Here is a 57,671-nt window from a genome sequence, read left to right as displayed (position 1 = left end):
GTCTATCGGGAACGTATTCAGAAATTATTTTAGAGGCTTCTTGGCGAGAAGAGAGATCGACATCTTCTAACAGCGTTAATCCTGCTAAAATTTCCTGATGATGAGGTTCGTAATATTTAGGAGCAATATCTACGATTATTAGTTTCTCTAGCAATTCAGGATAGGTTGCTGCGAAAAGCATCGCTGTTTTACCACCCATAGAATGCCCCAAAAGCACCACCTTCTCTAACTTATGCTCTTCAATATATTCTTTTAAATCTTCTACTAATAATTCATAAGAAAAATCATCACTATGCGGACTTTTACCGTGATTTCGTTGATCTACTAAATGAACTTCGTATTCTTCTTCAGAAAACATCTTACCTAAGGTTTTCCAATTATCGCCCATTCCCAAAAATCCGTGTAAAATGATAAATGGCTTTCCTTTTCCTAAAATATTAGTATGTAATTTCATTTTAAATCTTTTAAAATCTTAGCCAAAATCGACCAATTTTAATTTACTGTAATTTCTTTAAATATCTTGCGATAGTCTCTTCCAAACCTAAGTAAAGCGCTTCTGCAATTAGGGCGTGACCAATAGACACTTCATCAACAAAATTCACTTCATTTTTAAAGAATTCTATATTATCTAGCGATAAATCGTGACCCGCATTTATACCCAATCCTAAATCATGTGCAATTTTGGCACATTTAGCATAAGGCGCTACAGCTTCTTCTTTCTTTCCTGCTGCAAATTTTTCAGCAAAACTTTCGGTATAAAGTTCTATGCGATCTGTTCCTGTTTCCGCAGCTCCCTGAATCATTTTTTCATCTGGATCAACAAAAATCGAAGTACGAATCCCATATTTTTTAAATTCTGAAATTACCTCTTGCAGATATTCTTTATAGCGAATAGTATCCCAACCGGCATTACTGGTGATTGCATCTTCAGCATCTGGCACTAGCGTAACCTGCGCTGGTTTAATTTCTAAAACGAGATTCACGAATTTTGTAACTGGATTTCCTTCAATATTGAATTCCGTTTTTAAAACCGGTTTCAGATCTTTCGCATCTTGATATCGAATATGTCTTTCGTCTGGGCGAGGATGCACCGTAATCCCCTCTGCTCCAAATTTCTCTATATCCAAAGCACATTTCACTACATTAGGTATATCTCCTCCCCTTGCATTTCTTAATGTGGCAATCTTATTGATATTAACGCTTAACTTCGTCATAACTATAGTTTTCTCCTTAATTAAAGGCTTCATTTTATAGTTTTAATTAAAACTTAGAGCCTTTTGCAATTATAAATTACTACTCGACTACATATTCTAAAGCTTATCTTAAAACTTTTTGTTTTAACAAAAATACAAAGTTGGGTATGGCTTAATGAATTTTATTTTAATTAATTTGCGCTAAAGGACGTGGGATATGAATATGGAAGAATATATTTTAAATGATGTTTCAATTCGTCATTTTACAGATAAAATTGGCGAGGTACAAAATGATTTTAATCAACTTACCTATTCTCACTTGCCAGTAGAGAACAACGGGATCTATATGGGATGCATTTCTGAAAATGATATTCGTTGTTTTGATGCTGAAAAATCTATCGAAGATTATCAATATGCGCTCGAAGGTTTTTTTGTTAGAAATACCGATTACTGGTTAGATATCCTAGAAACTTTTGCGCAGAACAATTCTAATATATTACCTGTCTTAGATAACGAAAATGAATATTTGGGCTATGTGGAATTAAATGAAATTATGGGAATTTTTAATGAAACTCCCTTTTTAAATGAAGCAGGAAATATTATTGTAGTAGAAAAAGGATTTAAAGATTATTCTTTAAGTGAAATAAGCCAGATTATAGAATCAAGCAATGTACATTTACTAGGTTTATTTGTTTCAAAGATTGAAAATGATCTTGCCCAAATCACCATTAAAATTAATCCTACCGGGATTACTGAAGTGATACAGTCATTAAGAAGATATGGCTACAGCATTATCTCGCAGCATCAGGAAGATTCTTTCAATAAAAATCTTCGAGACCGTTCTAAATACCTGGACAAATACCTAAACATTTAATATGAAAATAGGCATTTACGGCCAGTTTTATCACGAAAACGCCGGCACTTATATCAATCAGCTTCTAGAGCTTTTACAAGAACAAAAAGTTGAAGTTATCATTGAAAGCTATTTTTTAGAACTTATCAATAAAAATCAAAGCGTTACCGGGGAATATAGTGACTATGAAACTTTCGATGTTTTAGATGACAGTTTTGATCTTTTTTTCACTATCGGTGGTGATGGCACCATATTAAAATCGGTGAATTATATTAAGAATCTGGATATTCCAATCGTTGGTATAAACACCGGGCGCTTAGGTTTTCTATCTACCATTCAGAAAGAGCAAATAGGCGAAACAATACACGCTATTCTAAGAAAAGATTTTAGTATTTCTCCTAGAGCGGTATTACAAGTTGAAACAAATCCAGAATTTGATGATGAAATTTTTGAAAACGTAGCCCTAAACGAAATAGCGGTTAGTAGAAAAAATACGACATCAATGATTACCGTAGACACCTGGCTAAACGATCAATATCTAACCTCTTACTGGGCTGATGGATTAATTATTGCTACACCTACAGGATCTACAGGATATTCTCTTAGTTGTGGCGGGCCGGTTATTACGCCAGATGCAGATTCTATTGTAATTACACCAATTGCGCCGCACAATTTAAATGCAAGGCCGCTTATTATAAAAGACAACACCAAAATCACATTAAAAGTTAGTGGACGCGAAGACTCTCATCTTCTATCTATGGATTCACGCTTAGCAAGTCTCCCTAATGAGACTGAAATTATAATCAAAAAAGCGCCATATACTATTAATCTTGTAGAACTCCACGACAATAGTTTTCTCCAGACATTAAGAAAGAAACTTTTATGGGGAGAAGACAAACGTAATTAGACAATATTTCTTTTAAAACGCTGTTAATGTAATACTAATTAGCTCAAATTATTGCAGAGCAAACATAATTGTTATATTTGCAAACTTTTAAGAACCTATGCGGTATCGAATAGCTTTAGTTTTAATGGTAATCACTTCAGTACATTTGCAATCTCAGACTTATGAGGTCGGTGCCTTTTTGGGTGGCGCAAATTATATTGGTGATGTAGGTAAATCTACTTACATCAACCCCAGTGATATTGCTTTTGGAGGTATTCTTAAATGGAATCGAAGCCCTCGCCATTCTTTCAGATTTTCTGTCATAATGGGAAACATTGAAGCAGACGATGCCGACAGTAATGATACCCGAAGAGAACAAAGAGGCTATTCTTTTAGCAATACTATTACTGAAGCTTCCTTAGGATTAGAATTTAATTTTTGGGATTTCGATCTTCATAAAGGAACGCCACAAAGCAGCCCTTACCTTTATACCGGAGTCACCTATTTTAGTGCCGATCATGTGATTTTAGATGGATCTAGAGGAGCTCCTCTCGTTAATGAAGGGACAAATTGGGAATTTGCGATCCCAATGGTTATCGGTTACAAAACAACTATAACTCAGCGTCTAATCGGAGGAATCGAAATCGGAGCGCGATATACGTTTACAGATAATTTAGACGGAAGTAATCCAGAGGAATTAACAGACACACCAGATCCTATTCTTACCTTTGGAAATCAAAATACAAATGATTGGTATGTTTTTACCGGAATCACATTTACAATAACCTTCGGGAGAAAACCCTGTTATTCGAGCTTTTAGAGAATGAATTTTAAAGAAAATCTCAATTTAACAAAATTACCTGCGCATATTGCCGTTATTATGGACGGTAACGGTCGTTGGGCCAAAAAACAAGGCTTTTTAAGAGCTGTTGGGCATAATGAAGGTGTAAAATCTGTTAGAGATGTGGTTGAAGGAAGTGCCGAAATCGGAGTTAAATATCTAACGCTTTACGCATTTTCAACAGAAAATTGGAATCGACCTAAATTTGAAGTTGATGCTTTAATGAAAATTTTGGTTTCTTCGTTAAAAAAAGAAATCAAAACATTACAAAATAATGACATTAGGTTAACTGCCATTGGTAATATTGAGAACTTACCAAAAAAGGCGAAAAGAGAACTTTTAGATGTTATCGATAAGACCAAAGACAACTCTAAAATGACGTTAATTTTAGCTTTAAGCTATGGATCCAGAGAAGAAATAACCTCTGCATTTAAAATTTTAGCCAATAAAGTGCAAAATGGAACGTTAAAACCAGACGAGATCAATGATTCTTTAATCTCTGAAAATTTATATACCAAAGATGTGCCCGATGTTGATCTTATGATTAGAACTAGCGGCGAACAAAGAATCAGCAACTTTTTGCTTTGGCAAATGGCTTATGCCGAGTTGTATTTTACAAGTATTTTATGGCCAGACTTTAGAAAAGAAAATCTTTACGAAGCCATTTATAATTATCAAAACAGAGAACGAAGATTTGGAAAAACAAGTGAGCAACTTAGTTAGTGCATTTATGACGAAAAATATAGTAGCATTCGTAATAATTTGTTTTACTCTTAGTATCGCTGCCAATGCGCAGGATCTCCCTATAGGAAACGGTAAAAAATACACTTTAGGTGATATAAAGGTAACTGGATCTACCCGATACAACGAGCAAACCGTGATCTCGTTTACACGACTTAAAAAAGGTGAAGAACTTTACATCCCGGGACAGCGTTTAAGTAACGTAATTAAAAAACTTTGGGATCTTGATATGTTTAGTGATATTGAATTTTACATCACAAACATAGATAACGGTGTTGCCGATCTTGAGCTTGTTATCACAGATATTCCAAAACTTTCTGAAGTTAGAATTCAGGGAATCAAAAAGAAAAGAGATAAAGAAGAGCTTATCGATGAAAATAAGCTTAAAACCGGTGTTAATGTTACTGAGAACTTAATTACCAACACCAAAAACTATATTGAAAGCAAGTATAAAAAAGATGGCTATTTTAATGCAAAAGTAGCTATCAATACTGTAGAAGTACAAGATACAACCGGTACCAATCAGGTAAATATGGTTGTAAATATAGATACTGGTGATAAAGTAAAGATCAAAAATATTGACATTATCGGTAACGATCAGATTTCTGATGCGAAACTGAAAAGAGCAATGAAAAACACGAAACAAAAACGCTTTTATCGTTTTTGGAAACGCTCTAAATTTAATCGCGCCGATTATCAGGAAGACAAACAAAATCTGGTTAATAAGTTAAAAGAAAATGGTTTCCGTGATGCCAGAATTATTTCTGATAGCCTTATCAAAGTTGATGATAAAAATATTGCGTTAGATATTAAAGTTGAAGAAGGAGACAAATATTTTATTGGGGACATTTCATTTATAGGAAATACGGTTTATACAGATGAATTTTTAGATCGTGCTATGGGCATCAAAAAAGGAGACACCTATAATGGCGTTCTTCTTAACGAAAGAATCGAAGCGCAGGATCCAAATGCCACAAATATTTCAACGATATATAGAAATAATGGTTATTTATTCTCAAGTTTCAACTTAGTTGAAACACGTGTTTACAATGACACTATAGACTTCGAATTACGTATCAACGAAGGTAAAGAAGCGTATTTTGATGAAATTAGAGTGGTTGGAAACAACAAAACAAAAGATCACGTAATCTATAGAAATCTACTTACAAAACCGGGACAAAAATATAACCAACAAGACGTTGTTTCAACCGTTCGGGAATTAGGTTCTTTAGGATTTTTCGATGCAGAACAATTAAGTCCTGAATTTATTGATCCAGATCCACAAAGTGGAACATTATCTTTGGAATACAACGTTGTTGAAGCAGGTGCCAGCCAAATCGAACTACAAGGTGGTTACGGTGGCGGTGGCTTTATTGGTACGCTGGGACTATCTTTTAATAACTTCGCCATTTCAGAGATTTTCAATAAAGAAGCTTACACGCCGGTACCCATGGGAGATGGTCAAAGATTGTCTTTAAGAGCGCAAGCAAGTACCTACTACCAAACCTATAGTCTTTCTTTTATGGAGCCTTGGCTAGGAGGTAAAAAGCCAGTACAGTTATCAACGTCTTTCTCTTACACAAGACAGTTCTTGTATGACTATCAATCCAGAAGAGCTGATAAAAGCCGTAGTTTCGACATTTTGGGAGTTAGCGTAGGTTTTGCTAAGCGTTTAACAGAACCAGATCCATACCTTCAGGTTTCACATACGCTAGGATTCCAACGTTACGATCTTAATAACTATAACACAGGTTTATTTACTTACGGTGATGGTTTCTCTAATAACTTAACCTACACCTTTGGTATTACTAGAGATAACACCAGATATAATCCAATATTCCCTATTGCAGGATCAGTTTTTAGTTTAACAGCCAAATTCACTCCTCCTTATTCTTTATGGAATGGTGTCGATTACGATGATTTAGAAAACCAAAGAGAATTCCAATTAGAAGACAACGATGGTAATCTAATTAACAGAAATGGTGGGCGTGTTACTCAAGCAAACGCCGTTGGAGATCAGGCTAAAATTGACCAGGAAAAATATAAGTGGTTAGAATTTTATAAAGTAAAATTTAAAGGAGATTGGTATACTACATTAGCTAATTTTGGGGAGAGCAAAAACTTAGTACTAAGAACAAATGTAGAATATGGTTTTCTAGGAGCTTACAATCAGGATCGTGGAGTACCACCTTTCGAAAGATTCTATCTTGGTGGTGATGGTCTTGGCTCTTACAGCCTTGATGGTCGTGAAACTATTCGTCTTAGAGGTTATCCTAATCAATCTCTAATCCCTTTAGATAGAACATCTTTAAGCCAGGCATCGAATGATGATGGAGCTACGATTTATAACAAATACTCTTTAGAACTTCGTTTCCCAATAACGCTTAAACCTTCTGCATCTATTTATGCATTAACTTTCTTGGAAGGTGGTGCATCTTACGACAACTTTAGAGACTTTAATCCTTTTCAGTTAAATAGATCTGCTGGTGCCGGTTTAAGAATATTTATGCCTGCTTTTGGATTATTAGGGATCGATTTTGGGTATGGTTTCGATGCGTTGCCAGGACAACCTAATAGCGGAGCTAATGGATGGGAAACTCACTTCATCATTGGGCAACAATTTTAAAATGGCATGATATTTTCTATCTACCAATTATGAAAAAAATAATCCTTATCATACTAACCATAATCTTACCCTTGGGAGCTTTTTCTCAACGCGGACTCAATATTGGTTATATTGACATGGATTATATTTTAGAGAATATTCCGGAATATCAAGAAGCATCAAATCAACTTGATAATCGTGTTCAGGATTGGAAAAACGAAATTGATACGAAAAGAAGAGAGATTTCTGAAATACAGACTCAGCTTGAAAACGAAAGAACTTTATTAACGAAAGAGCTTTTAGAAGAAAGAGAAGATGATATCACGTATCTTCAGGATCAATTAACCGAGTATCAGCAAAAAAGATTTGGCCCGGGCGGTGATTATATTTTACAAAAGCGCCAACTAATCAAACCTATACAAGATCAGGTTTTTAATGCGGTTCAGGAAATAGCCGATAGAAGAAATTTTGACTTTATTTTTGATCGCACTTCAGATATTGGTATGATTTATGCCAAATCAAATTACGACATGAGCGATCAGGTAGTAAGAATCATAACACGTGCTGCTAATAGAGAAGAAATTGAAAGTCGCCAGGATCGTATAGATTTAGAACAAGCCGAGAATAGAACTGTTGCTCAGGATTCAGTAATTCAAGCACGAGAACAAGCATCTCAGAATGCTAAAACTGAAAGAGAATTATATATCGAAGAACGCAGAAGAAAACGTGATTCTACAAGAGCCGCTAAAAAAGCCGAATTCGAAGAAAGAAGGGCACAGATATTGGAAGACAGAGAACGAAGAAGAGATAGTATAAACGCAGCTAGAGAAGCTGAAGCCAGAATTAAGGATACAATCAATTAACAAATAATTACTTTAACACTTAATATTAATTAAAATGAAACAATTAAAAACACTTTTTATAGCCCTAGCCTTAACATTAGGAGCTACGACACTTGTAAACGCGCAGGATTCTAAAATCGCTCACATTGCGACACAAGATCTTATCGAATCTATGCCAGATTATAAGAACGCCATGACGCAACTTGACAAGTTGAGAAACACTTATGATGCTGAAATCAAAGACATGATGAATGAAGCTCAAAAGACATTACAACGTTACGAGGCTGAAGCAGAAACTGTAACTGAAGAGGAAAATCAAAAACGTTCTATGGAATTGCAAGGTGCGCAAAGAAGAATCCAAGAGCGTAGCCAAAAGGCTTCTCAGGATCTTCAGAAAAAACAACAGGATCTTGTAAGACCAATCTTAGAAAAAGCTCGTGGCGCTATTCAGAAAGTAGCAAGAGCTAAAGGTTATGATTACGTATTAGACTCTACAACTGGTGCAGGAGTAATCATGGCAGATGGTTTCGATTTAATGCCAGCTGTTAAGACCGAATTAGGTATATAATTAGCCTCTAAAGCATAAAATTTTATAAAAACTGCGCAGATATCTGCGCAGTTTTTATTTTTGGGACTATGGTGAACAATAAAATCGGCATATTCGATTCAGGTGTAGGTGGCACCTCTATCTGGAAAGAAATCCATGAACTGCTACCTTTCGAGGATACCATTTACCTCGCAGATAGCGCGAATGCTCCCTACGGAATAAAAACTCGCGAAGAGATTATATCGCTTAGCCGAAAGAATACAATTAAACTTTTAGAGTTAGGCGCTAAGATAATTGTGGTAGCCTGTAATACTGCCACTACAAATGCCATATTAGAATTGAGAAAAGAGTTTGAAGTTCCGTTTATAGGAATTGAACCCGCCATAAAACCTGCCGCTTTAAAATCTAAAACAAAAACAATAGGAATTCTGGCCACCAAAGGAACGCTTAGCAGCCATTTATTTACAAAAACTTCAGAGTTATATACACAAGGAATAAAAGTTATCGAAGTTGAAGGAAATGGACTGGTAGAGCTTATTGAAGCTGGCAAGATCGATTCAGAAGAAATGAAAAGTCTGCTGCGCCAAATTTTAATTCCGTTGCAAGAACAACCTTTAGATTATCTAGTGCTAGGTTGCAGCCACTATCCTTATCTTATTCCTAAGTTACGAGCTTTTTTCAGCAATGCTATAACCATTATAGATTCTGGTGAAGCAGTAGCACGACAAACAAAATCGATATTAGACAAATTAGGCAAACTAAATACTAATTTTCAGCAAAAGGGAGAATGCGTATTCTACAGTAACAATAACCCAGCTGTATTGGAGAAAATAATTAATCCTGTAAAAGACCAATTTCAGGTAAAGCGAATTAACTTCTAGTTTATCGCAGGACAGTGACAATCATATCGCTCTCTATTCTTTCCAAAATTATAGCCCAATGTAAGTTGATGGAATCCACTATTACTTAAAACCATAGTGTTTAACTGGTAACTAAAAGTATATCCAAAAATAAACTGCTTGTATTCAACACCTAAAAAAGGAGTGATATATTTTAAACTCTGGCGCTCTACTTCTTCCCCAGCTCTGTTATATTCTGAAGCGTCGAAGCTGTGTCGATAAGAAGCACCTATCCATCCCTGACCAAAATCAAAGTCTTTATAGGCTTTTAAATTGGCATCAATACTACTTTGAGAATTTTGCTCTCTCAGCTGAAATAAAAATGAAGGTTCTAATCCCCAATCATCTCTATAAAAGTCAAAAACATAACCAGCCGAAGCCATATATTTTCGTTGATTGCTAGGCAGCTCCTCTGAGTAAAACAAATCACGCTCTACAGAAATTATATTTTTAGCAGCAATATGAGCGTAAAAATCCATGTAATAGTAAGACATCCCCAAATCCATATTGGCGAAAAAATCGGTAGCATTACTACCTCCAATCAAAGGATCAAAAACGGTAAACTGTGACTGATCTAAACGATGCTGAATAATATCAGCACTTATACCAAATGATAATTGATTAAGATTAACATTATCTCTGGAAAACATAAGATGATAAGCGAAAGTACCATAGGCACCCAGTTTTGAAAAGTAGCCATTTTCATCTCTAAAAAAGATACCTCCTAACCCGACTTTATCACCTACTCTACCATTAACACTTAAGGTTTGTAAGTTCGGGGCATCTTGAACGTCAAACCACTGCTGCCTTGCTGTTAAACGTATCTGATTGTAATTGGAAGCCCCGGCCATAGACGGGTAGAGTAAATATAGATTATCGGTCAGGTAATCTGAATATGTAGGTATAACCTCCTGTGCTCTCGCATTTTTAATGCCAAAAACAGAGATGGAGCTTAAAAGCAAAATGCTCAAAAAGCTTTGAAAATCTATAGAATTAGAGTAAAATTTTATCAAACTATATTTGCAATATTATATAAGTTAGGCAATAAATCTACAAGATAAGTTTTGTTTAGTATTTTTGCCAAAAATTAAGAATAATGGAAAATTACGAAATTAATATACAACATACTACAGAATCTCAAATTGTTAAATTTGAAGCTAACAAATTTTTAACCAAACACGAGAATTTCGAATTTAAAAATATTGATGAGGCTGCAAAATCTCCAATTGCGCAGCAATTATTTTATCTTCCCTTTGTGAAAACAGTTTATATTTCGCAAAACTTTATCGCTATTGAAAAATACGATATTGTAGAATGGCCGGAGGTAGAACAGGAAGTAGCTGAACAAATTGAAACGTACCTGAACAAAGGCGGAATCGTTATTAAAAGTGACGATGCTGAGCAGAAGAATATTCCCGTAACGGTTTATGCTGAAAGTACTCCTAACCCAAAAGTGATGAAGTTTGTTGCCAATCGTAAGCTTGTGCTTCATGCGGCAGAGTTTAAAAATATCGACGATGCAAAGGACTCACCCCTAGCGCAACAATTATTTCATTTCCCATTTGTAAAAGAAGTTTTTATTGACGAAAATTACGTAAGTATAAACAAATACGATGTTGCTAACTGGGAAGAGATCACGATGGAATTGCGCGAGTTTATCCGTAATTTTATACAGGAGGGCAATTCAGTTTTAAACAACGATGCAGTTACAACTTCTACAGGAGAGCAAAAATCAACAGAAAACACAGGAGCAGCTCCTAAACCACAAATTAATATTGATCATTTAGACGACACTTCTCAACAAGTTGTGGCGATCTTAGAAGAATATATCAAACCAGCGGTTGCCAGTGATGGAGGGAATATTTTATTCGATTCTTATAATGAAGAAACAAGAACCGTAAAAGTTATTCTGCAAGGTGCTTGTAGCGGTTGCCCTTCGTCAACAATGACTTTAAAGAGTGGAATCGAAACAATGCTTCGTGATATGCTAAAAGGAAAAGTAGATTACGTGGAAGCTGTTAACGGATAGTTTCTTCGGAAATTAAAACATAAAAAAGCCGCTTAAAAATTTTAAGCGGCTTTTTTATGTTTAATAAGTACCTTAATTACAAAGTACTCTTCGCTTCACGATAGAAGTCCTGAAATAATTGCAACAAACTCATCGTAGACGTTATCAAATCACGAGTTTCCAATAACAATCCAAAGTATAATTTGGTATTACGAGGACTGGTCTCTGAAGTTCTAATTCTATTAATTTGCTTCTGAATTAAATCTGAAACATAATCCAGCAATTCCTGTTTATCCGTCAGGATTTGATCTATTTTTCCGAATTCATGATTATTAAAAGTATGCTCAATATCATCGAATAATACCTGCATACGATCGTCGACTTTCTTTAAATCCCGAATTTGATTAAACTTCAGATTTTTATGGTTGTTATGCACGTGGTTATAGCTATTTCTGGTAATAAATGCAATGGACTGCGTCATATCCTGAAGATAATCTAATATCAAAATATAAAACTTACTGGCTTCAACAGAGTCATCATCAAGGGATTTAATAAAGTAAAATATATTCCCTTTTAAATCGTCTACTTCCTCTTCAAGCTTTCCTATAGCCTTATTATTTTTCTTCAGCTTACCAAGATCATGATACCCAAGATTGTCGACAGTCTTAGTATACATTCTATTAATCCCATGTATAACGCTAGAAATATTCTCTGAAGTTTCCGTAGTAATTTCATTAATTGTAATGATATCAGTACGGTTATATCGTTTATTTTTCTTCTCCTCTTTAGATTTCCTAGAATGCACTATTCCGCTCCTAACTACAAGAACTACAGCTAAAATGATTAAAACTGCTAAAGCAATAGTACCTCCGTAATAAATTATACATGCAAATAATGCCGCAGCTGTAAATGCCACCAAAGCGGTTACGAACCAACCCCCAATTACATTAAGTACTCCTGCAACACGATAAACAGCACTCTCACGATCCCATGCTCTATCGGCCAAAGACGAACCCATCGCCACCATAAAAGTCACATAGGTTGTTGACAATGGTAATTTAAGATTTGTACCTATCGAGATCAAAATACTAGCCACCACCAGATTTACAGAAGCCCTAACCATATCAAAAGCCGGAGCATCTAAACGCTTGGTTCTGGATGTATTCTCTGGCTTTTCAAATTTCTTATCTATTTTGTTTTTAATCACTTTAGGAACTACGGTAGAAACGGCTCCACTAACGATAACAGAATAGCGAACAATACTTCTAGAAAGCCAATTTGGTTCAAAACGCTCTACTCCATCTCCCTGTCTTGCCAGGTTCACTCCTGTTTCTACTACTGCTTTTGCTTTGCTACTAAACCATAAGGTAACTACCATAACACCACCTGCTATGATCAATAAAAACTCTGGTGTAGGCACACTTCCACTTAATCCGCTCATCAATAATTCTGAAGGCAATGTTCCTGAAGATTGATACGCAGCTTCCCACAGCGTAAAAGACTGCCATGCTGCGATTGGAACTCCAATAAAGTTCACTAAATCATTACCGGCGAAAGCCAAAGCCAAGGCAAAAGTTCCTATCACGATAATTACTCGAAGAATATTCAGCTTAAAAATACTCATCAAAAGCTGACTGATAATCGAGAATACAACAAAACCAATGAGTATAATTATGAATGTATTGTTATTGATATAATTCAAAGTTTCTTCTGAAAGATAAGTAACACTCTTAAGACCTTTTATAAGAATGAAATAAAGGATCGCAGTTAAAGAAGCACCACCAAAAGCACCGCCTACGTATTTCATTTTCTTTTCAAACTGAAAAGAGAAAATAAGTCTTGATATGTACTGAACCAGCAGTCCTATAATAAAGGCGATAACTACCGCCATTAAAATACCTATAATAATCTCTGTCGCTTTACTGGTATTTATATAGTTAGTTAGCAATCCTAAATCGCCCCCATCTTTATAAATCTTAATTATAGCAATACTTACAGCCGCTCCCAACAATTCGAAAACGATCGAAACCGTCGTAGAAGTAGGAAGACCAATAGAGTTGAAGAAATCGAGCAGCAGCACATCGGTAATCATTACTGCCATAAAAATGATCATGATTTCCTCAAAATAGAATTGCTGAGGCAGGAAAATACCCTTTCTGGCGACCTCCATCAAACCACTCGAAAATATCGCTCCTACGGCTACCCCGATACTGGCAACGATTAAAATGGTTCGCATTGAAACGGCTTTAGACCCAATAGCCGAATTCAAAAAGTTGATGGCGTCATTACTCACTCCTACCACCAAATCTGTAATGGCTAGCGCGAGAAGGGCCACTAGCATTACAATATAAACATCTTCCATAAATCCTATATTTTCAACCAGCAAAAGTCTTTCTTTTTTTTCAAATTAAAAGCGCTCCAAGGTTACCAAAACTTTAATTAATTACTACCCTAAAAATATAGGCTTTGTGCTGATTTTGAGCGACAAATATAATGATCTACTCTTTAGATTGTCATTACGAACGTGAAGTTATCTAAACTTCATTGCACCAAAACTTTTAAATTTTACTACCTTTTATTAAAAATAGGTTATGGAATCCCCGCAGTTTACTAATGATTTAATAAATGAAACTAGTCCGTATTTACTTCAGCATGCCCATAATCCAGTCGATTGGAGAGCATGGAATAAAACGGCATTAGAGGAGGCAAAACAGAGTAATAAGCTAATCATTATAAGTGTTGGCTATTCGGCTTGTCACTGGTGTCATGTAATGGAGCACGAGAGTTTTGAAGACCACGAGGTTGCTGATATCATGAATGCGCATTATATTTCTATAAAAGTTGATCGTGAAGAACGACCAGACATCGATCAAGTTTATATGCAGGCCGTACAAATAATGACCGGTAGTGGCGGCTGGCCAATGAATATTGTTGCATTACCAGACGGAAGGCCTGTTTGGGGTGGCACCTATTTTAGAAAAGAACAATGGATTAGTGCTTTGCGCCAGATCAGACAGATTTACGAAAAAGAACCCGAGCAATTAACTAATTATGCTGAAAAACTTGAAAAAGGATTACATCGATTAAATACACTTGAAATTGGTGAAAATGCACTCGAATTTTCTCAGGAACGTCTAAAAAACTTTATCGAAATCTGGAAACCACATCTGGATGTAAAACTTGGCGGAAGTAGAAATGCTCCAAAATTTATGATGCCCACTAATCTTGATTTCTTATTGCGCTATTCCTATCAATTTAAAGATGAAGAATTAGAAAATTATGTGCTTCATACACTCGATAAAATTTCTTTCGGCGGAACTTTCGATCATGTGGATGGTGGGTTTTCCAGATATTCTGTAGATGCACGATGGCATTTACCGCACTTTGAGAAAATGCTTTATGACAATGCACAATTGCTAAGCGTTTATAGTAAAGCGTACAAACTTACTTCGAATCCTTGGTACAAAGAGATTATCGAAAAAACAGCCAATTTTATCCAAAATGAACTTACCGATACCACGGGAGCATTTTACTCGGCTTTAGATGCCGACTCTAAAAATGAAAATGGAAAGCAGGAAGAAGGAGCTTACTACACCTGGAAAGCAGCAGAGCTACAAGAACTACTAATTTCAGATTACGATCTATTTGCTTCTTATTTCAATATTAATGAAAAAGGTTACTGGGAAAACGGAAATTATATTCTTTATAAAACTGAAGCCGACAAAAATTTCGCTGAAAAACATCGAATCTCGCTAGAAGAACTTCAGAGTAAAAAACAGAAATGGACTGATATTCTTTCAGAAGCAAGAAAAAAAAGGGAAAAGCCTGGTCTTGATGACAAAACACTTACCTCCTGGAATGCGCTTACCATCACAGGTTTTGTTGATGCTTACGCTGCTACTGGCAATTTATTGTTTCTAGAAATTGCTACTAAAAACGCTAATTTCATTATTGAAAACCAGTGTAATCCAGATTTCCGACTTTATCATTCCTATAAAAATGGAAAAAGTAAAATTAATGGATATCTTGAAGATTATGCATTTTCGATAGAAGCATTCATCAAACTATACGAGGCGACTTTCGATGAAAAATGGATTGATTATGCTGAAAATTGGCTTCAATATAGTATCTCTAATCTTTATAATGACGAAAATGGCCTTTTTAACTTCACTTCTTTAGATGACGATCCTTTAATAAGTACTCCGATAGAATTTACAGATAATGTGATCCCGGCTTCTAATTCAGCAATGGCAAATAATTTATTCAGGTTAAGCAAATTATTAGGAAATCTTCAATATCAAGATATCGCAATCAAAATGCTTAAAATTATTTCAGAAAAGATCGATTCTTATCCAATGGGATATTCTAATTGGCTACACCTTTATATGAGTATGAGTAATCCATTTTATGAACTTGCCATTCTTGGAGATAAATCGATGGAATATAAAACTGAAATTCAGAAAAATTATAACCCAAATTTGATAATCTCAGGAAGTAAAACTGAAAGCGCACTGCCTTTACTGTCAAATAGATTGGTTAAAGAAAAGACACTACTTTATTTATGTGAAGAAGGCAAATGTCAGCTACCAGATGAGGATTTAAGGAGCATTTTAAACAAAATAGCGCTGGTTTAACAAAATTTAAACTAAATAATGCTCGCATTTACTGTAAAAAATTATTCTATTTGTGGAAACTACTAAAAAACTATGGATAAATTAAACGACTTTTCTGATTTAGCGAAAGAATACGCTAAAAAATTTATTGATTTTCTACCCGATTTAATTGCAGCGATTTTAATCCTAATTATTGGTTTTTGGATCGTAAAACGTGTAGTGAAATTCATGCAAGCTGCCCTTCAAAAGAGAGAATACGATCCCGCTTTAGAAGGCTTTTTAACTACATTGGTGAAGTGGGCTTTGAAAATTTTAGTGATCATTGTCGCTATCTCTCAAGTAGGAATTGAAACAACTTCTTTAGTAGCCATTCTTGGTGCTGCAGGTTTAGCGATCGGTCTTGCATTACAGGGATCGTTATCAAACTTTGCAGGAGGTGTTTTAATTATTATTTTAAAACCTTTTAGAATCGGAGATTGGATTGAAGCTCAGGGAGTTTCTGGAAGTGTAAAAGAAGTAAATCTTTTTTATACCAAATTAAATACCTTCGGAAATCAGGAAGCTGTTATTCCAAACGGTAGCCTGGCCAATGATAACATCGTAAATTATACTGTAAATGGCGTGCGTCGTGAGAACATGACTTTTGGTATTTCTTATGATGATGATATTAAGAAAGCTAAAGAGGTATTAATGAATCTTGTTAAAGAGCAAGAAGGTATCGAAGCAGATCCTGCGCCACAAGTATTGGTTGGTGAACTAGGTGACAGCTCGGTTAACTTTTATGTTCGATACTTCGCTGATAACAGTGTATTCTGGGATATCCACTGGTATATGCTAGAAGAAGGTAAAATAAGACTGGAAGAAGCAGGTATGACGATTCCTTACCCACAAAGAGATGTTTATCTTTACGATCAAACTAAGATGAAAGGGACTGTTTTAAAAGAGTCTGAAAAATCTAAAGATAGCGCTGAAGGCAAATCTGAATAAAAAAGCAGATTATCCTGCTACAAAATCCTTTAAATAATAAGGTTCAAAATAAGCGACATCTTCCATGTCGCTTATTTTGTATTTATCATAGGCTATTGCACACATTTCTTTTGCTGAAGGAAGCTCATCCTCTATAAACTGAGCATTAGGATGATCACAAATTTCACTAAACTTTGCGACTCCGTTTCCTATAAAATGAACTTTTCCTTTTGACAATTCTTCACCGAAAGATTCTTCGGAAAGTATTTGTGCTTCTGTCGCTCTAACTTGGTTAAATGCTGAATCGAATACTGCGGAATAGACTTCCATTCTTCTGGCATCAAGCATAGCGATAACCTGTTCTGTTTCTTGCGGAGTTACTTTTTTAGCTAAAGAAGTTAACGTAGGCACTGAAATTAACGGAATATCCTGAGCAAAACATAATCCCTTTGCGGTAGAAACACCTATTCTTAATCCTGTATAAGATCCCGGGCCTTTACTTACGGCTACCGCATCCAGATTATCGATTTTAAGCTGATTTTCTTTGAGGATCTCGTCAATAAAGACATGAAGCTTTTCGGCATGCGAATAGCCTTTGCTGTTATCTTCTTTTAAAGCGATTACTTTTCCATCTTCACACAAGGCAACCGAACAGTTTGTGGTTGCCGTTTCCAAACAAAGAATTATAGCCAATTTTCTAAATTTTTAAACGCTAGTCTTCGCTGTTACTACTATTTGTAACCTCAACTTTATCTCCAGACTTAAGCGTTTTTGTTACTACATTATAAGGACCAGTAATTACAGTTTCTCCTTCCTTCAGACCTTCTGTAATCTGAATATTAGAATCATCCTGAACACCGGTTTTTACAACGCGCAATTTAGCCTCTTCTCCATTCTTAACAAAGACACATTCGAAAAGTTTAGAAGGATCTGTTTCTTTTGCTGAAGGCGCCGCTGCTACTTTAGTAGATATCGTGTCTGATTTTACGACAATAGCACTAATTGGCACCCCAATCACGCTATTTTTTTGATTTGTAATTATATCTACGGTAGCCGTCATTCCTGGTCTAAAAGGTGAGTAATTTTCATCATGCCCCTCTAAAAGATCCTGATAAGATTCTTCTAAAATTCGAACTTTAACTTTGAAATTGGTTACTTGATCTGTTGTTAATTCACTATCTGCCGAATTAGAAATCTCTGTAACCACTCCTCTAAATTCTTTTCTCAAATACGCATCAACCTCAACAACTGTAGAATCTCCTACTTCAACTTTTACAATATCATTCTCATTTACATCGACTTCAACTTCCATATTAGAAAGATTCGCTACACGTAAAATCTCGGTACCGGCCATTTGTTGTGTTCCTACCACTCGTTCCCCTAATTCAGCATCCAATTTAGAAATGGTTCCGTCCATAGGAGCATAAATGGTGGTACGCCCTAGATTATCCTGAGCTTCGGTAACTGTCGCCGCTGCACTTTGCATACTATAATAAGCAGATTCTTTGCTTGCTTCGGCTACCTCGTAATTAGACACAATACCGTCCCATTCTGCTTTAGAAATAACTCCTTTATCGAATAAAGTTTTGTTACGCTCGTAATCGGCTTTTGCTTGTTTTAAACTAGCCTGAGATTGTGCGTAATTTGCACGAGTGTTCTCCATACTGGCTTGAGAACGTTGCAAGCTAGACTGGTAAAGATCTGGGTTAATACGAACCAAAAGATCACCTTTTGCAACTTGTTGTCCTTCTTTAATAGGAAGTTCAATAATCTCTCCTGAAACTTCAGAAGATAACTTCACTTCAACTTCTGGCTGAATTTTTCCGGTAGCAGATACTGTTTCTACAATATCTAAAGGTTTAATTTCTGCAACTTCAATCTGTTTGAAATTACCGCTCTTACCGAACATTCCCGATTTTTTACCTACAACAAGTAATACAATTAGCAATACTACTACTCCAAGAATGATAAAAAGAGTTTTCTTTTTCATTTATAAAATTTTTAAACGCAATCATTTTTAACCATCAATCCTAGATGATCTATTATTAATATAAATCTTCCCCCCCGGGATCAATTTAAAATCGTAAATCTGAAACAGGAACTCCAAAATAAAGTTCCAATACTTTTAATTTGAAAATATAATCATACTTAGCTCTTATCACCTCACGTTGTGCATTTTCAAAACGTAATTTAGATTGGCTAAAATCGAATGCATTTGTTAATCCAACATCGTAACGCTCTGTAGCATATTCGTTCGCTTGCTCCTGAGATTCTGCTGCAACTAATGCCGCTTCGTAAGCTTCAAAAGCACCAGTGGCATCTACGTAAGCCTGATAAACATTTGCTTCAAGATCAAGTTCTGCCTGCTCTAATTGATACTCTGCTCTGCGCACGTCTATCTTGCTTCTTTTCACCTGATTTCTAGTCGCAAATCCATTAAATACAGGAACGCTCAATTGGAATCCATAAGACATTCCGTCGTTTAACCATAACTGATCGATAAAAGGACGTGGACCTGTTACTATTGGAACCGCAGGATTATTAGACTCTGCCACTACTCGTTCTCCTGTAGATTCTACATAACCAATCTCAGTAATGGAAGTTTCTGGAGAATCATAATACTCAATTCTATTTGCTCCAGTTTCTCTGGTATTATAATTTACAAAAGCTCCCAAAGTCGGCATATAAGCTCCACGCGCAATTTCAACGTTTTGTTGAGCAATTTCTTTATTCGCTTCAGCAATTCTAATTTCAGAACGTTCTTCTTTTGCTCTTTCAATTATATCGTAAACTGAATTATCTAAAATCTCAGCTCCAAAAATATCATAATCATACTCTACAATATCAAAGTTCTCGTAATCCTTGATCAAAAGGGTTTGTGCAAGACTTATCAAAGAAATCCTGATGTTGTTCTGTGCTACAATAATTCGTTGTCTCTCATCGGCATCTGTAGCCTTAATCTCTAAAAGATCTCCCCTTGGTAAAGAACCTGCATCCACTAACTGTTGCGTTCGCTCTAATTGCTCTTGAGTAACACTATTCTGAGATTTTAACACCTCTAGATCCTGCTTTGCAAAAAGTACTTGTAAATAAGAGTTGGCAACATTTAGGGTAATATCGTCCTGCATCTGGCTAAGCGAATACTGCGCTGCAAGTTTAGATAATTTTGCGCGCTGTAATTGTTTGTAATTACGAAGTCCGTCGAACAAGTTGATGCTTGCCGTTACTCCTGCAGAAAAGTTTCTTGTGGTTTGATTCTCAAGAACCCCTGTGGTTACATTCTGAGTTAAACCTGTATTCCAGGAATTACTGGCATTTCCGTTAATAGAAGGTAAAAGATTACCAATCGCATCTTTTTTATCGATTTCTGAAGCTTCGACATCAAGCTCAGATTGCTTTACAGAGATGTTATTCTCTAATGCATATTCAACACATTCTTGTAAAGTCCATTTTTTCTCCTGTGCGTTGGTGATGAACCCAACGAAAAGTAAAATGGTTAAAAAACTAAATTTCTTCATAATTAATATTGTAATTGATATGTCTAATGAAAAGTTGAGATGTTACAAAAACTATTATTTTTTAATTTGCAGCAACATTTTGTGCAGGTTTCAATTGATTCCAAACCTTAATTTTAGCGTCTTTATCAATTCCGCTTTTTACTTCTACATGAATACCATCGCTAACGCCAAGTTGAATGTTTTTACGCTCAAATTGTTGATTTCCGGTTTCAATTTCTACATAAGGCTCTTGTGAATCGGAATCAAACTGAACCAGTGCTTCTTTTATTGAAAGTACATCTTCTGCCTTTTCAAGAATAATGGAAGCATTTGCACTAAGCCCTGCTCTGATAAAAGTAGCATCAGCTTTATCTAAAGTTCCTTTAATTTCAAACTGAATCGCACCATTTTCCTCTACTCCTTTTGGAGCAATATAGTCTAATACCGCATCGAAAGTTTTATTTTCGATCGCACCAACAGTAACTTCAAGCGGTAAACCTTCTTTTATTTTTCCAACTTCACTTTCATCTACCTTTCCTTCAAAGATCATTTTATTTACATCAGCTAAGGTTGCTAAGGTAGTTCCGTCGTTAAAATTATTAGATTCAATTACCTGATTTCCCGTTTTAACCGGCACATCTAAAACCATCCCGGTTACGGTACTTCTAATTAAAGTATTGGCTGCAACACCTATCCCACTAGTTGTTCCTGTCTTTACAATATCAAAATTTTGCTGAGCAGATTTATAATTTTGCTCTGCTCTTTGGTAAGCAACTTCAGTATTATCAAAATCATTCGCAGAGATTACGCCTTTATCAAATAAAGATTTTTGACGATCGTAAAGTTTCTTTTGATTATCTAGATTGATTTTTGCTGTCGCCACTGCATCTTTTGCACTTTGTAACGAAGTCACATTAGGAATTACTCTAATTCTCGCAATTAAGTCTCCCGCCTCAACAGATTCTCCTGCTTCAACATAAATTTCATCGATAATTCCGCTAATATTAGGTTTGATAAGAATTTCTTCCAAAGGAACTATATTTCCTGTAGCGACTGTTTTCTTAGTGATAGTTTGAGTCGATGGCTGCTCGGTTTGATAAACTATAGGATCTTCCTGACCTTTTTGAAAGTAGTAATACAGCGAACCCAAAAAGCCTATAAAAATTACGGCTAGAATAATGATGGTAACTGTTCTTTTCATTTTTGATTGTATTTATCGTTGGTTTGGTTCTATTCGGTTCTCAAAGCGTCTACCGGCTTTATTTTGATTGCGTTTTGCGCCGGAATTAATCCTGCTAATAATCCTGAAATCACTAAAATCGCCAAAGCAATTAAAACAATCCCAATATTTACTGATGGGTTAGCAAACATCATCTCTGAAGTATCCATCCCATCTAAAATTTTGTTGATGATAAAAATAATTATGGTAGAAAGTATAATCCCTACCATTCCAGAAACGATCGTTAAAAATATCGATTCTAGTAAAATTTGACCTCTAATATTCCAGGGGCTTGCACCTAAAGCTCTTCGAACTCCAATTTCATTAGTACGTTCTTTTACTACGATTAGCATAATATTACTAATACCAATGATACCAGAAAGCAACACAAGCGTACCTACGAAATAGGCAACAAATCGAAGTGCTACAAACAGTCCGTTTATTCGACTATATTCTTCGTATAAATCAAAATTACCCACTGCCCTGTCATCGTCTGGATGCAAGGTATGTCTCGTTTTAATGACATCGAAAATTCGGCTTTTAAGCTCGGTAATAGAATGATCGTCATCTGCAGTAATTGCCATCCAACCCACAACATCTCCCATATTAAAAGCTTGAGAATATGCTGAAAAAGGCACGTAAATTTCTTTTTGTTGCTCTTCTATATCTCCGCCACCGCTTCCTTTTTTCTTGTAGGTACCGATCACCATAAAGTTAACTCCGTTAATTTTGATGTAAGATCCTAAAACTTCTTCATCTAAATCGTACAAACCATCTTTTACGCCTTCACCGATAACCGCTACTTTTCTCTTTTCCTGAATATCTGAATAGTTAACAAATCTCCCGGAAGTTATATCCATTGGCTGTTGCTTAATAATTTCAGGATAATCCCCATAAACATTATAAGCACCGCTGTTAAGACCTCTAACTACATTATTAGCGCCACCAAAACCTCCTAATTGATTTCTAGGTGAAACAATTGATAAGCCCGGCACATTTTGTTTTATTGCCTCTACATCACTGGTTTTAAAATTATATTCTCTTCCCTTAGGAAGTCCTTTGTAAGATTTAGAAACAGTCCTAGACCACATAAACATTGAATTTGTTGCCATGTCACCAAATCCCTGCTTTACTCCGTTTTCTAAACCTTTACCGGCAGCCAGAAGTATTACCAGTATAAATATCCCCCATAATACACCAAAAGCGGTTAGCAATGTTCTAAACCAATTGGAGGTTAATGCCTCTATAATTTCATCCCAGCGATCTCTACTAAACATATTATTCGTCTCTTAAAGCTACAATTGGTTTTATTCGTGCTGCCCTATATGCAGGAAAAAAACCTGCTAAGGCACCCGCAACTATCAATATTACAACTGTAGATAGCGCAACGTTAAAATCAACCGTTGGGTTATACAAAAAATCTGTTTGAATTAAAGGACCGGCTAGATCTAACAAAATTAATCCTGAAATTAATCCCGTTAACCCGGCAAAGGAGGTTACAAAAATAGATTCATGAAGCACCATTCCTATAATCGAAAGTGGCTCGGCTCCCAAAGCTTTTCTTACACCAATCTCACGAGTTCGTTCTTTTACGATAATTAGCATAATGTTACTTACACCAACCACACCGGCAATGATGGTACAGATACCCACTCCCCAAAAGAACATCTTGATCATTCCCATAAGATCATAAAAACGCTTAGTATTCTCTAGCATATTGTTTACTCTTATGGCACTGTTATCATCTGGAGCTACCGTATGCTTTCCTTTTAAATAGGTTTCTACCTTATCTGTAAAACTATTCGAAGCGGCAAGAGCTTCTTCGTAAGTATCCTTAGGCTCTAATGTGAAGCTCAATAAGTCGACATCATTACCACCGCTAAAAACTTTTTGAGCTGTTTTAATGGGAACAAAAACTCGACTCTCTTCTCTTTCTCCCCGGGATCTGTGTAAACACCAACTACCTGAAATTTGATTCCTGAAATTTCTACGTATTGACCAACAACATCGTCTGAATCCTTGAAAAGATCAATCTTTACCCGATTTCCAATCACAGCAATTTTTGTAGATTCCTGAATATCTTTATGATTAAGAAAACGCCCTTGAACCATACTACTGTTTTCAAGAAACTGATAATCTGGATAGACACCCTCTACTCTATAAGAACCAGACTCTTTACCATAGGTTACCATTCCAGACCATATTCGGTAAATAGAAGAATTAAGTTCTAACTCGTCTTTATTTTCTCGCTTTGTAAATTCGTAATCTTCATTTTTCATCTGAATACTTCGCCCAGGATTTAATCCTTTGTATTCTTTGGTAGTTACCCCGGGATAAACATAAATCACGTTTGCAGCATCCGATTGAAATTCTTTTTCAATACCATGTTTCATGCCTTCTCCAATACCAAGAAGAATTACAAGAATAAATATCCCAGAAGCTACTGAAAGTCCGGTTAAAAACGTACGCAATTTATTTTTGCTTATTGTTTCGAATATTTCCTGCCAGCGCTCTAAATCAAACATTTTGCAGTGCTCTTACCTGATTAACTTTAGTATCATCGATAATTAAACCGTCTTTCAGGTTAACTATTCGCTTGGTCATTTCAGCAATATCATGCTCGTGGGTTACGATAAGGATAGTTCTTCCTTCATCGTTTATTTTCTGAATAAGATCCATTACTTCATAGGAAGTTTTGGTATCTAAAGCACCGGTAGGCTCATCTGCTAAAAGCACTTTAGGATCACTTGCTAAAGCTCTGGCGATTGCAACGCGCTGTTTTTGTCCACCAGAAAGTTGATTTGGCAAATGATGCATCCATTGGGCGAGGCCCACCTTTTCTAAGTAAGCTTCAGCTCTATCCATTCGTTCCCCACGTTTTATTCCTTGGTAATAAAGTGGAAGCGCAACATTATCTACTGCAGATTTATAATTGATAAGATTGAAGGATTGAAAAATAAATCCTAAAAATTTATTTCGGTAACGAGCGGCTATTTTTTCGTTGAGATTTTTAATTGCAACACCATCTAAAGTATACGATCCCTCGTCTGCTTCATCGAGCATCCCAAGAATGTTAAGTAACGTAGATTTACCAGATCCTGAAGAGCCCATGATAGAGACGAGTTCCCCTTCAGCAACATTAAAATTTATCCCCTTTAAGACATGGAGAGAGTTATTACCCGTTTTATAAGATTTGTGTAAATCTTTAATTTCGATCATAACATTTTGAGTGATGGTTAGAAGCAAAATGACTGCCTATAACCATAAGACTAAAATCTTCACAAAATGTTACACTAATTTTTAAAATTATTAAGAAATAAAATCAATTTTAAGACTGTTGCTTGTTTTTTTTATAAGAGCGATAAATATAATAGCCTAATCCGCCAACGAGCAAATAAGGAAAAACCATTAAATATAGGATTCCATCGTTAATCCCTTCAGCTGCATTTTGAGAAGATTCACTTTCTAATACCGCTCTACACATAGCACATTGGGCGCTAGAAATAAACGGAATAAAAAATATGATTAGAATTGAGAATATCGATTTCTTATTAGCTCTTATATTCATACTAATTGCTTTTTAATAATATGGAAACATAAAAATATAGACCAACACACCAGTTACAGCTACATAAAGCCAAATAGGAAATGTCCATCTAGCTATTTTTTTATGCTTTTCGTACTCTGCAGTTAAACCGCGGTACATCGTAAATAATACTAGCGGAATTATGATTGCTGAAAGTGCTATATGTGTTATTAAGATGAAATAATATACATACTTTAACATTCCCTCACCTTCATAATGTACGGGTTCATTACTAATTTTTGAAATCACGTAACTTACCAAGAACACAGAAGATAAAAGAAAGGCAGTGATCATTACGTTTCTATGAAATTTGAATTCTTCTATTTTCATAAAAAAATATCCCACTAAAAGCAAAACGGCGGTAGATCCATTCAGCACTGCATGGAAAAGAGGAAAAGTTCCGGATTCTGTTCCTAAAAGATTATACCTTTCTGGTAAATTCATTAAGATTAGCACCACTATCGGTATTAAAACTGATAAGGCTATGATTACCGGTATTGCTATTTTGTCTGTTTTAGTTAAAGCTTTTTTCACAACAATGTTTTGATATCTTCAATTAACATATCGATTTGAGGTTCTTCTTCACCTTCTGCAATCGATTTATTTCTCTCTACAAATCCTCTATAATAAATTAAAGGATTACCGAATTTATCTTTTCTTGAACGTATAAAACCATCTTTATCGATTAAAGCAAACATCCCAGAATGTATAAAACCGCCCTTTACGCTTGCATCTTCACCCGCATAAGTTTGGAAGCCTGCGTTGGCCAATTGATAAATCTCGTCGCGATCTCCCGTCATTAAGTGCCAGTTTGGATTACTTACTCCGTAACGATCGGCGTATTCAGCTAAAACCTCAGGGGTATCATGGCTTGGATCTATTGAGAAAGAAGCTATCCCAAATTCATCTTCGTAAGATTTTAACTCATTTTGAACTTCCACCAGATTTTCGCTCATTACAGGGCAAATCGTTGGACATGTTGTAAAGAAAAATTCAACAACATAAACTTTACCTAAGTAATCTTCATTGCTGATAGTGTCGCCGTTCTGATCGATGAATTCGAATTCAGGCGCCTTCCTTTTTTCTCCATTCAATTCAATAAAACCAACTTCAGGAGTATTTCTTGAAACCTTTTTTGTTCCTTCTTTATTCAATCGATCTGCGGTAACTACTTCCCCATCCTTAACTCTATCAATAATTTTAGGAATAAAAATTATCCCAAAAACCAAAATCACTATCGCAACTCCTATGTACGAATATTTCTTTTTCATTTAAACTACATTTGATTTTATAAAAATCTAATATTCTCGTTCTGCGTTATTCTTTTTCAAAGCCAATCTGTATTCAGCTAAAATCACCTTTACGTCATCATTCATTTTATTCGTCAATTCAGCAATATCTCTTGAATCGTAACCATAAAGATCTTCATCGTTATCATCGTCCCTGCCGCGTAAATTCCCTGCTTTATCGATAATAAATACGTAAGGAGAGTATCCATTACCAGAAAGTTGATAAGGACTATCGAAACTTTTAAATATAGTTTCAATTTCCTGAGGAGAACCGAAAACAAATTTCCATTCCTCAGCATTCGTTATACCTTCAAATTCTTCAGCAAAAGCAGCAGCGTCTTCTCTAGCACTTTCAGGAAGTATAATTACGAATTGAAAATCATCGAATCCATAATATTTTTCAAGAATTTTCTTATCCAAATTGAAGGTATTTCCTCTAAAATCTTCTAGATTATTTCCGAAGAAGGCAACAACACTTATGTGATCTTTAAGAGAAACTGTATCGCCACTGTAAGTAGATAAGTTAGAAACTTCTGTTACATTCTCGGTTAATACCGGTAATCTGGCAAAATTATTCTTGCCCGAGGCAAAAAAAAGATAGGCTATAATCGGAAGTGCAAAAAGTACTGTAAGGACAAAAAATTTCTTCATAACACCGTTTCAGGAAAGCAGTACAAAAATAAAAAGACGGTTTTACAAAACCGCCTTTTCTTAACATTTTAACTTTTGGATTTTATTAAAAATCCCAAGCTATATAACCGTTTTCATAAACTTCATAAATATAACCACCTTCGGTTAAGAGTATAAAGATTAAATATATCGCTAAAAAGATACCAGACCATACTACGGCTCTTCTTAAACCTTTAGTTTCATGCTCCATGTGCATAAATGCCCATGCGATATAGTATGCTTTGTATAACGTAAGAATAATAAATATCCAGTTTAATAGGTGCATACCTATTACCGTTGTTTCGGTTAAAAAAGGAGGTCTTAAAATACCTAATATTACCTCTACAATGGTTACTAAAGAAAGAATAGCGAAAACCTGCCAGATTCTTTTTGTACTTGATTCGTGCTGATGTGCTGTATTATCGTGTGCCATAATCTCTTCGATTCAAAAAATTAAACAAGGTAAAAGAAAGTAAATACGAATACCCAAACTAAATCTACAAAGTGCCAGTATAAACCAACTTTCTCTACCATTTCATAGCTTCCTCTTCTTTCGTAGGTTCCAACAATTACGTTGAAGAAAATAATCACATTAATGATTACTCCAGAAAGTACGTGAAAACCGTGGAATCCAGTAATAAAGAAAAAGAAATCTGCGAACAAGGGCGGGCCGTATTCGTTCTCAGTTAAATTTGCTCCTTCTACAATACCAACTGCATTATTATCTAACCAATTTTGAGATTCGTCTCTGGATAAAATTACCTTTTCTCCTTCTTCGTTAAAATCCAGCGTTCTTATGTAAAGATTATCGTTAGCTGCAAAGCCTTCTTTAATCTCCTCAAGTGTAAAATCGGAAACTGTTGATTCTCCTTCGAACCAAACACCTGTATTTTCAGCGTGCGTTATTCTTTCTCCTTCGTGTGCTACAGCTATATCTTCTAAGGCTACGCGATGACCTTCACCATCTACAAATTGGAGAATTTTACCCCCCTTAGAAGTCAACGCTCCATATTCTCCGGAAATAAAGTTGCTCCACTCCCATGCCTGAGAACCAAGGAAGATTAAACCTCCGATAATGGTTAAAAACATGTAAATAGTTACTTTCCCCTGTTTCATGTGGTGGCCAGCATCTACCGCTAATACCATAGTAACAGAAGAGAAAATAAGAATAAACGTCATTAATGCAACATAGTACATTGGTGCGTCTACTCCATGTAAAAAAGGAAAGTGATTAAAAACCTCATCGGGTATTGGCCAAGAATCTGCAAATTTGAATCTGGAAAACCCGTAAGCTGATAAAAACCCCGTGAATGTAAGTGCATCGGAAAGGATGAAGAACCACATCATCAACTTACCATAGCTGGCTCCAAGTGGTTGGTTACCACCGCCCCAAGTTTTACCTTCGGTACCTGTTCTAGCAACAGTAGCGTCCATAAGAAGAAGTCATTTAATTTTAAGTGATGCGCAAAAATACGCAATTTTATTATCTAAAGAAATATAAAAAGCAAAACAGGTAAACCCACAGTAGATCAAGGAAGTGCCAAAAAGTTGCACCTAGCTCTAATCCAAGTGTTTGCCCGTTATAGTAGCGCTGTTTAAAATGATTATAAATTAGCACCAAAAGAACAATCAAACCTCCCGCCAAGTGGGCTAAATGCGCCAAAACAAGCACATAAATAAAACTTGTGGTTATTGTACTTTCACTACCTGTAAAATAATAACCGGCTTCCACAATGCTCGCAAAACCCTGAAATTGAAACACTACAAATACTGAAGCTAAGACTAAAGTACCTATTAAAAAAGCGGTACCATTAGTTCTATTTCCTGCAATTATATTCTTTTTAGCTAAAAACATCGTGATACTACTAACCACAATAACAATCGTGCTCCATAAAAAAGATTGAGGCAACTCAAATTGCGTAAGCCAATCTGGTCTACTTTTACTTACAACGTAAGCACTAGTAAGCCCTGCAAACATCATCACCATACTAATAATCGCAAATAGAAGCATCATCTTCTTTGCGCGATTTCTTCTATCCTGTTCGCTTCCTCTTGTTAAATCCATTCTCTTATAAATTTATCCAAAACATAAACAATTTGCAATAAAGTAATATATGAAACACTAGCCAGCATTAAACGTTTTGCCGCATCTGCTGTTTTCAATTTAAAAAGCCTAACGGCGTAATAAAGCATACCTAGTCCCAGTATTAAAATGATAACTCCTGAAACTGGTGTAAGATACAATCGCCCTGTTACTCCAAAAACCGGAATTAACGAAACCAATATTGTCCAAACGCTATATAAAATTACTTGTATTGCTGTTCCTTTATCTCTTTTTCCTGTAGGAAGCATAAAAAAGCCTCCCTTTTTATAATCATCGTACAACCACCATCCAATTGCCCAGAAATGCGGAAATTGCCAAAAGAACTGGATCATAAATAATGTTCCAGATTCTATACTGAAACTGCCTGATGCTGCAACCCATCCCAACATAAATGGAATAGCCCCCGGAAATGCACCGACAAAAACAGACAATGGTGTTTTTGTTTTTAGTGGAGTATAAATACTTACATATAAGAATATACTAATACCCCCAAACATCGCTGTTTTAGGATTAATAATATATAACACCACCAATCCTAAAATTGTAAACAGGCTGGCAATGATAAATGCATTGGTAATTGACATTCTACCTGCTGGAATAGGCCTGTTTTTAGTCCTATCCATCAACGCATCCAGATCTCTCTCAATTATTTGGTTATAGGCATTAGATGCACCAACCATAAAATAACCGCCAATAGAAAGAAGAAGTACCGTTACAAAATCAACTGTCTCAGCACCTAAGAAATAGCCGGCTACCGAAGAAAAAACCACGCTAATAGCCAGACGCATTTTGGTTATTTCCTTAAAATCCGATAATATTGAAGGGGAAGTACTATGTACGCCTGCGCTGCTCAAAAACTATTCTTTATAATTGGCGCAAAGATACTCCTTAATTAGGTTTTGGCAAGGCCGTACAATTGTTAATTTTTTAGCAAGCTTAAAAGTCTAGTAATCGTAGTACCAGTTAAAAATATCTGTACGTATTCCGAGGTTAAGCCAGGTAGTAGAAATATCGAAGTTAGTTAGTGTATTCAAATCGGTATTCATATTTCTATAAATAAAACTACCGTAAAGCTTCAAATTGGTTTCAGGGTTAATAATATACCCTGCCTCTAATTGACCAAAAAAGGAAATCCCGGTATTGCCCTGCCCTATTTTCACACCATCATCAAAAGGTCTTTCTCTATAACTTCGGTAAATATTCTCTCCATACGAAAAAGGATCTTCAAAAGAATTATAATCAAAACCTCTTTTTCCGTAAATCATTTTTGCCATTCCGTACCAACGATCTTTTTTATACCTACCAATGGCAATTAGTTCTCTAAAATTCGCGCCCCATAAATGCGCCATAGATTGATTGGCATGACCGTAGTTTAAAACGGGTTTTCTATGGGAATAAGTATAAGGTCGAACCTGATTGTATTCTAACTGAAGAAAAAGGTTAGGTACGTCGAAAGCATTATAATATTTCAATCCCAATTGATAGCCAAGTTTATTTTTCCAACTCTGTTCACCTCCAAAAATATCAGAAGAAGAGAACTCATCGATAATCCACTGGCCATAGGCGTTCAACTGATTATTGATTTTATATTTTGCCGTAAGACCAATTAGAGCATTACCTCCGTTAGGACCGGTAGAGAACTCTATAGCTCTATAAAAAATTACAGGATTTAAATAATTAAGATCAAAGCCTCGATCATTATCACTTTCCCAAATTACAGACTCAAACAAACCAATATTAAGACGTTTGCTAACATTTAAACTTAAATAATGGTTTGCCATGTATTTAGTTTTAAAACTACCGTCCTCATTAACCTCTGGACGTACATCGCGTAAAGACATCCATATATTTGTGTATTTCAATTTCCAAAATTCAGTATCCAATTTTAGATAAGGAAAAGGAGAAGCAACATCGCTCATTAAAAGAGAACGATAACCATCACCGATAAAATTTTTACCATGCCCAAACTGAACATTGAAGAATTTTGAAGGACTATAAGAAACATAACCTTCAGCAACCGGATAATCGTATGCATTATCGCCAAAAGGCTTTGCAATACCTCGTGAAGGTATAATAGCAGGATCGCCGCCGTTTGGTTTAAGAGACTCTGCCCAATTATTGTAATATCCAGCAAACTGGCCTTGATTTTCATAAACTACCGCGTAGAAATTTAGATTCTTTCCTAAACCACCCTGAAAAATAGCCGCTCGAGTATTATTGTAAGTATAATCCCTACTATCGTCATTAAAATCTTTACCTAACTGAAGATCTAAAGCAAAATCGAAAGTAAACCAATAATCATCGGCTTCAAAGCGAACCATATGCTCATTCCAGATTTTACGACCCACTAATGTTTTTCGATCCTGAAATAAACGTCTTGAGTCTTCCTCTAAATCGTAATATTTGGAAACATCTTTAAATAAAAATGGTTTTGAAGCCGTATGTGTGTTTGTCCCTATCTGATTCAGTGCCGCATCGAATCTAGAATAATATTCGTGAGAAAGCGGAATATTAATATTACTATCATAGCGCGGGTTAGTGAAAATTTTAGATTTTATTGAATCGTATTCGTTAGCAGCTTTTACCAATTCGTTTTCATTCAAATCTTCTCTGTTCTGCTGAGCAATTATGGGTGCATCTACCGAAGTGATATTTTCACTTCGCACTTCTTGTATTAGATTGCTTTCCAGAGGAATATTAATAGGCAATCGAAATTGCATATAAGTAGGTTCGGCATTGTACATTGCCGGTTGAATTTGCGGCAAAAGAGAAAATACTCTTTCCACTTCCTCTTTTAAGCTTTCGTAAGCTGCATCAACATACATTACACGAAAAGTACCGGTTCTGCTAACTTCGAAAATTACCGTAATTTGTCCGTTATAGCTTTTCTCCTGTAAAGTAGAAGGCACTTGAAAACGCTCTACCACAAATTCAGTCAAAGTAGCATTAAAACAAGCTTCAGAAGAATTATAGTTTACAGTATCGCATTCTGGAAAAACGGGATAAACCTCAGCATTCTGAGAATACAAACCACAAAAAGAGAAGAATAGAATTGGAAGTAGAAGATACTTCATATCAGGATAAAAGATTTTTCGGGTCGAAAGATACGCTATTTAAAGCTATCCTGAAATAAAGAAATCCCGGATTTACCGGGATTTCTTAAAAATATTATAAAATGTAATTTTTTAATCCTGAATCTGGAAAACAATTGGTAGCGAGTAAACAACACCTACTGGCTTACCTCTTTGTTTACCTGGTTGCATTTTAGGTAGTTTATTAACTACTCTAGCTGCTTCCTGCTCTAATCTAGGGTGTGGAGCACGAGCTCTAACCTCTGTGATTTTTCCTTGCTTGTTAATCTTAAACTGCACAATTACACGAGTAATACCTGATAATCCAAGTTCTGAACCTAAATCTGTATCGAATTCTTTCACTACAAATTTCTGAACTTTTTCACTCATACAAGCTTTACGCTCATCGTTGTTTTTAAGATTTTCACAGCCTGGGAAAATTGGCACATCTTCAATTACAGAAAAAGGAACATCTGCAACTTCTTCTTCAGAAGGTGCTTCAACAACTTCTTCTACCTCTACGATGTCCTCAAGACTGGTTTCTGTAGATTCGATTTCATCTTCTTCTACTTCTTCCTCGTCTTCCACAACTTCGATTACCTCTGGCGCCGGTGGTGGTGGCGGTGGTGGTGGAGGCGTGTTTTGCATTTGAGTAATTGGAATTTCTTCGTCTTCTAATTGATCCATCTGCACCATTCCGGTATCGATATCAGACTTTTCATAAGTCTTCCATTCGATAGCCTGCCAGGTTACAAAAAGAACCAATATTAGACCTAATTGAAGAAACAATACGCTTCTTCTGGACAAATCTGCTTTAGGATTTTTCTTAGGTTCCATAATGGTTATTGATTAATAAGGTTTGCTAAAATAAATATTTTTTCCAAAAAATTAAACAAATATCAGTTTTTAACCTTTTTGAGTGGTCGCTCAAAAGCTAAAAAAAGAAATGATGCTATTAAAACACCGGTTGAATTTGCGACAACATCCCACCAGTCTGCTTGTCTGTAGCTAGTGAGCGTCCCTTGTAAGACCTCAATTAACATACCAAAGAAAATACAAGCTAAACTTATTTTTACTATTGTCGACTTATATGATGTTTCTGTATTGGATTTCAGAAAAAAAGCCAAATTCCAAAATACAAATAACATTAAATAGGCAGATGCATGCAGCATCTTATCGGTTACACTAAACCCTCCTACTTCAAATTCTGGTGTAATTTTATACAACGAGAAAAAAAGCAGCGTTGCCGTGTATCCTCCTGCCAAAAAAAAGGCAAGTTTAACCACCGATAATTTCTTTATATTCTTCTGCAGTAAGAAGATCTTCCAGTTCAGAAATTTCAGAAAACTTAATTTTGATCATCCAACCATCTGTATAGGGATCGTTATTCACTTTTTCCGGCTCATCTTCAAGACTGTCGTTAAATTCAACAATCTCACCTGTTAAGGGCAAATACAGATCTGAAACTGTTTTTACAGCCTCTACGGTACCAAATACATCTTCGCGGTCTAAAGATTCGTCTACAGATTCTACCTCAACGTAAACAATATCTCCCAACTCTCCCTGTGCAAAATCTGTGATACCTACAGTTGCAATGTCACCGTCGATTTTAACCCACTCGTGGTCTCTGGTGTACTTTAAATCCTCTGGAATATTCATAGTTATGTTTTATATAGCGACAAAGTTAATTTTTTCGGGTAATTGTTCAAATAGGCGAACACTAATTTCCGAAATTATATCGTAATGTTATCCCCGATCGTATTGTAGTTTGCGGAAAAGCCGTCGAAACTGCATATTCAGAGAATGTATGCTCGTAATAAAATAAAGCCGTTAGATTCTTTGTAATCGCATAATCAGTCACAAAATTGATCGACCAGATATCCTGCCCGGCAATTACCTGATTATTCGATAAATCTAAATACCGCACAATAGTTTTATTTCTTCTATAAGAAACGTCTGCTTTAAAATTCAAATCACTACTTAACACCCGGCGGCGACCACCAAGTGCAGTAACAATTTTCATATCTTTTAAGCGATATCCCATTCCTAAGGTATATTGATTTCCTGTAATCTCTGTTAGGATATTATTATCAAAACTTAAGGAAAGCTGCCTGTCTTTTTCCAATCTTCCTAAAAATTGTACATTATTACTAGTTTCCAGATCGACCTGCAACAAAGGAGTGAATAATTCTGAAAGTACAATATTTGAAAATAGCGTTCTGTTTTTAAAATCTCCCGCCTGGTTCGGTTCAAAAGGATTTTCTTCGTCGTAATCCAGATTGGTTTGAAATTGATTGATGGTATAATTAGATTTATACCCATGACTAAGTGAAAATCGTCTAAAATTTCTTTTAAACCACTCTAAACGCATTAACCCGGTATACTTTAGATTCCAGTTAGGTAATGGCACATCTCTAAAAGCACCAAGCTTTACATTCTCTGCGGAAGTTCCTGAATATGCCGAAATAAAAGCAGGTAACAATACTGCCTGATTGGTTTTTCCTAGGCCTACAGGGTAACCCGATTCATCCACATTATTAGGATCTAAACCTTTTTCTACGGCTAGCCTTCTTGCTACTTCTAATCGATTTTCTCTAAATTTCTGAAACGTTTCTGAAGATTGCTCATCGCTTTGTTTAAAAGACGTTTTTATTAAAATAGTAGAAATATTGAAGTTACCAAAAGTGTATGGCGTCAAAGATTGATATTCTAAACTTTGTGGATCTACTTGAAAATTTTCAGAATAGGTCTCAGAATACAGTTTCTTTCCTGTGATGTCTATAGTAAGATCTGGCAGCAGATCTATTGATGCCTGTGCGCTTAATTCTTCATTTTCTATGGTAGTAAATTGTTGATTAAAATTTTGATACAAAGTTAACCAACCTCGTCTTGCAGCTTCGTATCGAATTTCATCCTGCATCCCAAAGGTAAATCCTGCGGAAGGTTTTAAAGAACCCATAAAACCGATGCTGCGTGTGTAACCAGGCAAGAACGTCCCTTGATTGTTTCTGTAATTTACCTGAAGTCGTTTTACTGCAGTAACTACATCAATTATAGTATTTACCATTTTGTTACCTGAAGTATTATTGCTGGCATGCGCTGGTTTTTCATTAGCACCTGGCGGCTGAAGTGTAGGCACTCCCAGGCTACGCTCAGCGATAGAAGTTCCTTTTTTAGCATCTCTTTTATGAAGCCCTACATAGTTATAAAGTTTCTGCAAATCCATATTTGCAGTTATTTGATGCGAATTTGAATTCTGAACAGAATTACCAATATCTGGAACACCTTCCAAATTCTGTAAAATACGTGATCCTCTTTGCCACTGGAAGTCTCCGGTATACGAATAAGATGCTTTTAAAAATTCAAAAACCGGTATTTTATTAAGCGGAACCTCATAATTAAGTTGAAGCGTTTGATAGTGAAAATTAGGCTCTCCTACATTAAAATAGTCATCCCAAATTCCGATGGTATTATCTGCATTCCCTTCTTCATCGATATAATTTCTTACAATCCTGTTATTAGACGCATTAAAACTAAAATTTAAAGCATCTGTAAGATTATAATTGATTCCATATTCCCAATCAAAAAGGTAATTTCTTTGATAAAGCGTAGGGATCCCAATATCATCATCGCTTAATTCTAAAGATCTAAACTGTTGCTGCGTATATTGCCTAAGATAATTGGCACTGGCATTAATATTCGTTGGTAAAAGATTTAAATTGAAATCCTTTATCAAAGAGAAATAGTCACTACTATCTAAAGCAGTAATATTTTTGAAAGGCTCTACTTTTTTAGGCGCAAAATTGAATTGATAAGTAGCCCCCGTTCTTACATTTTGATCTAAAGACTCTTCAATTTCAAAATCACGATAATCAACTTGATTATAAGAACCTGAAAAAGCAAAATTCTCGACATCGTAAGGCTTTGGCTTCGATTCTCCGGTACGTTCTTTCCTTAAACCAATAAGATTAACACTCTCACGCTTAGTATAGGTTTGTGATTGTTTTTTAACACGATCTCTTTCTTCAGAATTAGTTATCGCTGCAAGCCGATTATCCAATTCGATATCTAAAAATTCCTGGTCGTACTTTGGCGTAATTAGTTCTTCTCCTCTACTATAGTTTACCGGAATTTTCAGTCCCCATTTTTGCGGAAGCAATTGCCCCATATTAAGATTAGTCACAAAATCGTATTGCTCTGCATCTTCCCTGCTTCGCTGATTAGGACCTTGATCTAAAGTTCCAAAACCAACAGTACTTTTCCTACCGGTTGCAGAAAAGGTCGCAAAATCGGCCAAATTCGTATCGATATTTAAAACTCCTGCCCATCCGCCTTCGTTATCTAAATCTGAAAGTCTTAATTCATTAAACCAAACTTCACCACAAATATCCTGCAAACTTTTGCGGTCCGTTCCGTTTTTAACTCCAAGCATAATCAATCTAACATTCCCAAAACTTGGATTCCCTTTTACTCCAATTCTTAATCTTCCGGCTTCGTAAGCATCTTCAGGATTTCTAGGCTCTAAATTTTCATCAAAGAAATTAAGACGAGTAGTATTATAAGCCGGATCTCCCAAAACTGCAGTTTTTACTTGTTGCAGCAATTCAAGCGGAAGATTCAAGCGGTTTAATTCTGGCCATATTTCTGATGGACTTACACTACCTGCCTGAGTGATGGATAGCGGAATTTCAATTTGATAGAAGTTATCTGTAAAATCGGTTCCTATTCTTAAAAATGCAACCAACTCGCCGTCATTAGGCGATGTTTGTCCCTGTAAAGCTTCAGCATGCAAGAACATTTCTAAATTTTTATACTGGCGCATATCAATCTGGAAGTTTTTGTAAACAGCACGAGCATCCTGAGGCTGTAATCCACAAACACGCATCGAAAGCGACTGTTCATTTTGCCTAATATTGGTGTTATTTTGATACAATTCTTCTCTTACTACTCCCGGAGGCAAAACATAAGGAATTGGTTCTCTATTTTCGTTTTCTTCAATATTTACCGCGGTCACTTCAAAAAGTGCGTTAGAATCCTGAGGCAGATTACTTTCTTCATCCAAACTTCCGTTGTAACGACGATAGTCACCACGTACTAATTCCATCGTTCCAAACCTCAGCAAGGTCGGCTTTTCAAATTCAGTAAGAAACATTCTCATAAATCGAATAGAACGATAATCTGAAATACCTCCAACTGCATCGGTAGGCTCGTAAATTGGCACTTTAAACTGCACCCATCTTACCTGTTGGGTTTGCCCGTTTCTTAGTGTAACACTTAAGTCTTTGGTATCAGAAACGTATTCGTTATTCTCGCTATTCATTCCGCTAAAAAATGGAACTTCATATTGAAAATAACTGTCAATCGTATTCATGGTATTATCACGATTAACATCCTCGGTAGTTGGTAAAGTAGTATTACCACGATCGTTTGCTCCAGAATTTTCTGGAGAGTTCCCATCTACACCGTTATAATTCCTATAGCGTTCTTTAATACCACCATCCACGCTTAAAAAATATTCGTAATTATCTGCTGAAGGATCTGGAAGATTCCCAAAATCGGGGAATTTCAGAGCTTCCTGAGCATCATCTAAACCATCATATCCAACATCTTGATTCACTCGTGCTTCGCCTTCTGAACTGAAAGCATAAACCAGTGATTGATCTGCTGGAACTTTACCAAAGGCAGTTTCTATAGTATTTAGATCTGATCCATCTACCGGCAATCCATTTTCATACTGCTTTCTACCATCCTTTAAAACATCCTCGCTAATATTACCAAGATTGAAAACAATTTTACCGTCATTATTCACATTATCAGGATTGTCTTGATATAAAAACGGATCCATCACCCAAAACTGAATATACTCTACGTTAGATTGCTCAAAGTTTGTAGTATTTATTCCGCGCATCATTCCACCAAAATTATCTGCGGGATTAGGGATGGTATTCCCACCGGCAGCGGCTGGATTGTAATTGTAAGGACCTCGTTCTTGCGGATCATAAGCCACATCCATGGTATAAATAATCTGTGCCTGCCCTTGGATTACATCAGTATTAGGGAAAATTTCGTCTACAGTAACTCGCCGAGTTTCGTAACTACTAAGATCGGCATCGGTAATTCCGTCTGGGCGCTGGCTACTGTAAAAAATAGGATCGATAGTATACCAGGCTAATTTTCCTCTACGATCACCAACGCTTAGGTCACCATTTGCTAATTCTCCACCAAAACCAATAGGCACACTAGAAAGTTCCCAGCTAAGTGGAGTACTAATATCTATTGAAGTTTGAGCCGCTTCAAAATCGTCTATATAGGTTGTTGCTTTTCCATCGAAATCATTAACCGCCGGTGATCCCGGAAGCAAATACGCAAATTCCCCTCTTACCGATACATTCGATTTTACATCGGTATCGATATTGGGCAATTTATTCACCAATCTTGTTAAGAATGGGACTTCTTTAGTATAATTAAAATTGAAACCTAAAATAGTATTGTTGATAGGCTCGTAGCTATAATTTGCCTTTTGCGTTAATGGTCGCTCTCTAAGATTTAAAAACGTCCCGGCAAATATCAAATCTTCACTAAACTGATGTTCTACATTTATACCGGTAAATCTTTTAGACTGCTGTCCAAACAAAGCGTTACTTTCTGTATTTACCTGAATTGGTGTATCTGAAGCCAAAAGTGCTTCATCCAAAATCTGCACTCTTCCTAAATCGTAATTCACTACATAATCTACACCTTCCTGTAACAATCTTCCGCCGGCGGTAACGGTAACCGAACCTTGCGGAACATTGTAACCAATAGGAATACCTTCAAAATTAGCCGATTTGTAGCGTCCTTTTAACTGAAATTTATTTTTATCGGCATCTTCCTGTTCTGCCTGCGTTTTAGTGGTTCGATAAAGCGACCTGAAAACATATTTTTCCTGATTCCCATTCCAGGTGGAAGGTTCTGAATAAATTTCCTGACTGTTATTTGGCGTGTTATCTAACTTTTCGAATAAATATTCTCCAAAAGGTTCTACCGAAGTGAAAATTACCAATCCATTTTGCACGTCGATAGTAAAACCGGGCACAAAATCAAAGAAACCATCTCCACCATTTATTGGATCATTGTTGGTATTCAGATTATCTAGATTGAAAACACGTAAAAGCGGTGTTTCTACGACATCTTCCGGTAGTGGATTCGAAGAATTCGCTGCCTGTTTAATATAATTTAAAGGCTGAGGATCGGTATACAATATATTCAGTCTGAAATCTGAAGGATCCAAATCATAAGCCCCCAGGCTATAAATATTTTTCATCATCAAATCCCAAACCGGCTCGTTTACATTTGTGATGGTACTTTTCAGCATTTTAACCACTAAATTCTGACTTATTCTGGCTTCAGACTGTCCTTGTTGTTGCGATTCGTCGCCCGTAGCATTTACACCATCATTCGCAAATTCACCAACTTGGAATACCTGCCCGTTTACGGTATACTGAAATGCTACCGCTAAAACCTCATCATTATTCAGACGTTGATTAAGAGTGATATATCCTAAATCCTGATTCAATTTATACTCGCTAGGATTTAGCTGGCGCGCATTTTCTAATTTCACATAATCTATGCCTTCGGAAACCTGAACGTTTCCAAAACCACTCTCGACAGTTGAAATATCACGAATAGCTGAATTTAATACCGATTGCGCACCTCCATTTATTCCGAAGGGATTAAAATCGTTGTTATCGTTATCGGGATAAGCACCAGCAGGCTGATTAAAGAAACCTGAAGGAACCACGTTTAATCCTATATTCCCATCTATCGGACTTTCACCAATATCCTGAATAGCAACCACATTTCTGGTATCGGTAAGATTCTGTACATTATTGGTTCTATTGGTAATCCAAACCTGAATTCTTTTAATCTGAATTCCGCTACCTACAAATGGATAATTTTCAACTGAATTATTATAATTATCTCTAAAATAATGCGCTAAGAAAAAGTGTCGATTTTCGTCATAATCTAGGGCAAATTTCTCATAATCCTCTACCGCGGCACCGCCTTCAACATTAACGGTTCTTCTTTCTGAATTTTGTTCTGAAAAAACACCGGTAATTCTGGTTTTACCAAACTGAAGTTGTGTTTTAAAACCGAATAAACTTTGCGCTCCCTGAATTAGAGTGTTATTCAGTGGCATGTTTACGTTACCTACTTCAATCTTCTGAATTATATCATCTTCGCTGGGCGTGTAATCCAGTTTTAATTGATTCTGAAAATCAAAAGTAGATTCGGTATCATAATTGGCAACAATTCCCAATCGAGTACCTACCTGCCCCAATAGCGACAACTGAATTCTCTGATCAAAATCGAAAGTAAAATTAGATCTGTTTCTTGGCGAAAAGGCCGGATTGTCTTGTTTTGTGTATAAAGCACCAAGATCTACGGCAACCGAACCTTGCGGAGCAATATCAATATTTGTACCTCCAAAAATGCTTTGGAAGAAATCTGAATTCACATAAAAATCTGGTAATAAATCCTGCTGCAAAGCATCAATATTATCACTTCTACCAGATAACGCCTGATTTTTAAGCCTGAAATACTGCTGCATTTCTTCTTTAATAATCAGCTCTTCATATTCTTTTGGAGAAAGAACCAAAGGCAAACCAATATTCGTTTCTCCCAGACTTTTTTTATAGAAATATAAATCTAATGCAGGATCATACTCATACTTAGATTGTATAGCGCCGGGATCGGGCATAGAAATAGTACCAAACGAAAAAGTTTGAGTGGTATCCTGCTGCGTTTCTTCCTCTTCTTCCTGCTGTGCCGATAAATTAGAAGTAATTAAAAGCAACAGTACTAGCAGCGAAGGAAAACGCATCGATGTGAAAAACCTTAGGTAATTGTTTCTCAATGTCTCTACAAGTTTTTTAATGCTAATTTAATCAGAGTTTCTACCGTTGGATCTTCTTGCTCTTTAATTAGCTTATTTAGAACCTTATCTGCCTGTTTACGAGCATAACCCAAAGTCTCTAAAGCAGATAACGCTTCTTCTTTATTTGTATTGCTTTGCTCTACAAAAACCTCATCAATACCAAATATTTTAACAATCTTATCTTTTAGGTCTAAAATTACTCGTTGTGCTGTTTTGGCACCTATCCCTTTTATACTCTGGATAGTTGCAACGTCACCAGATGCTATAGCATCTCTAATCTGCACAGGCTCTAAAGACGAAAGCATAGAACGAGCAGTATTAGCCCCTATACCACTTACGGAAATTAGAAGCCTAAAGATTTCTCTTTCAGATTTTTCCTGAAAGCCAAATAAGGTATGCGAATCCTCTTTCACCTGTAAATGAGTGAAAAGGGAAATATTCTCTTCGTCTTGAATTTTAGAAAAAGTATGTAGCGAGATATGGACAAAATAACCAACGCCATTACAATCTACGACAACATGGGTAGGATTCTTCTCTACCAGTTTGCCCTTTAAGTGATGAATCATACGGTAACCGAAAGTTAAAGCCGCAAATGTACTAAAATAAAATAAGGGGAAAAACGCAAGTCTTTCCCCTTAAATCATCTTTGTGTTAAAACTATTTTTTAGCCTTTTCTGCTTTTTCTTTTTCCTGTGCATCAACCACAGCTACAGCAGCCATATTCACCATTTCTTCTACACTAGCACCTAGCTGAAGGACGTGAACCGGTTTTTTCATTCCCATCATTATCGGCCCAATAGAATCGGTATTATTAAGTTCCTTAATAAGTTTATACGCACTATTTGCTGAATCCAGGTTTGGATAAATTAGCGTATTTACTTTTTTACCCGCTAATTTTGAAAACGGAAATTTACTCTGAAGCATTTCTCTGTTCAATGCAAAATCTGATTGAAGTTCTCCATCTACCAATAAATCTGGATGGTAACGATGTAGGTAAGATACTGCATCTTTCACCTTTCTTGCTTGTGGATGATCTGAAGATCCAAAATTAGCATAAGACAACATCGCCATTACCGGCTCCATCCCAAATAACTTCACCGTTCTTGCGGTTAATTGCGCAATCTTAGCTAGATCTTTAGCTGAAGGATCTATATTTATAGAGGTGTCACTAATAAAAACAGGACCTCTACTGGTATTCATAACGTTAGTTGCTGCAACTCTAGAAACGCCTTTCGCCATTCCTATTAACTGAAGCATTGGTTTTACAACCGTTGGATAAGCTCTAGAATATCCTGAAAGTAAAGCATCGGCATCGCCTACATTCACCATCATTGCAGCGAAATAATTACGCTCGCGCATTAATCGTTGCGCATCATAAAGCGTTACCCCTTTTCTATTTCTAGTATCAAAATAAGCTTCAGCATATCTTTGAAGTTTATCTTTTTCTTCATCAGATTTTGGATCGATGATTTCTACATCAGCATCAAAATCAATCTCCTGCATTAGTTCGTTAATCACTTCTCTACGACCAAGAAGAATAGGAGTCGCAATCCCTTCATCGTGAACTATCTGAGCTGCTTTTAATACATCTAAATGATCAGCTTCAGCAAAAATTACGCGCTTAGGATTTGTCTTTGCACGCTGCATTAGTAAACGGGTGATCTTATTATCACTTCCCATTCTCTCTAGCAGCTCATCTTCATACTTTTGCCAATCTGTAATATCCTGTCTTGCAACACCACTATCCATGGCTGCCTGCGCTACCGCCGGCGGCACTTTAGCAATCAGTCTCGGATCAAATGGCTTTGGAATTATATACTCTGGACCAAAGTTTAAACGGGTTTCGCCATAAGCAATATTCACCTGTTCTGGCACCGGTTCTTTAGCTAATTCAGCTAAAGCTTTTACGGCAGCCATTTTCATTTCCTCGTTAATTTTCGTCGCTCTAACATCTAAAGCACCACGGAAAATAAATGGAAATCCTAATACATTATTTACCTGATTAGGATGATCACTACGACCAGTGGCCATAATTACATCTTTACGAGTATCCATGGCTAGTTGATAATCGATTTCGGGATTAGGATTCGCCATAGCAAAAACAATAGGTCGTTTTGCCATACTTTCTAACATTTCTGGAGATAAAATATCTGCAATAGAAAGCCCTATAAATACATCAGCTCCCTTCATCGCATCATCTAATGTATTTAAATCACGCTCTGTAGCAAATTCTAATTTCTCTTCTGAAAGGTTAGGGCGATCTTTTCTAATCACTCCTTTACTATCTAGCATCACTATATTCTCGGGCTTAGCTCCAAGAAGTTTATATAACTTCGTACAAGAGACTGCCGCTGCACCAGCTCCGCTCACTACGATTTTCACTTTCGACATTTTTTTCTTGGCAAGTTCAACCGCATTTAAAAGTGCAGCCGCAGAAATGATCGCAGTACCGTGTTGATCGTCGTGCATTACAGGAATATCTAATTCCTCTTTTAATCTTTTTTCAATTTCAAAAGCTTCCGGAGCTTTGATATCTTCAAGATTAATTCCGCCAAAAGTAGGCGCTATATTTTTAACGGTTTCGATAAAAGCATCTACATTTTTAGTATCCACTTCAATATCAAAAACATCGATATCTGCGAAGATTTTAAAAAGCAAACCTTTTCCTTCCATTACCGGTTTAGAAGCTTCAGGCCCTATATCGCCAAGACCTAAAACTGCTGTACCGTTACTAATTACAGCAACTAGATTTCCTTTGGTCGTGTATTTATATGCGTTTTCTTTATCTTTTTCGATTTCTAGACAAGGTTCTGCCACCCCAGGCGAATAAGCTAATGAAAGATCGCGCTGTGAAGCATATTTTTTTGTCGGGACAACCTCAATTTTCCCTGGTTTAGGTTTAGCATGATAAACTAATGCTTCCCTTCTTTTTCTGGAATTGTTGCTCATAACTTTTGGTTTTAGCTATTTACAAAGTTAGTAAGGTAGATGGCAATTACTACTTAATTATTTTAAAATAATGGTAAGATTTTAGCTAGTTTTTAATCAATTTTAGTTTTTCTGAAGCATCATTCTTCTAAAACTTAATAGTTAAATTTCGCTAGCAGTAATCTAATTATCAATTTCTCTAGAATTCAGGAAATTAATATTCCGCTTTAAACCTTCGAATTTGGTTCTTTTAACGGCAGATTTTCGAAAAATTTCGTTGAAGGTTTCTTTAGTGATTTCTTCCCAATCTTTTTTATCGAATTTCAGTAAATCGGGATGCGGATCGAACAACGGTTCGTTATGAGGTTTAGAGAAACGGTTCCATGGGCAAACATCCTGACAGATATCACACCCAAACATCCAGTCTTCAAAAGTATTTTTAAAACTATTCGGCAATTCATCTTTTAGCTCTATGGTAAAATAAGAAATACACTTGCTGCCATCTACTTTGTAAGGTTCTACAATAGCATCAGTTGGACAGGCATCTATACAGGCGGTACAAGTACCACAATGATCGGTTACGGGGGTATCGTATTCTAAATCCAGATCGACGATCAATTCTGCTATAAAGAAAAAAGAACCGGCTTTTTTAGAAAGTAAATTAGAATTTTTACCAATCCATCCCAAACCACTTTTTGCTGCCCAGGCTTTATCTAAAACCGGTGCTGAATCTACAAAAGCTCGGCCTTCAACTTCACCAATCTCATCTTGGATAAATTGAAGTAAAGATTTCAGTTTGTCTTTAATCACAAAATGATAATCTCTTCCGTAGGCATATTTACTGATCTTGTAAGAGTCGGGATTTTGAGTTTGATTAGGATAATAATTCAGCAATAGAGAAATCACACTTTTAGAACCTTCCACTAATTTTGTGGGATCCAAACGCTTATCAAAATGATTTTCCATGTAATACATGTTACCATTTCGATTTTTATTAAGCCATTCTTCCAAGCGCGGTGCTTCTTGCTCTAGAAATTCAGCTTTGCTAATTCCGCACGACATAAATCCAAGACGTTTTGCCTCTTCTTTGATGATATTGGTGTATTTTGCTTTGTTTTCTGAAAACATTAAGCTCTTTTCTGAAATTCTACAAAAGCATTTTTAGGCTTCAAAGTAATAAGAGGTAAAATCTCGATTTCTTTTTTCTTCGGAAGGATTTTAAAGTTAGAAACCATTTCTGAAACGGCCAAAATCATCTCGTACATTGCAAAATTGCTGCCTATACATTTCCTTGGACCCGCCCCAAACGGAAAATACGCTTCAGGATTCTTTTCTGAAGCAAAACGATCTGGATTAAACGTCAACGGATTTTCCCAATGTTTTTCGCTACGATGAATCTCATAAAAAGAAAATAAAAGGTTCGAGTTTTTATCGAATTTGAATCCTTTAAATTCATCTTCTTCTAAATTCACTCGATCCATAAAATATGCAGGAGGATACAAACGCATACTTTCTAAAACCACATTTTGCGTATAAGAACATTGCTGAAGAAATTCCATCAAACCGTTACTATTCGCTGAAGCTTCCTTTACTTCAGTAAAAACTTTTTCTTGAATTTCGGGATGCTGCGCTAGTAGTTGCGTAGTAAAACTTAACGAATTTGAAGTGGTCTCGTGGCCAGCAACAAAAAGAATTAAAATTTCATCGATTAACTGTTCCTCATCCATCGGCTGCCCATCGTCATAACGTGCATCCAATAACATATCGAGTAAATCATCGTAACGCTTTGGATTTTCCTGACGCTCTTTTACGATTTGCTTTAAAATTTGTCGCGATTCTTCGCTTAATTTTAAGTGATGTTTCAGCTCTCCACTAATACGGAACCAAACACTTTTATAAGGCTGCCGAAGCTCTTTTACTAGCATTTTTTGATTCGCTTCAGTCACAAACTGTAAACGATTAATTTGTTCCTGACTGGCCGCTGAACTAAATAAAGATTTAACAACGGTTTGAAAAGCCAAATCATTGAAGATAGGAAATACATCTACAGTAGTATTGAGTTCGATTTTGGTATACTCAACTCTTATAGCTTCTAGAATTGTTTCCAGTAAATTAGCAATATGCTTTTTGTGGAAAGCCGGCTGAATTAATTTGCGCTGTTTCTGCCAATGTTCACCATTAGCTGTTAACAAACCATTACCTACATATTTCTTGAGGTCTTTGGTCTGAATTTCAGATTTTATATAATTCTTCTGATTCTTTTGAAGGACATATTGGGCGAAATCGGCATCCCTACAAAAAATAACAGACTTCTTTGGGCCAATATTCAGACGGAAAATATCACCATGCTTGGTAAAATTCTCTCGATGAAAAGGCAATGGATTTTTTACAATGCTACCTGCATTTTTTAAAAATGTTAGTGTAGATACCTCTGGAATTTCTTTCTTCTTCATAAATCAAAACGTCAAAAATTGCAGCTTTTTCTGCAATTATTAAAACAAACCTCCCTGCTTAGCTCCTGGCGATCTTCCCATATGCTTATAAGCTGCCTCGGTTACTTCTCTTCCTCTTGGTGTGCGATAAATAAATCCTTGTTGAATCAAAAAAGGCTCGTAAACTTCTTCAATAGTCTCGGCACTTTCGCTAACCGCCGTTGCCAAAGTAGTAATTCCTACAGGACCACCTTTAAATTTATCGATTATTGTTTCTAAAATCTTATTATCCATTTCATCTAAACCGTGCGCATCTACATTCAAAGCTTTAAGTCCATATTTGGCAATATGAATATCAATTTTTCCATCTCCTTTAATCTGGGCGAAATCCCGAACTCGGCGTAAAAGTGCATTGGCTATACGTGGCGTACCACGACTACGTCCTGCAATTTCTATAGCGGCTTCCATGCTTATAGGGACATTTAATATTTGTGCACTACGCTGAACGATGTCAGAAAGTAATTCGGTTGAATAATATTGAAGTCGGCTTGAAATCCCGAAACGAGCTCTCATTGGTGCCGTGAGTAATCCAGATCTGGTGGTCGCACCAATCAAGGTAAACGGACTCAAATTCAATTGAACTGAACGCGCATTTGGCCCAGATTCAATCATAATATCTATCCGATAATCTTCCATTGCTGAATACAAGTACTCTTCAACAATAGGGCTTAAACGATGAATTTCGTCTATAAAAAGAATATCTCTTTCATCAAGATTAGTCAAAAGACCGGCTAAATCTCCAGGTTTGTCCAAAACAGGTCCTGAAGTTACTTTCAACCCAACATTTAATTCATTGGCAAGTATATGAGCTAAAGTAGTTTTTCCTAGTCCAGGAGGCCCATGTAATAAGGTATGATCTAAAGCTTCTTCTCTTAAATTAGCGGCTGCTACGAAAACCTTCAAATTATCTAAAACCTGTTCCTGACCAGCAAAATCATCAAAGCTTAAAGGTCTTAAAGCCCTTTCAATATCAAATTCTTCGGAAGAAAAATTCTCTCCGCTGGCATCCAGATTTTCATTCATAGCAACTAAATTAAATACAGCCTAAGTATAGACAAAACAAATATAAAATAAAAAAGCCTCTTCAATAAAGAAAAGGCTTTTGTGTATTGTGATTATAGATTTATCTAATGATGTAAATCTTCTTCATCCTTCTGCATAGGTATATTCTGAGGAACGTAATCCTGTCCCTTAATTATATATTCTCCATCAGGATAAGTTTTGCTATAGTCATACGCCCAACGATAAACTACTGGAAGTGCTCCTGGCCAGTTACCATGGATATGTTCTACTGGTGTAGTCCACTCTAAAGTATTAGACTTCCAAGGGTTCATAGTTGCTTTCTTACCATAGAACATAGAACCGAAGAAATTGTAAATAAATACTAACTGAACTAAAGCTGTTACGATAGCACAAACTGTTACAATTACATTGATATCGGCAAGATCATCAAAATAAGGGAAAGCAGTATTTGTATAATAACGTCTTGGTAAACCAGCCATTCCTAAAAAGTGCATCGGGAAGAATACTCCGTAAGCACCGACTGCAGTAACCCAGAAGTGAATATAACCAAGATTCTTATTCATCATACGTCCAAACATCTTAGGGAACCAGTGATATACACCGGCAAATAAACCATACAATGCTGAAATACCCATTACAAGGTGGAAGTGAGCTACCACAAAATAAGTATCGTGAACGTTAATATCTAATGTTGAGTCCCCAAGAATAATCCCTGTAAGACCACCAGTAATAAAAGTGGAAACCAAACCAATCGAAAATAACATTCCTGGATTCATTTGAAGGTTACCCTTCCATAATGTTGTTATGTAGTTAAAAGCTTTTACCGCTGAAGGAATAGCAATTAATAATGTTGTAAAGGTAAATACAGAACCTAAGAAAGGATTCATTCCAGATACGAACATATGGTGACCCCAAACAATAGTTGAAAGGAAACCGATTGCTAAAATAGATGCAATCATTGCGCGGTAACCAAATATAGGTTTACGAGAGTTTGTCGCAACAACTTCTGAAGTTATACCTAGAGCCGGAAGTATTACGATGTAAACTTCAGGGTGACCTAAGAACCAGAATAAATGCTCAAACAATACAGGAGATCCACCGTGGTGACTTAACACTTCTCCTTCAATAAATATATCACTTAAAAAGAATGAAGTTCCAAAACTTCTATCCATGATAAGTAGTAATGCCGCTGAAAGTAATACTGGGAAAGATACTAAACCTAAAATAGCAGTTACAAAAAATGCCCAAATAGTTAGCGGAAGTCTAGTCATAGACATTCCTTTAGTTCTTAAATTTATTACAGTAACAATATAGTTAATACCTCCTAAAAGCTGAGAAGCGATAAATAATGCCATTGAAACTAACCAAAGCGTCATACCCATACCAGAACCACCAATAGCCTGCGGTAACGCACTTAATGGAGGATATATGGTCCAACCCGATGAAGCAGGTCCTGCCTCTACAAATAAAGAACATAACATAATCACACAAGCTACGAAAAACAACCAGTATGAAAGCATATTCATAAATCCAGAAGCCATATCTCGCGCGCCAATCTGCAATGGAATTAGAAGGTTACTAAATGTACCACTTAAACCAGCAGTAAGTACAAAGAAAACCATGATAGTACCATGAATGGTTACCAGGGCTAAATAAATATTAGGAGTCATAACACCATCTGGAGCCCATTTTCCAAGCAAAGCTTCGAAAATAGCAAAAGACTCCTCTGGCCATGCTAATTGAATTCTAAATAAAATAGACATTCCAATCCCTACAATTCCCATTAAGAGACCTGTAATAAGGAATTGTTTAGCAACCATCTTATGATCAAAGCTAAAAATATACTTTGATATAAATGTTTGTTTATGATGATGTCCGTGATCTTCGTGGTGATCCTGAGCTGGTGCGTTTACTACTGCTGACATATCTTAAATAATACTTTTAGTTCTTTAATAAAATAATTATTCTTGCGACATTGATTCTTCGAAAGTTCCTTGCTCGGCCAACCAGGCTTCATAATCTGCTTCAGACTCTACAACAACCTTCATCTGCATATTGTAATGGGCTTGTCCACAAATCTTATTACATAATAAGAAGTAATCAAATTCGTAAGAATCATCGCCATTATCTTTTCTAATTTCGTTGATATGCTCTACTTTATCAATCATATCATCGTCATTCCTCATCTCTTCAGTAGTTACTGTTGGAGTAAAACCGAATTGAGTAATCATTCCAGGCACCACATTCATTTGTGCTCTAAAGTGAGGAAAATAAGCGGAGTGAAGTACATCCTGAGATCTTAATTTAAACAATACTGGCTTATTAACCGGTAAATGTAATTCTCTCACAATTTTGTCATCCTGAGCGTAAGAATCTTCTTTATCCACACCCAAAACGTTAGCTCCCTCTATAAATCGAACGTTAGCTTCTCCTAAGGTGTTATCCTCTCCGGCATATCTGGCTGTCCAGCTAAACTGCTGCGCATAAAGTTCTACAATAATAGGATCTTCATCTTCATTAACACTCATTATATCTGTCCAGGTAAAAAGTCCATATATAATCAAACCTGCTAATACGATAACTGGTACGATAGTCCATATAAACTCCAACTTGTCATTATCTGCATAAAATAATGCTTTCTTACCGGCCGCTCCTCTATACTTGTAAGCAAAATAATGCAATAAAGCCTGAGTAACTATCTGAACGAACATGATCAATAACATTGAGATCAACATCAAATTGTCATATTTCGATCCATGCTCCGATGCTGCATCTGGTAAAGTTACATTAGTAAAAGTCCAAAAACAATAAAACATTAAAACATAAAGGAAAAGAGCAAAACCCATCATTAGCTTACCCTGGTTCTCGTTATCCTTATTGTTAGCTACCTGAGAAGTATCTGCATCTGGAGTTTTTGACAATTCAAATATTTTTGAGATTTGCCACCCCGTTACAGCAAGAAGTGCTAATACTATGATTACTAAAAATACGGTCATTTTATAAAGTCTTCTTTAAACAATCAATCTTTTATATTAGTAGTGGTAATTTTCGCTTTCCTTAAGGAAAGGATTACCCTTAGGATATAAGGATTCTTTACCTAAGCCAGTACCTACAACAAGTATAAACAAGCCTAAGAAAAATAATATCCCTCCAATTTCAGTAATACCGAATGACCAATAAGGTCCAACAGTAGATGGCATAACCAGTAAGAAAATATCAATGTAGTGTCCTACTAAGATCATTACTCCCGCCATCATAACGAACCATGGGATTCGCTTATAATCTGTATTTATTAACATTAGAATTGGGAAAATAAAGTTCAATACAATCATTCCGAAGAACAATAGGTTATATTCTTCAATTCTAATAATAAAATATGTTACCTCTTCCGGAATATTCGCATACCAAATTAGCAAGAATTGTCCGAACCAAAGATATGTCCAAAATACACTAAAAGCGAACATAAACTTAGCTAAATCATGTAGGTGACTATCATTTACAAAATTTAAATGACCAAGTTTTTTAAGAAACATTGTCACCATAGCAATCACAGTAATAGCCGAAACAAACATACTTGCAAAAATATACCAAGCAAAAAGTGTACTATACCAGTGTGGCGTCATACTCATAAACCAATCCCAAGCCATTGTAGTTTCTGTTATTACGAAGAATAATAAGAAAAACACTGAAGCCTTGAAATTCTTTTTATACGGTGTTAACGTATTAGCGGTAGCTTGTGCTACAGAATTTCTTGTAGCGATAAATCGGTATAAATTCCATCCTATCAAATAAATTATAGCTCTTATAACAAAGAATGGAAAATTAAGATATCCTGATTTACCCTGTAAGATTACATCTTCTTCTACAAGCTCATGATTTTGCCAAGGATAAAAGTGCTCTCCTGCAAATAAAACGATCAATACAACTATAATCGATCCCGGCAAAATGTAGCTGGTAATTCCTTCTATAACTCTAAATAGTACCGGAGACCAACCTGCCTGCGCTACATATTGTATAGCATAAAAAACAAGAGCTCCTAAAGCGATCATTAAGAAGAAGAAAGCCGAAACAAATATTGCGGACCAGGGTTTTGTTTGAAATTGATGAAGCACGTGCTCCATATGCTCGTCGCTATGCTCACCTTCTCCGTGAGCCTCTTCACCATGGGATGCTTCATTTTTGTGAGCTTCAGCAGAATCGGCATGATGGGCTTCTTCGGCACCACTATGCTCCTCCATATTAGCTGTTGCTTCAATCTGGTCACCGCCGTCACTGCCGTGTTCGCCGTGAGAATCTGAAGCCATTAATTCCTTCAATTCTTCTTGGTTGGATGGTGTAGAAATAAACCCATAAACTAAACCTATGGCACCAACAACTACTAGAATAATTGCAGTTAATTTTAATTTACTAGAAAGCGTATACATATTACTAGATCTAAAAGCTATATTCCTAATTAATTATTCCTCAGATTGAGATTCTTCATCATTTGATCCTTCGAGCTGATCTTCACTAGGGCCATCAGCTGGTTCAGCAGGATTAAGATTCTCAGAATTTTCCTGAGTTATGGTATTTGTTTGAAATGAGCGTTCAGGATTTCCTTCTAACTTGTCTTTCAAACTCATCACATAATGATCTATTTGCCAACGTTCTTTTATACTGGTTTGTACCGCGTAAGAACCCATGTTGTTAAGACCATAGTACATTGCGTGATAAACGCTTCCTTCTGTAATATCTCGACCTGGATCGTCGTAAGATGGAACACCCAATATCTTTTCTCTTTGCACCAAAGTACCTTGACCATCTCCTTTGTCTCCGTGACAAACTGCACAATATACTGTATAAAGAGCTTTCCCTTCTGTCAAGTTATCTTCAGTATAAGCCAACGGGTTTTTAAGATTAGCCTTAGCATCTTCTCTTCCTGCCGGAGTATTTTCGTAATCGTAAGGCATCCATCCTCTAGAGATACTTCCGTCTACAGGCAATTTTGCTTCCTGTTGATTAGCGAAAATATCGTAAGAACCGTAAGGTTCGTAAGGCACCGGTCGATACATATCAGGAAAATACTGGTAGTTACGATCGTTATCATCTGCACAGGAAGTAAAAAAACCTGCGATTATAATAAAGACTATAGATTTATGAAATAAACTTCTCATCTGGTCTATTTATTATCAATTAATTTAATTTCTGCAGCTCCCGTATCGTATAAAAACTTAGTAAGGTCGTCTACATTGTGATTCGTTGCATCGATCTCCATTAAGAACATATCGTCTGTTGTTCTTGGATCTGGATTTTCAGCCTTTTTAAAAGGTGCCAATCTACTTCTCATATAAAAAGTGATTACCATTAAGTGAGCTGCGAAAAATACAGTCAACTCAAACATAATTGGCACAAATGATGGCATGTTTGTAATAAACGAAAAACTAGGCTTTCCTCCAATATCTTGAGGCCAATCCTGAACCATCATAAAATTCATCATCAAAATGGCTACGGATAGTCCTGTAATACCGTAAAGAAAAGAAGTTATCGCTAATCTGGTAGGCGCTTCACCCACTGCCTTATCCAAACCATGAACAGGAAAAGGAGTGTATATTTCACCAATATGATAGCGCGCTTCACGAACCTGCTTTACAGCTTGTAAAAGCAGATCATCATCATTGTAAATAGCGTGTATTGTCTGTGATGCCATCTTGATTATTTATTTTTTAATTCCGTTGCCTGACTATTCCAATCACCACGATTACTAGCAATAGGGAAGCTTTCTAAAACTTCATCAAGCAATATATAATCTTCGTTCGTCAAATTAGCCACCTGGCCATATTTGTATATTCCTACTTGATGTAGACGTTGTTCCAACAATGGCCCAACACCATCAAGCTTTTGTAAATTATCAGCCTTTTGCGATTCAGGATTGTAAGTTCCAATTCGGCTTAACATCGCATCAAGGCGATTTCTCTGAGCCTCTGTAAGTCCTAACGCATTAGCATTAACTGTTGCCTCGTGCGTATATTCAATATCCTGATCATCTGCTTCACCAAAAAAGTTCTTTTTACCATCATCACTATTAGCTGCAGGCTCTTTTGACATTGGATCTACTTTCTTGTGATGATCTACATAATCTCCATGTTTTGCTCTAAGGTTTTTATAATACTCTCCTGAAGATTTCAAGATAGTTTTTACTTCTGCCTGAGCAATTACAGGAAATGTTCTGGCATATAAAAGAAACAAGACAAAGAAGAATCCAATTGTACCGATAAAAACTCCAATATCAACAAATGTAGGAGAGAACATCGCCCAAGACGATGGCGTTCTACCTTTACTTAAGTCGATCACAATAATATCAAAACGCTCAAACCACATTCCAATATTAATAACAAGAGCTACAATAAAAGTCCAAAGAATATTTCTTCTTAGTTTTTTAAACCATAAAGTTAGGGGCACTATAAAGTTACAAATAATTAATGCCCAAAATGCCCAAGCATAAGGTCCTGTTGCAGCACCAAAAGATAAGTAGGTATAGTTCTCGTAACTAGTACCTGAATACCATCCAATAAAAAATTCAGTTATATACGCTACGGAAACAATACCTCCAGTAAGCAAGATAACTTTGTTCATATATTCAATATGAAGAACAGTAATATAATCCTGAAGATTTACTACTTTCCTCATAATAATCAATAAGGTTTGTACCATTGCGAAACCTGAAAATATCGCCCCTGCCACAAAATAAGGAGGGAAAATAGTACTGTGCCATCCTGGAACTACCGAAGTAGCAAAGTCAAAAGATACAATGGTGTGTACAGAAAGTACTAACGGAGTTGCTAAACCAGCTAACACCAAAGATACTTCTTCGAATCGTTGCCAGTCCTTTACACGTCCACTCCATCCAAAACTTAATATTCCATATATTTTCTTCTGAAAGTCGTTTGTAGTTCTATCACGAAGCATTGCAAAATCAGGTAGCAAACCAGTCCACCAGAAAACCAGTGAAACTGAAAGATAAGTTGATATCGCAAATACATCCCATAACAAAGGTGAATTAAAGTTCACCCATAAAGATCCAAATTGGTTAGGAATAGGAAGTACCCAATATGCTAACCAGGGACGACCCATGTGTATAATTGGGAATAAACCTGCCTGAACCACCGCAAAAATGGTCATTGCTTCCGCAGAACGGTTTACTGCCATTCTCCACTTTTGACGGAATAGTAACAGTACAGCAGAAATTAAAGTTCCGGCATGCCCAATACCTACCCACCAAACGAAGTTAGTAATATCCCAAGCCCATCCAATGGTCTTGTTCAATCCCCATACTCCGATTCCTGTAGAAACAGTATAGATTATACAACCTAATCCCCACAAAAATGCAATTAAGGCAATTGTAAATACTATGTACCAAGATTTATTTGCTCTCCCAAGTACAGGCGCTCCTACTTCAACACTTATATCGTGATAAGTCTTCTCTCCGGTAACCAGAGGTTCTCTTATAGGTGCTTCGTAATGTGACGACATATTTCTTAAAAATTGATTCTTATTACTTAATTATTATGCTTCAGCAGTATTAGTGATTTTAGCCTGATACATTACGTTTGGCTTCGTACCGATACTTTCAAGTAAATGATAAGTTCTATCATCCTCTTGCAATTTAGAAACTTTCGATTCTTTATCATTTACATCTCCAAACTGAATCGCACCAGTATCACAGGCTGCTGAACAAGCTGTACGGAATTCACCATCTTTAATTTCTCTACCCTCACGTTTCGCATCAAGAATTGTTTTTTGTGTCATTTGAATACACATAGAACATTTCTCCATTACTCCACGAGAACGCACAACAACATCTGGATTTAATACCATACGACCAAGATCGTTATTCATATGATAATCAAATTCCTCATTCTGAGCGTAATTAAACCAGTTAAATCTACGTACTTTATAAGGACAGTTGTTAGCACAATATCTTGTACCTACACATCTGTTATAAATCATTTGATTTTGACCCTGTCTACCATGTGAAGTCGCCGCTACTGGACAAACTGTTTCACAAGGAGCATGGTTACAATGCTGACACATCACCGGCTGAAATGCTACCTGTGGATTATCGTAAGATGGATCCTCAATAGTATCATAAGTTTCAAAAGCCGGAAGGTTTTGTAATTTCTCTTGCTCTTCTTCGAAAGTATCTCCAGCAGAATAGTATCTATCTATTCTTAACCAGTGCATATCTCTAAACTTTCTTACTTCATCTTTACCAACAACTGGAACGTTATTTTCAGAGTGACATGCAATAACACAAGCACCACATCCAGTACACGCATTTAAATCTATAGATAAGTTGAAATGATGACCGATAGATCTATCAAAAGAATTCCAGATATCAGCTTTCTGATCACTAACTGGAATTTCCTGATGATTATAATCTACTTCAGGAACACTATTCCATTCATGCTTAGATTTCGTCGTAAGTACGGATAAACTAGTTTCCTTAACAATATCATCACGACCAGCTAGTGTACTTTGCATCTGAACACTTGCAAACTCATGAGTTCCCGCAGCTTTAGTAATAGATACATTCTGGAAGGAGCTAAAATTCTTATACAAAGGATAGGCATTCACACCTACTTGCATTTCCTTTTGCATTCCCTCTTTCTTCCCATATCCTAATGCTAAGGCAACTGACCCTTTAGCCTGACCTGGTTGAACTATTACCGGAACATTTTTTAATGTTGTATCACCAACACTAATATTTACGTAATTTCCGTTCAAAGCTCCGTTGGAAACAATTTCATTTTCCAAATCTAACTTATCTGCATCTGCTTTAGAGATCATCAGATAATTATCCCAAGTTGTTCTTGTAATAGGATCCGGAAGTTCTTGTAACCAAGGGTTGTTAGCTTGTTCTCCATCTCCCATAGAAACTTTAGTATAAAGCGTAAGCTCTAAATCGCTACCTTCCTTAGAAGATGCACTCACTTTTCTTAGAGACGAAGAATCGTTATTAGATGGCGCAAAACCTTCAGAAACTGGTAAACTAACAGGACTAGCACCTTCGAAGACACCATCGTGTAATGCCTGATTCCATCCTCCTGATAAACTACCAGACCAAGTTTCCTTAATATAATCGTGATAAGATTGACTATTACCGGACCATTTTAATAGACACTCCTGAAATTGACGAGTATCAAATAAAGGTCTAATAGTTGGCTGCATTAAACTGAATTGATTATCAGTAAATTGAATATCTCCCCAACTTTCAAGATAATGAGGAGTTGCAGCAATATATTTACATAGTTTAGCTGTTTCATCTTCCTTCATGGTAAAGGAAACAGTTAAATCTATATTTTTTATACCTTCAATAAACTCTGATGCATCAGGAAGACTATAGGCAGGATTAGTTCCCACAACCATTAGTGCTCCAACACTACCAGAATTCATATCCTTAATAAGCTCGGTAACCTGCGCTGTATTTCCCTGACGAGTTAAACGTGCATTATAGGTATCCATAATAGAACTACCTAAAGCCTCGTTAATCGATAAGACAAGCGCTTGTGCATCTGCATCTGGAATACCAGAAACTACCACACCTTTACTACCTGCATTTCTTAATTGACTTGCAGCTTTCACAACAGCATCATCAATTTTAGAAGAAAGATCACTTGTAGAACTTCCTCCAACTATATATCCATAAAGCGCAGCTAATATAGCTTTTTGCTCTGATGGTTTAGCCATAACACGTTTATCTGCTTTAGCACCTGCTAAAGTAAGATTTGACTCAAACTGAACGTGTCTGGACATTTTACCGTTCTTAGGAATACGACTTTTAGCATAGCTTATGTCATATCCACCACCTTGCCAGTCTCCTAGAAAATCAGCTCCGATAGAAAC

46 protein-coding genes and 1 pseudogene (2 of these 47 cut by a window edge) are annotated in these 57,671 nt (G+C 36.2%); 11 read left to right on the top strand and 36 right to left on the bottom strand.

The window, feature by feature from the left end:
• On the bottom strand, positions 1-454 hold the 5' portion of the coding sequence (locus QWY91_RS15635; protein ID WP_290236437.1) for an alpha/beta fold hydrolase. Its footprint begins 311 nt before the window's first position; the window shows 454 of its 765 coding nt (coding positions 1-454); the start codon lies at positions 452-454; its stop codon lies beyond the left edge, outside the window.
• A 43-nt stretch (positions 455-497) separates the two neighbouring features.
• The gene (locus tag QWY91_RS15630; RefSeq protein WP_290237113.1) at positions 498-1,214 is read right to left on the bottom strand and encodes a pyridoxine 5'-phosphate synthase; all 717 of its coding nucleotides are present in this window, start codon (positions 1,212-1,214) and stop codon (positions 498-500) included.
• Between the two features lie 196 nt (positions 1,215-1,410).
• Between QWY91_RS15630 and QWY91_RS15625 the strand changes: the two genes are divergently transcribed.
• From QWY91_RS15625 to murI, 8 genes are all read left to right on the top strand, one after another.
• Positions 1,411-2,067, top strand: coding sequence for a CBS domain-containing protein (locus QWY91_RS15625; protein ID WP_290236436.1), 657 nt, complete (start codon positions 1,411-1,413; stop codon positions 2,065-2,067).
• Position 2,068: 1 nt separating this feature from the next.
• Entirely contained in the window at positions 2,069-2,953 is an 885-nt protein-coding gene (locus QWY91_RS15620) for an NAD kinase (RefSeq protein ID WP_290236435.1), read from the top strand.
• Between the two features lie 97 nt (positions 2,954-3,050).
• Positions 3,051-3,752 (top strand): type IX secretion system protein PorG, encoded by a 702-nt coding sequence (porG, locus tag QWY91_RS15615; protein ID WP_290236434.1) that lies wholly within the window; start codon positions 3,051-3,053, stop codon positions 3,750-3,752.
• 3 nt (positions 3,753-3,755) lie between these two features.
• Entirely contained in the window at positions 3,756-4,496 is a 741-nt protein-coding gene (gene uppS, locus QWY91_RS15610; protein WP_290236433.1) for an undecaprenyl pyrophosphate synthase, read from the top strand.
• A 7-nt stretch (positions 4,497-4,503) separates the two neighbouring features.
• Positions 4,504-7,140, top strand: a complete 2,637-nt coding sequence (gene bamA / locus QWY91_RS15605) for an outer membrane protein assembly factor BamA (RefSeq protein ID WP_290236432.1) — start codon at positions 4,504-4,506, stop codon at positions 7,138-7,140.
• 29 nt (positions 7,141-7,169) lie between these two features.
• A complete protein-coding gene (locus QWY91_RS15600) occupies positions 7,170-7,982 on the top strand; it encodes an OmpH/Skp family outer membrane protein (RefSeq protein WP_290236431.1) in 813 nt (270 codons plus the stop codon).
• A 34-nt stretch (positions 7,983-8,016) separates the two neighbouring features.
• Positions 8,017-8,529 carry an OmpH/Skp family outer membrane protein gene (locus tag QWY91_RS15595; RefSeq protein ID WP_290236430.1) on the top strand — a complete coding sequence of 171 codons (513 nt, stop codon included), beginning with the start codon at positions 8,017-8,019 and terminating at the stop codon, positions 8,527-8,529.
• A gap of 68 nt (positions 8,530-8,597) precedes the next feature.
• Positions 8,598-9,389 carry a glutamate racemase gene (gene murI, locus QWY91_RS15590; RefSeq protein ID WP_290236429.1) on the top strand — a complete coding sequence of 264 codons (792 nt, stop codon included), beginning with the start codon at positions 8,598-8,600 and terminating at the stop codon, positions 9,387-9,389.
• On the opposite strand, the gene QWY91_RS15585 is transcribed toward murI, so the two are convergent.
• Positions 9,386-10,369 carry a PorP/SprF family type IX secretion system membrane protein gene (locus tag QWY91_RS15585; RefSeq protein WP_290236428.1) on the bottom strand — a complete coding sequence of 328 codons (984 nt, stop codon included), beginning with the start codon at positions 10,367-10,369 and terminating at the stop codon, positions 9,386-9,388. The genes murI and QWY91_RS15585 overlap by 4 nt on opposite strands.
• Before the next feature lie 134 nt (positions 10,370-10,503).
• On the opposite strand from QWY91_RS15585, the gene QWY91_RS15580 reads away from it, so the two are divergent.
• Complete coding sequence (locus QWY91_RS15580) at positions 10,504-11,436, top strand: NifU family protein (RefSeq protein WP_290236427.1); 933 nt, start codon at positions 10,504-10,506, stop codon at positions 11,434-11,436.
• A gap of 76 nt (positions 11,437-11,512) precedes the next feature.
• On the opposite strand, the gene QWY91_RS15575 is transcribed toward QWY91_RS15580, so the two are convergent.
• A complete protein-coding gene (locus tag QWY91_RS15575; protein ID WP_290236426.1) occupies positions 11,513-13,777 on the bottom strand; it encodes an inorganic phosphate transporter in 2,265 nt (754 codons plus the stop codon).
• A gap of 229 nt (positions 13,778-14,006) precedes the next feature.
• Here QWY91_RS15575 and QWY91_RS15570 point away from each other — a divergent pair, with 229 nt between their 5' ends.
• Both QWY91_RS15570 and QWY91_RS15565 read left to right on the top strand, forming a co-directional pair.
• Positions 14,007-16,049, top strand: a complete 2,043-nt coding sequence (locus tag QWY91_RS15570; RefSeq protein ID WP_290236425.1) for a thioredoxin domain-containing protein — start codon at positions 14,007-14,009, stop codon at positions 16,047-16,049.
• Positions 16,050-16,121: 72 nt separating this feature from the next.
• Entirely contained in the window at positions 16,122-17,015 is an 894-nt protein-coding gene (locus tag QWY91_RS15565) for a mechanosensitive ion channel family protein (RefSeq protein WP_290236424.1), read from the top strand.
• A gap of 9 nt (positions 17,016-17,024) precedes the next feature.
• Here QWY91_RS15565 and tsaB read toward each other — a convergent pair whose 3' ends face one another.
• From tsaB to QWY91_RS15405, 32 genes and pseudogenes are all read right to left on the bottom strand, one after another.
• Positions 17,025-17,687, bottom strand: a complete 663-nt coding sequence (gene tsaB / locus QWY91_RS15560; RefSeq protein WP_290236423.1) for a tRNA (adenosine(37)-N6)-threonylcarbamoyltransferase complex dimerization subunit type 1 TsaB — start codon at positions 17,685-17,687, stop codon at positions 17,025-17,027.
• Between the two features lie 19 nt (positions 17,688-17,706).
• Positions 17,707-18,984 carry an efflux RND transporter periplasmic adaptor subunit gene (locus QWY91_RS15555; RefSeq protein ID WP_290236422.1) on the bottom strand — a complete coding sequence of 426 codons (1,278 nt, stop codon included), beginning with the start codon at positions 18,982-18,984 and terminating at the stop codon, positions 17,707-17,709.
• A gap of 85 nt (positions 18,985-19,069) precedes the next feature.
• The gene (locus QWY91_RS15550; protein ID WP_290236421.1) at positions 19,070-20,512 is read right to left on the bottom strand and encodes a TolC family protein; all 1,443 of its coding nucleotides are present in this window, start codon (positions 20,510-20,512) and stop codon (positions 19,070-19,072) included.
• Positions 20,513-20,573: 61 nt separating this feature from the next.
• Positions 20,574-21,692 carry an efflux RND transporter periplasmic adaptor subunit gene (locus tag QWY91_RS15545; protein WP_290236420.1) on the bottom strand — a complete coding sequence of 373 codons (1,119 nt, stop codon included), beginning with the start codon at positions 21,690-21,692 and terminating at the stop codon, positions 20,574-20,576.
• A gap of 29 nt (positions 21,693-21,721) precedes the next feature.
• A complete protein-coding gene (locus QWY91_RS15540; protein ID WP_290236419.1) occupies positions 21,722-22,987 on the bottom strand; it encodes an ABC transporter permease in 1,266 nt (421 codons plus the stop codon).
• A 1-nt stretch (position 22,988) separates the two neighbouring features.
• Positions 22,989-24,235 (bottom strand): annotated as a pseudogene (locus QWY91_RS15535) (ABC transporter permease).
• Entirely contained in the window at positions 24,228-24,929 is a 702-nt protein-coding gene (locus tag QWY91_RS15530) for an ABC transporter ATP-binding protein (RefSeq protein ID WP_270062543.1), read from the bottom strand. The pseudogene QWY91_RS15535 and the gene QWY91_RS15530 overlap by 8 nt, the downstream one beginning before the upstream one ends.
• 109 nt (positions 24,930-25,038) lie before the next feature.
• Positions 25,039-25,278: a hypothetical protein gene (locus QWY91_RS15525; protein ID WP_290236418.1), complete on the bottom strand. Its 240-nt coding sequence runs from the start codon at positions 25,276-25,278 to the stop codon at positions 25,039-25,041.
• 12 nt (positions 25,279-25,290) lie between these two features.
• Positions 25,291-25,830: a DUF420 domain-containing protein gene (locus QWY91_RS15520; RefSeq protein WP_290236417.1), complete on the bottom strand. Its 540-nt coding sequence runs from the start codon at positions 25,828-25,830 to the stop codon at positions 25,291-25,293.
• Positions 25,827-26,567, bottom strand: a complete 741-nt coding sequence (locus tag QWY91_RS15515) for an SCO family protein (RefSeq protein WP_290236416.1) — start codon at positions 26,565-26,567, stop codon at positions 25,827-25,829. The genes QWY91_RS15520 and QWY91_RS15515 overlap by 4 nt, the downstream gene beginning before the upstream one ends.
• Before the next feature lie 27 nt (positions 26,568-26,594).
• A complete protein-coding gene (locus QWY91_RS15510) occupies positions 26,595-27,236 on the bottom strand; it encodes a hypothetical protein (RefSeq protein WP_290236415.1) in 642 nt (213 codons plus the stop codon).
• 85 nt (positions 27,237-27,321) lie between these two features.
• The gene (locus QWY91_RS15505; RefSeq protein WP_290236414.1) at positions 27,322-27,687 is read right to left on the bottom strand and encodes a cytochrome C oxidase subunit IV family protein; all 366 of its coding nucleotides are present in this window, start codon (positions 27,685-27,687) and stop codon (positions 27,322-27,324) included.
• A 20-nt stretch (positions 27,688-27,707) separates the two neighbouring features.
• Entirely contained in the window at positions 27,708-28,688 is a 981-nt protein-coding gene (locus QWY91_RS15500; protein ID WP_290236413.1) for a cytochrome c oxidase subunit 3, read from the bottom strand.
• Between the two features lie 49 nt (positions 28,689-28,737).
• Entirely contained in the window at positions 28,738-29,319 is a 582-nt protein-coding gene (locus QWY91_RS15495; protein ID WP_290236412.1) for a cytochrome c oxidase subunit 3, read from the bottom strand.
• Positions 29,310-30,212: a heme o synthase gene (gene cyoE / locus QWY91_RS15490; RefSeq protein ID WP_290236411.1), complete on the bottom strand. Its 903-nt coding sequence runs from the start codon at positions 30,210-30,212 to the stop codon at positions 29,310-29,312. Before cyoE ends, QWY91_RS15495 begins: the two co-directional genes overlap by 10 nt.
• A gap of 90 nt (positions 30,213-30,302) precedes the next feature.
• Positions 30,303-32,432: a gliding motility protein RemB gene (locus QWY91_RS15485; RefSeq protein ID WP_290236410.1), complete on the bottom strand. Its 2,130-nt coding sequence runs from the start codon at positions 32,430-32,432 to the stop codon at positions 30,303-30,305.
• Positions 32,433-32,543: 111 nt separating this feature from the next.
• The gene (locus tag QWY91_RS15480; RefSeq protein ID WP_290236409.1) at positions 32,544-33,266 is read right to left on the bottom strand and encodes an energy transducer TonB; all 723 of its coding nucleotides are present in this window, start codon (positions 33,264-33,266) and stop codon (positions 32,544-32,546) included.
• 62 nt (positions 33,267-33,328) lie between these two features.
• Positions 33,329-33,694, bottom strand: coding sequence for a VanZ family protein (locus QWY91_RS15475; RefSeq protein ID WP_290236408.1), 366 nt, complete (start codon positions 33,692-33,694; stop codon positions 33,329-33,331).
• A gap of 13 nt (positions 33,695-33,707) precedes the next feature.
• The gene (gcvH, locus tag QWY91_RS15470) at positions 33,708-34,088 is read right to left on the bottom strand and encodes a glycine cleavage system protein GcvH (protein ID WP_290236407.1); all 381 of its coding nucleotides are present in this window, start codon (positions 34,086-34,088) and stop codon (positions 33,708-33,710) included.
• A gap of 61 nt (positions 34,089-34,149) precedes the next feature.
• A complete protein-coding gene (gene sov / locus QWY91_RS15465) occupies positions 34,150-41,292 on the bottom strand; it encodes a T9SS outer membrane translocon Sov/SprA (protein ID WP_290237112.1) in 7,143 nt (2,380 codons plus the stop codon).
• 38 nt (positions 41,293-41,330) lie between these two features.
• Positions 41,331-41,912, bottom strand: coding sequence for a Holliday junction branch migration protein RuvA (ruvA, locus tag QWY91_RS15460; RefSeq protein ID WP_290236406.1), 582 nt, complete (start codon positions 41,910-41,912; stop codon positions 41,331-41,333).
• A gap of 91 nt (positions 41,913-42,003) precedes the next feature.
• Positions 42,004-44,295, bottom strand: coding sequence for an NADP-dependent malic enzyme (locus QWY91_RS15455; protein ID WP_290236405.1), 2,292 nt, complete (start codon positions 44,293-44,295; stop codon positions 42,004-42,006).
• A 162-nt stretch (positions 44,296-44,457) separates the two neighbouring features.
• Entirely contained in the window at positions 44,458-45,402 is a 945-nt protein-coding gene (gene queG / locus QWY91_RS15450) for a tRNA epoxyqueuosine(34) reductase QueG (protein ID WP_290236404.1), read from the bottom strand.
• Complete coding sequence (locus QWY91_RS15445) at positions 45,402-46,727, bottom strand: cytochrome P450 (RefSeq protein WP_290236403.1); 1,326 nt, start codon at positions 46,725-46,727, stop codon at positions 45,402-45,404. Before QWY91_RS15445 ends, queG begins: the two co-directional genes overlap by 1 nt.
• A 39-nt stretch (positions 46,728-46,766) precedes the next feature.
• Positions 46,767-47,789 (bottom strand): Holliday junction branch migration DNA helicase RuvB, encoded by a 1,023-nt coding sequence (gene ruvB, locus QWY91_RS15440; protein WP_290236402.1) that lies wholly within the window; start codon positions 47,787-47,789, stop codon positions 46,767-46,769.
• 104 nt (positions 47,790-47,893) lie between these two features.
• Positions 47,894-49,714 carry a cytochrome c oxidase subunit I gene (locus QWY91_RS15435; RefSeq protein ID WP_290236401.1) on the bottom strand — a complete coding sequence of 607 codons (1,821 nt, stop codon included), beginning with the start codon at positions 49,712-49,714 and terminating at the stop codon, positions 47,894-47,896.
• A 36-nt stretch (positions 49,715-49,750) separates the two neighbouring features.
• Positions 49,751-50,785 carry a cytochrome c oxidase subunit II gene (locus tag QWY91_RS15430; RefSeq protein WP_290236400.1) on the bottom strand — a complete coding sequence of 345 codons (1,035 nt, stop codon included), beginning with the start codon at positions 50,783-50,785 and terminating at the stop codon, positions 49,751-49,753.
• Positions 50,786-50,821: 36 nt separating this feature from the next.
• Entirely contained in the window at positions 50,822-52,213 is a 1,392-nt protein-coding gene (locus QWY91_RS15425; protein WP_290236399.1) for a quinol:cytochrome C oxidoreductase, read from the bottom strand.
• Positions 52,214-52,246: 33 nt separating this feature from the next.
• The gene (locus QWY91_RS15420; protein ID WP_290236398.1) at positions 52,247-52,942 is read right to left on the bottom strand and encodes a c-type cytochrome; all 696 of its coding nucleotides are present in this window, start codon (positions 52,940-52,942) and stop codon (positions 52,247-52,249) included.
• Between the two features lie 5 nt (positions 52,943-52,947).
• A complete protein-coding gene (locus QWY91_RS15415; protein ID WP_290236397.1) occupies positions 52,948-53,475 on the bottom strand; it encodes a DUF3341 domain-containing protein in 528 nt (175 codons plus the stop codon).
• Positions 53,476-53,480: 5 nt separating this feature from the next.
• Positions 53,481-55,298: an NrfD/PsrC family molybdoenzyme membrane anchor subunit gene (gene nrfD, locus QWY91_RS15410; protein ID WP_290236396.1), complete on the bottom strand. Its 1,818-nt coding sequence runs from the start codon at positions 55,296-55,298 to the stop codon at positions 53,481-53,483.
• A 33-nt stretch (positions 55,299-55,331) separates the two neighbouring features.
• Positions 55,332-57,671 carry the 3' portion of a TAT-variant-translocated molybdopterin oxidoreductase gene (locus tag QWY91_RS15405; protein ID WP_290236395.1) on the bottom strand. Its footprint extends 726 nt past the window's final position, so the window shows 2,340 of its 3,066 coding nt (coding positions 727-3,066); the start codon falls outside the window, past its right edge; its stop codon occupies positions 55,332-55,334.

It is taken from the genome of Zunongwangia endophytica (genome assembly GCF_030409505.1).
Taxonomy (GTDB): Bacteria; Bacteroidota; Bacteroidia; order Flavobacteriales; family Flavobacteriaceae; genus Zunongwangia; species Zunongwangia endophytica.
Note: the sequence above shows the minus strand (reverse complement) of the source record. Positions and strands in the feature narration are given on the sequence as shown.

Excerpts from the sequence above, each read along its gene's own strand:
- QWY91_RS15630 (WP_290237113.1), bottom strand. The coding sequence starts at position 1,214 with ATGACGAAGTTAAGCGTTAATATCAATAAGATTGCCACATTAAGAAAT.
- QWY91_RS15625 (WP_290236436.1), top strand. The coding sequence starts at position 1,411 with ATGAATATGGAAGAATATATTTTAAATGATGTTTCAATTCGTCATTTT.
- QWY91_RS15620 (WP_290236435.1), top strand. The coding sequence starts at position 2,069 with ATGAAAATAGGCATTTACGGCCAGTTTTATCACGAAAACGCCGGCACT.
- porG (WP_290236434.1), top strand. The coding sequence starts at position 3,051 with ATGCGGTATCGAATAGCTTTAGTTTTAATGGTAATCACTTCAGTACAT.
- uppS (WP_290236433.1), top strand. The coding sequence starts at position 3,756 with ATGAATTTTAAAGAAAATCTCAATTTAACAAAATTACCTGCGCATATT.
- bamA (WP_290236432.1), top strand. The coding sequence starts at position 4,504 with ATGACGAAAAATATAGTAGCATTCGTAATAATTTGTTTTACTCTTAGT.
- QWY91_RS15600 (WP_290236431.1), top strand. The coding sequence starts at position 7,170 with ATGAAAAAAATAATCCTTATCATACTAACCATAATCTTACCCTTGGGA.
- QWY91_RS15595 (WP_290236430.1), top strand. The coding sequence starts at position 8,017 with ATGAAACAATTAAAAACACTTTTTATAGCCCTAGCCTTAACATTAGGA.
- murI (WP_290236429.1), top strand. The coding sequence starts at position 8,598 with ATGGTGAACAATAAAATCGGCATATTCGATTCAGGTGTAGGTGGCACC.
- QWY91_RS15580 (WP_290236427.1), top strand. The coding sequence starts at position 10,504 with ATGGAAAATTACGAAATTAATATACAACATACTACAGAATCTCAAATT.
- QWY91_RS15575 (WP_290236426.1), bottom strand. The coding sequence starts at position 13,777 with ATGGAAGATGTTTATATTGTAATGCTAGTGGCCCTTCTCGCGCTAGCC.
- QWY91_RS15570 (WP_290236425.1), top strand. The coding sequence starts at position 14,007 with ATGGAATCCCCGCAGTTTACTAATGATTTAATAAATGAAACTAGTCCG.
- QWY91_RS15565 (WP_290236424.1), top strand. The coding sequence starts at position 16,122 with ATGGATAAATTAAACGACTTTTCTGATTTAGCGAAAGAATACGCTAAA.
- QWY91_RS15555 (WP_290236422.1), bottom strand. The coding sequence starts at position 18,984 with ATGAAAAAGAAAACTCTTTTTATCATTCTTGGAGTAGTAGTATTGCTA.
- QWY91_RS15550 (WP_290236421.1), bottom strand. The coding sequence starts at position 20,512 with ATGAAGAAATTTAGTTTTTTAACCATTTTACTTTTCGTTGGGTTCATC.
- QWY91_RS15545 (WP_290236420.1), bottom strand. The coding sequence starts at position 21,692 with ATGAAAAGAACAGTTACCATCATTATTCTAGCCGTAATTTTTATAGGC.
- QWY91_RS15540 (WP_290236419.1), bottom strand. The coding sequence starts at position 22,987 with ATGTTTAGTAGAGATCGCTGGGATGAAATTATAGAGGCATTAACCTCC.
- QWY91_RS15530 (WP_270062543.1), bottom strand. The coding sequence starts at position 24,929 with ATGATCGAAATTAAAGATTTACACAAATCTTATAAAACGGGTAATAAC.
- QWY91_RS15525 (WP_290236418.1), bottom strand. The coding sequence starts at position 25,278 with ATGAATATAAGAGCTAATAAGAAATCGATATTCTCAATTCTAATCATA.
- QWY91_RS15515 (WP_290236416.1), bottom strand. The coding sequence starts at position 26,567 with ATGAAAAAGAAATATTCGTACATAGGAGTTGCGATAGTGATTTTGGTT.
- QWY91_RS15510 (WP_290236415.1), bottom strand. The coding sequence starts at position 27,236 with ATGAAGAAATTTTTTGTCCTTACAGTACTTTTTGCACTTCCGATTATA.
- QWY91_RS15505 (WP_290236414.1), bottom strand. The coding sequence starts at position 27,687 with ATGGCACACGATAATACAGCACATCAGCACGAATCAAGTACAAAAAGA.
- QWY91_RS15500 (WP_290236413.1), bottom strand. The coding sequence starts at position 28,688 with ATGGACGCTACTGTTGCTAGAACAGGTACCGAAGGTAAAACTTGGGGC.
- QWY91_RS15495 (WP_290236412.1), bottom strand. The coding sequence starts at position 29,319 with ATGGATTTAACAAGAGGAAGCGAACAGGATAGAAGAAATCGCGCAAAG.
- QWY91_RS15485 (WP_290236410.1), bottom strand. The coding sequence starts at position 32,432 with ATGAAGTATCTTCTACTTCCAATTCTATTCTTCTCTTTTTGTGGTTTG.
- QWY91_RS15480 (WP_290236409.1), bottom strand. The coding sequence starts at position 33,266 with ATGGAACCTAAGAAAAATCCTAAAGCAGATTTGTCCAGAAGAAGCGTA.
- gcvH (WP_290236407.1), bottom strand. The coding sequence starts at position 34,088 with ATGAATATTCCAGAGGATTTAAAGTACACCAGAGACCACGAGTGGGTT.
- sov (WP_290237112.1), bottom strand. The coding sequence starts at position 41,292 with ATGCGTTTTCCTTCGCTGCTAGTACTGTTGCTTTTAATTACTTCTAAT.
- ruvA (WP_290236406.1), bottom strand. The coding sequence starts at position 41,912 with ATGATTCATCACTTAAAGGGCAAACTGGTAGAGAAGAATCCTACCCAT.
- QWY91_RS15455 (WP_290236405.1), bottom strand. The coding sequence starts at position 44,295 with ATGAGCAACAATTCCAGAAAAAGAAGGGAAGCATTAGTTTATCATGCT.
- queG (WP_290236404.1), bottom strand. The coding sequence starts at position 45,402 with ATGTTTTCAGAAAACAAAGCAAAATACACCAATATCATCAAAGAAGAG.
- QWY91_RS15445 (WP_290236403.1), bottom strand. The coding sequence starts at position 46,727 with ATGAAGAAGAAAGAAATTCCAGAGGTATCTACACTAACATTTTTAAAA.
- ruvB (WP_290236402.1), bottom strand. The coding sequence starts at position 47,789 with ATGAATGAAAATCTGGATGCCAGCGGAGAGAATTTTTCTTCCGAAGAA.
- QWY91_RS15435 (WP_290236401.1), bottom strand. The coding sequence starts at position 49,714 with ATGTCAGCAGTAGTAAACGCACCAGCTCAGGATCACCACGAAGATCAC.
- QWY91_RS15430 (WP_290236400.1), bottom strand. The coding sequence starts at position 50,785 with ATGACCGTATTTTTAGTAATCATAGTATTAGCACTTCTTGCTGTAACG.
- QWY91_RS15425 (WP_290236399.1), bottom strand. The coding sequence starts at position 52,213 with ATGTATACGCTTTCTAGTAAATTAAAATTAACTGCAATTATTCTAGTA.
- QWY91_RS15420 (WP_290236398.1), bottom strand. The coding sequence starts at position 52,942 with ATGAGAAGTTTATTTCATAAATCTATAGTCTTTATTATAATCGCAGGT.
- QWY91_RS15415 (WP_290236397.1), bottom strand. The coding sequence starts at position 53,475 with ATGGCATCACAGACAATACACGCTATTTACAATGATGATGATCTGCTT.
- nrfD (WP_290236396.1), bottom strand. The coding sequence starts at position 55,298 with ATGTCGTCACATTACGAAGCACCTATAAGAGAACCTCTGGTTACCGGA.